The sequence below is a fragment of the Streptomyces sp. NPDC051211 genome (assembly GCF_040689505.1).
Taxonomy (GTDB): domain Bacteria; phylum Actinomycetota; class Actinomycetes; order Streptomycetales; family Streptomycetaceae; genus Streptomyces.
In genome coordinates this window covers 56525-114195 of record NZ_JBFBAV010000003.1, presented here as the reverse complement: position 1 = coordinate 114195, position 57671 = coordinate 56525, and the positions used below count along the sequence as shown (strand labels likewise).

General features: G+C 68.7%; 39 protein-coding genes and 4 pseudogenes (2 of these 43 running past the window's edge). 32 read left to right on the top strand and 11 right to left on the bottom strand.

Annotated elements, in window-relative coordinates; all coding sequences use genetic code 11:
* The 6 genes and pseudogenes from AB0447_RS05605 to AB0447_RS05580 all read left to right on the top strand — a co-directional run.
* A pseudogene (locus tag AB0447_RS05605) lies at nt 1–113 on the top strand (class II aldolase/adducin family protein); its annotated part reaches 142 nt to the left of the window's first position; the annotation flags it as partial.
* Between the two features lie 47 nt (nt 114–160).
* On the top strand, nt 161–475 hold the full coding sequence (locus AB0447_RS05600) for a hypothetical protein (protein ID WP_366475179.1): 315 nt from the start codon (nt 161–163) through the stop codon (nt 473–475).
* Nucleotides 476–595: 120 nt separating this feature from the next.
* On the top strand, nt 596–1660 hold the full coding sequence (locus AB0447_RS05595; RefSeq protein ID WP_366475178.1) for an aldose epimerase family protein: 1065 nt from the start codon (nt 596–598) through the stop codon (nt 1658–1660).
* Nucleotides 1661–2055: 395 nt separating this feature from the next.
* A complete protein-coding gene (locus AB0447_RS05590; RefSeq protein ID WP_366475177.1) occupies nt 2056–3039 on the top strand; it encodes an acetylxylan esterase in 984 nt (327 codons plus the stop codon).
* 107 nt (nt 3040–3146) lie between these two features.
* Nucleotides 3147–4547: a GH1 family beta-glucosidase gene (locus tag AB0447_RS05585; protein WP_366475176.1), complete on the top strand. Its 1401-nt coding sequence runs from the start codon at nt 3147–3149 to the stop codon at nt 4545–4547.
* Nucleotides 4544–5107 (top strand): annotated as a pseudogene (locus AB0447_RS05580) (alpha-xylosidase); the annotation flags it as partial. The gene AB0447_RS05585 and the pseudogene AB0447_RS05580, both read left to right, overlap by 4 nt.
* A 167-nt stretch (nt 5108–5274) precedes the next feature.
* Here AB0447_RS05580 and xylA read toward each other — a convergent pair.
* Nucleotides 5275–6447, bottom strand: coding sequence for a xylose isomerase (xylA, locus tag AB0447_RS05575; RefSeq protein WP_366475175.1), 1173 nt, complete (start codon nt 6445–6447; stop codon nt 5275–5277).
* Nucleotides 6448–6540: 93 nt separating this feature from the next.
* Between xylA and xylB the strand changes: the two genes are divergently transcribed.
* Together xylB and AB0447_RS05565 are read left to right on the top strand one after the other, a co-directional pair.
* Complete coding sequence (gene xylB / locus AB0447_RS05570) at nt 6541–7971, top strand: xylulokinase (protein ID WP_366475173.1); 1431 nt, start codon at nt 6541–6543, stop codon at nt 7969–7971.
* Between the two features lie 13 nt (nt 7972–7984).
* Nucleotides 7985–9196, top strand: coding sequence for an ROK family protein (locus AB0447_RS05565; RefSeq protein WP_366475172.1), 1212 nt, complete (start codon nt 7985–7987; stop codon nt 9194–9196).
* 230 nt (nt 9197–9426) lie between these two features.
* Here the strand turns inward: AB0447_RS05565 and araA are convergent, their stop codons facing one another.
* Both araA and araB read right to left on the bottom strand, forming a co-directional pair.
* Entirely contained in the window at nt 9427–10938 is a 1512-nt protein-coding gene (gene araA / locus AB0447_RS05560) for an L-arabinose isomerase (protein ID WP_366475171.1), read from the bottom strand.
* A gap of 82 nt (nt 10939–11020) precedes the next feature.
* Nucleotides 11021–12715 carry a ribulokinase gene (gene araB, locus AB0447_RS05555; RefSeq protein ID WP_366475170.1) on the bottom strand — a complete coding sequence of 565 codons (1695 nt, stop codon included), beginning with the start codon at nt 12713–12715 and terminating at the stop codon, nt 11021–11023.
* Nucleotides 12716–13263: 548 nt separating this feature from the next.
* Between araB and AB0447_RS05550 the strand changes: the two genes are divergently transcribed.
* The 5 genes from AB0447_RS05550 (at nt 13264) to AB0447_RS05530 (ending at nt 19272) form a co-directional block, all read left to right on the top strand.
* Nucleotides 13264–14265: an ABC transporter substrate-binding protein gene (locus AB0447_RS05550; RefSeq protein ID WP_366475169.1), complete on the top strand. Its 1002-nt coding sequence runs from the start codon at nt 13264–13266 to the stop codon at nt 14263–14265.
* A gap of 94 nt (nt 14266–14359) precedes the next feature.
* The gene (locus AB0447_RS05545; protein ID WP_366475168.1) at nt 14360–15919 is read left to right on the top strand and encodes a sugar ABC transporter ATP-binding protein; all 1560 of its coding nucleotides are present in this window, start codon (nt 14360–14362) and stop codon (nt 15917–15919) included.
* Entirely contained in the window at nt 15916–17016 is a 1101-nt protein-coding gene (locus tag AB0447_RS05540) for an ABC transporter permease (protein ID WP_366475167.1), read from the top strand. The genes AB0447_RS05545 and AB0447_RS05540 overlap by 4 nt, the downstream gene beginning before the upstream one ends.
* A complete protein-coding gene (yjfF, locus tag AB0447_RS05535) occupies nt 17013–18035 on the top strand; it encodes a galactofuranose ABC transporter, permease protein YjfF (RefSeq protein ID WP_366475166.1) in 1023 nt (340 codons plus the stop codon). Before AB0447_RS05540 ends, yjfF begins: the two co-directional genes overlap by 4 nt.
* A gap of 196 nt (nt 18036–18231) precedes the next feature.
* Nucleotides 18232–19272, top strand: coding sequence for an aldose epimerase family protein (locus AB0447_RS05530; protein WP_366475165.1), 1041 nt, complete (start codon nt 18232–18234; stop codon nt 19270–19272).
* Nucleotides 19273–19348: 76 nt separating this feature from the next.
* Here the strand turns inward: AB0447_RS05530 and AB0447_RS05525 are convergent, their stop codons facing one another.
* Nucleotides 19349–20407 (bottom strand): LacI family DNA-binding transcriptional regulator, encoded by a 1059-nt coding sequence (locus tag AB0447_RS05525; RefSeq protein ID WP_366475164.1) that lies wholly within the window; start codon nt 20405–20407, stop codon nt 19349–19351.
* Nucleotides 20408–20752: 345 nt separating this feature from the next.
* Between AB0447_RS05525 and araD the strand changes: the two genes are divergently transcribed.
* The 3 genes from araD (at nt 20753) to AB0447_RS05510 (ending at nt 23100) form a co-directional block, all read left to right on the top strand.
* Nucleotides 20753–21490 (top strand): L-ribulose-5-phosphate 4-epimerase AraD, encoded by a 738-nt coding sequence (gene araD, locus AB0447_RS05520; RefSeq protein WP_366475163.1) that lies wholly within the window; start codon nt 20753–20755, stop codon nt 21488–21490.
* A 242-nt stretch (nt 21491–21732) separates the two neighbouring features.
* Nucleotides 21733–22698 (top strand): glycoside hydrolase family 6 protein, encoded by a 966-nt coding sequence (locus AB0447_RS05515; protein ID WP_366475162.1) that lies wholly within the window; start codon nt 21733–21735, stop codon nt 22696–22698.
* Between the two features lie 243 nt (nt 22699–22941).
* Nucleotides 22942–23100, top strand: coding sequence for a hypothetical protein (locus tag AB0447_RS05510; RefSeq protein WP_366475161.1), 159 nt, complete (start codon nt 22942–22944; stop codon nt 23098–23100).
* A gap of 145 nt (nt 23101–23245) precedes the next feature.
* On the opposite strand, the pseudogene AB0447_RS05505 reads toward AB0447_RS05510, so the two are convergent.
* The 5 genes and pseudogenes from AB0447_RS05505 to AB0447_RS05485 form a co-directional block, all read right to left on the bottom strand.
* Nucleotides 23246–23587 (bottom strand): annotated as a pseudogene (locus AB0447_RS05505) (glycosyl hydrolase); the annotation flags it as partial.
* A gap of 166 nt (nt 23588–23753) precedes the next feature.
* On the bottom strand, nt 23754–25190 hold the full coding sequence (locus tag AB0447_RS05500) for an endo-1,4-beta-xylanase (protein ID WP_366475160.1): 1437 nt from the start codon (nt 25188–25190) through the stop codon (nt 23754–23756).
* 688 nt (nt 25191–25878) lie between these two features.
* Nucleotides 25879–27336 (bottom strand): glycoside hydrolase family 43 protein, encoded by a 1458-nt coding sequence (locus AB0447_RS05495; protein ID WP_366475159.1) that lies wholly within the window; start codon nt 27334–27336, stop codon nt 25879–25881.
* The gene (locus AB0447_RS05490) at nt 27333–29552 is read right to left on the bottom strand and encodes a glycoside hydrolase family 3 N-terminal domain-containing protein (protein ID WP_366475158.1); all 2220 of its coding nucleotides are present in this window, start codon (nt 29550–29552) and stop codon (nt 27333–27335) included. The genes AB0447_RS05495 and AB0447_RS05490 overlap by 4 nt, the downstream gene beginning before the upstream one ends.
* Nucleotides 29553–29561: 9 nt before the next feature.
* Complete coding sequence (locus tag AB0447_RS05485; protein WP_366475157.1) at nt 29562–30575, bottom strand: LacI family DNA-binding transcriptional regulator; 1014 nt, start codon at nt 30573–30575, stop codon at nt 29562–29564.
* A 232-nt stretch (nt 30576–30807) separates the two neighbouring features.
* Between AB0447_RS05485 and AB0447_RS05480 the strand changes: the two genes are divergently transcribed.
* The 14 genes from AB0447_RS05480 to panD all read left to right on the top strand — a co-directional run bounded on the left by AB0447_RS05480 (nt 30808) and on the right by panD (nt 52852).
* Complete coding sequence (locus tag AB0447_RS05480) at nt 30808–32100, top strand: extracellular solute-binding protein (protein ID WP_366475156.1); 1293 nt, start codon at nt 30808–30810, stop codon at nt 32098–32100.
* 76 nt (nt 32101–32176) lie between these two features.
* Nucleotides 32177–33082 (top strand): sugar ABC transporter permease, encoded by a 906-nt coding sequence (locus AB0447_RS05475; protein ID WP_366475334.1) that lies wholly within the window; start codon nt 32177–32179, stop codon nt 33080–33082.
* On the top strand, nt 33079–33909 hold the full coding sequence (locus tag AB0447_RS05470; RefSeq protein ID WP_366475155.1) for a carbohydrate ABC transporter permease: 831 nt from the start codon (nt 33079–33081) through the stop codon (nt 33907–33909). Before AB0447_RS05475 ends, AB0447_RS05470 begins: the two co-directional genes overlap by 4 nt.
* Nucleotides 33910–33945: 36 nt before the next feature.
* A complete protein-coding gene (locus tag AB0447_RS05465; RefSeq protein ID WP_366475154.1) occupies nt 33946–34224 on the top strand; it encodes a hypothetical protein in 279 nt (92 codons plus the stop codon).
* Between the two features lie 6 nt (nt 34225–34230).
* On the top strand, nt 34231–35319 hold the full coding sequence (locus AB0447_RS05460) for a glycoside hydrolase (protein WP_366475153.1): 1089 nt from the start codon (nt 34231–34233) through the stop codon (nt 35317–35319).
* A 35-nt stretch (nt 35320–35354) separates the two neighbouring features.
* Complete coding sequence (locus tag AB0447_RS05455) at nt 35355–36395, top strand: endo-1,4-beta-xylanase (protein WP_366475333.1); 1041 nt, start codon at nt 35355–35357, stop codon at nt 36393–36395.
* Nucleotides 36392–37438, top strand: coding sequence for a Gfo/Idh/MocA family oxidoreductase (locus tag AB0447_RS05450; RefSeq protein ID WP_366475152.1), 1047 nt, complete (start codon nt 36392–36394; stop codon nt 37436–37438). The genes AB0447_RS05455 and AB0447_RS05450 overlap by 4 nt, the downstream gene beginning before the upstream one ends.
* Nucleotides 37435–38295: a PmoA family protein gene (locus AB0447_RS05445; protein ID WP_366475151.1), complete on the top strand. Its 861-nt coding sequence runs from the start codon at nt 37435–37437 to the stop codon at nt 38293–38295. Before AB0447_RS05450 ends, AB0447_RS05445 begins: the two co-directional genes overlap by 4 nt.
* Complete coding sequence (locus tag AB0447_RS05440) at nt 38292–39035, top strand: cupin domain-containing protein (RefSeq protein WP_366475332.1); 744 nt, start codon at nt 38292–38294, stop codon at nt 39033–39035. Before AB0447_RS05445 ends, AB0447_RS05440 begins: the two co-directional genes overlap by 4 nt.
* Entirely contained in the window at nt 39035–40516 is a 1482-nt protein-coding gene (locus AB0447_RS05435) for a non-reducing end alpha-L-arabinofuranosidase family hydrolase (RefSeq protein ID WP_366475150.1), read from the top strand. The genes AB0447_RS05440 and AB0447_RS05435 overlap by 1 nt, the downstream gene beginning before the upstream one ends.
* A gap of 1424 nt (nt 40517–41940) precedes the next feature.
* Nucleotides 41941–45168, top strand: coding sequence for a DUF499 domain-containing protein (locus AB0447_RS05430; RefSeq protein ID WP_366475149.1), 3228 nt, complete (start codon nt 41941–41943; stop codon nt 45166–45168).
* 463 nt (nt 45169–45631) lie between these two features.
* Nucleotides 45632–48553, top strand: coding sequence for a DUF1156 domain-containing protein (locus AB0447_RS05425; protein WP_366475148.1), 2922 nt, complete (start codon nt 45632–45634; stop codon nt 48551–48553).
* Nucleotides 48554–48565: 12 nt separating this feature from the next.
* The gene (locus AB0447_RS05420) at nt 48566–51823 is read left to right on the top strand and encodes an SNF2-related protein (RefSeq protein WP_366475147.1); all 3258 of its coding nucleotides are present in this window, start codon (nt 48566–48568) and stop codon (nt 51821–51823) included.
* Between the two features lie 609 nt (nt 51824–52432).
* Nucleotides 52433–52852, top strand: a complete 420-nt coding sequence (gene panD, locus AB0447_RS05415) for an aspartate 1-decarboxylase (protein WP_366475146.1) — start codon at nt 52433–52435, stop codon at nt 52850–52852.
* A gap of 300 nt (nt 52853–53152) precedes the next feature.
* On the opposite strand, the gene gndA is transcribed toward panD, so the two are convergent.
* Nucleotides 53153–54595 carry an NADP-dependent phosphogluconate dehydrogenase gene (gndA, locus tag AB0447_RS05410; RefSeq protein ID WP_366475145.1) on the bottom strand — a complete coding sequence of 481 codons (1443 nt, stop codon included), beginning with the start codon at nt 54593–54595 and terminating at the stop codon, nt 53153–53155.
* A 184-nt stretch (nt 54596–54779) separates the two neighbouring features.
* Between gndA and AB0447_RS05405 the strand changes: the two genes are divergently transcribed.
* Entirely contained in the window at nt 54780–56090 is a 1311-nt protein-coding gene (locus tag AB0447_RS05405; RefSeq protein WP_366475144.1) for a transglycosylase family protein, read from the top strand.
* 24 nt (nt 56091–56114) lie between these two features.
* Here the strand turns inward: AB0447_RS05405 and AB0447_RS05400 are convergent.
* A pseudogene (locus AB0447_RS05400) lies at nt 56115–56936 on the bottom strand (DMT family transporter); the annotation flags it as partial.
* A 223-nt stretch (nt 56937–57159) separates the two neighbouring features.
* Here AB0447_RS05400 and AB0447_RS05395 point away from each other — a divergent pair.
* On the top strand, nt 57160–57671 hold the beginning of the coding sequence (locus tag AB0447_RS05395) for an SDR family NAD(P)-dependent oxidoreductase (protein WP_366475143.1). Its footprint extends 979 nt past the window's final position; the window shows 512 of its 1491 coding nt (coding positions 1–512); the start codon lies at nt 57160–57162; the stop codon falls past the right edge of the window.

The following is a 57671-nucleotide window of genomic DNA, read 5'->3' as shown; positions in this document are numbered from 1 at the left end:
GCGTCTCCCACGACGAGCTGTCGCCCCAGAACATGATGCTCTGTGACCCCGACGGGAACGTCGTCGAAGGCGACCACGTGCCCTCCTCCGACACCGCCGCACACGCCTACGTCTACCGCCACCTGCCCGAGGCCGGGGGAGTGGTGCACACCCACTTGACATGGGCGGCCGCTTCCGGCTGGTCGCCAGCGAGGTCGACGTGGTCGAAGCCCCGGCTCCGCTGCCCAACCTGCCGGTTCGCCCGCGCCGTCTGGAAGCCGCGTCCGGACCTGCGCACCTCCACCGAGGCCTGGCTGACAGCCGGAGCGCCGGCCACACCGTACTCTCCGGCGCCCTCGGTGCCGAGGAACTCGACGACCTCGCGGAGATGCTCGGCGTGGAACTCCTGGTGATCGACGCCGGCACCGCCATCCGCCGGTTCACCAAGGAGCTGCGCTGGAACCAGGCCTACCACCGACTGGCTCAGGGGACGTGACCTCGCCCGCCCCGAGCCGATGACGCCCGCCCATACGGCGGGCATCGCCCCCCTCCCCGCCTCGTCGAACGGAGTAGTCGCGTGTCGCGAGACGCACTCGTGTCCCATGGTGAACTGACGGTGACCCAGGAGACTGCCGCAGAGCTCCCGGACGGACGGCGTATCACCCGCTGGACGTTTGGCTCCCCGGAGCGCGTGACGGCGGAGGTGCTCAGTCTGGGAGCCCGCTTGCAGGCCCTGCACACGCCGGACCGGGACGGGCGGCGGGCCAACGTCGTCCTGGGCTGCGAGAGCACAGCGGATCTGTTCGGGGAGGCTGCCTCCTTCGGCGCGACGGTCGGCCGCTACGCCAATCGAATCGCCGGCGGAACGCTGCCCCTCGACGGCACGACGCACCGGCTGGCGACCCAGCAGGACGGCCACACCCTGCACGGCGGACCGGACGGCTTCGCCACCCGCCTCTGGGACGGCGTGCCGGTCCGCGTGGGCAGGCGGGCAGGCGTCCGTCTCCGCATGGACAGTCCCGACGGCGATCAGGGATTCCCGGGCGCCCTCACGGCCGAGGTCACGTACCTGCTCGGCCCCGACGGTGAACTCTCCCTCACCTACCGGGCGACCACGGATGCCCCGACAGTCGTCAACCTCACCAACCACATGTACGTCAACCTGGCCGGCGAGGGCTGTGGGACGGTGCTCGGCCACCTGCTGCGGGTCGAGGCCGCCCGTTACACCCCCGTGGACGCAGAACTGATACCGCTCGGTCCGGCCGAGTCCGTCACCGGCACACCGTTCGACCTCCGCGAGGCCCAGACGATCGGTGCCCGCATCACCGAGGAACACCCGCAGATCCGCCGGGCCGCCGATGGCTTCGACCACAACTGGGTGCTCGACGGCACCGGGCTCAGGCGGGCCGCCGTCCTGAGCCACCCTGCCAGCGGCCGGCGCGTCGAATGCCTGACGACGGAGCCGGGGCTCCAGGTCTACACCGGAAACCACTTCGACGGCTCGCTGACCGGCCGCTCCGGTCGCCCGTATTTCGCGTACGCGGGCATCGCGTTGGAGACCCAGCACTTTCCCGACTCGCCCAACCGGCCCGAGTACCCCTCCACCCTCCTGCGCCCGGGGGAGGAGTACCGCTCGACGACGGCGTACCGCTTCTCGACCGAGGAGGAAAGGCCGACGTGATGCTTCACAGCCGCCGACCGCTCCGCCGAGCACCCGGTCCTCACCGCACGGCTCACGGTGACCGGGACGGCCCCCGCGCCCCGCGTGGTCGTCGACTTCGACGACCACGCGGACACCGCCATCGTCGACGCCACCCGCACCAGCGGCGACGCAGTGACCCCGGCCGATCTGGTGTGGCCCGCGGTGCTTCTCTTCCGCGACGTCGATCTCTCCGGGGCGGTCCGGGTGGAGGCCGAGACCGCCCTCGAGAACGCGGGGTGCGGGGAGGCGCGGCGGCCCGTCCGGAGGGACGGGCCACCGCCCCTCCCCACACCAGTGCCCGGACCTGCGAGGCAAGGCTCCCTGTGGCCGCCAAGCTCCGCTGCCTCGTCACCTCTCCGACCGGAGGAAGCCCCATGCCGCTCACCGACCGCGACGCGGACGAACTCGTCCGCTACCGGCCAGAGTTGTCCGATCCGAGGGATTTCGACGTCTTCTGGCGGCGGACCCTTGCCGAAGCCCGGTCGCACGACGCGGCGATCAAGGTGGAACGGGTCACCGCCCAGCACCTGCTGAGCACCGTCGAGGTCGACGACGTGCGCTTCCCCGGCTGGAACGGCGAGCCGGTGGCCGCCTGGCTGCTGCGCCCGCGCAACGCGGCCGGACCGCTGCCGGTCGTCGTTACCTACATGGGCTACGGCGGCGGACGGGGACTGCCCACCGACCACCTGTTCTGGTCCGCCGCCGGCTACGCCCAACTCGTCGTCGACAGCCGGGGCCAGGGCCACGACACCCCGGACCGGGGCATGGGCGACGGCACGCAGTGGGTCGAGGGCTTCATGACCCGCGGCATCGACTCTCCCGACACCTACTACTACCGGCGATTGGTCACCGACTGCGTGCGAGCCGTGGACGCGGTCGCGGAGCTGCCCGGACTCGACGGCCGTCGGATCGTGGTGGCCGGAGCCAGCCAGGGCGGCGGTCTGGCGCTTGCCGTCGCCGGTCTCGCCGGGGACCGCGTGGCGGCGGCGATGCCGGACCTCCCGTTCCTGTGCCACTTCCGCCACGCTGCCGCGATCTGCGGCGACGGCCCGTACCAGGAGATCGCCAAGTACCTGCGCTGGCACAGCCGCCACCGCGTGGAACCGGCCTTCGCCACCCTCGACCACTTCGACGGCGTCCACTTCGCCCGGCGGGCCACCGTGCCGACGCTGTTCAGCGTGGGCCTGATGGACCCGGTCTGCCCGCCCTCCACGGTCTACGCCGCCTTCAATCACTACGCGGGCGAGGACCGCACCATGACCGTGTGGCCGTTCGGCGACCACGGCGGCGGCCACGGCTCCAACCCGCCCGTCCAACTGGCCTGGCTGCGCGAGCGCGACCTGGCGCCGGCGCTCTGACCGCCCCGCACCACCGGACCGGGCAGACCGCGCGAGGCCCCGCGCGCCCACGCACTGAGCCCCGCCCCCGAGACCGAGGAGCACGACAGACCCATGAGGTACTGCCCATGAGCACCCCGGCCTTCCCGGAACTGCCCACCGGGTTCTGTTTCGGTGCCGCGACCGCCGCCTACCAGATCGAGGGCGCCCACGACAAGGACGGCCGCGGCCCGTCCATCTGGGACACCTTCAGCCACACCCCCGGCCGTACGCTCGACGGTGCAACGGGCGACACCGCCTGCGACCACTACCACCGCTACCGCGAGGACGTGGCCCTGCTGCGCGGGCTCGGCGTCGACAGCTACCGCTTCTCGATCGCCTGGCCCCGCCTGCTGCCCCGGGGCACCGGGCCGGTCAACGCCAAGGGCCTGGACTTCTACGACCGCCTGATCGACGAGCTGCTGGCCGCCGGAGTCGCACCCGCCGCCACTCTCTACCACTGGGACCTGCCCCAAGCCCTGGAGGACCGCGGCGGCTGGCGCGTCAGGGAGACCGCCGAGGCGTTCGCGCAGTACGCGGCCCTCGCGGCCGAGCGCTACGGGGACCGGGTGGAGCGCTGGATCACCCTCAACGAGCCGTACTGCTCCGCCTTCGCCGGCTACGCCGAGGGGCGGCACGCACCCGGTGCCGAGGAGGGCCGCGGCGCGCTGGCGGCCGCCCACCACCTGCTGGTCGCCCACGGCCTCGCGATACGGGAGCTGCGCGCCACGGGCGCCCAGGAGGCCGGGATCACCCTCAACCTCGACCGCATCCATCTCGCCTCCGCCCTCCCCGAGGACCGGGCCGCCCTGCGCCGTGCCAAGGTCCTCCACAACGAGGTCTGGACCGAGCCGCTCCTCGCGGGCCGTTACCCCGCGCACGAGGCCGAGACCTGGGCCGGCCTCGCCGACGGCCCCTGGCGGTTGCCGGGCGACCTGGAACTGATCGGCGCCCCGCTGGACTTCCTCGGAGTCAACTTCTACCGCCCGGTGACGTTCGCCGCCGCCCCCCACGGCGAGGCCGACCCCGAAGTGCGCACCGCCGGGGACATCGGCGTCACCGAGCTGGACCGGTACCGGGCCCGGCACACCACCATGGGATGGCCCGTCGTCCCCGACGCGCTCACAGAGTTGCTCCGTGAACTCCACGCCCGCTACCCGCGGCTTCCGCCGGTCTGGATCACCGGGAACGGCTCCGCCGAGGGAGACACCGTCGGCCCCGACGGCCGGGTCCATGACACCGAGCGGATCGACTACCTCGCGGACCACCTCGCCGCCGTCGCCGACGCCATCTCCGCAGGGGTGGACGTGCGCGGCTACTACGTCTGGTCGCTGCTGGACAACTTCGAGTGGGCGCGCGGCTACGGCCAGCGTTTCGGCCTGGTCCACGTCGACTACGACGCCCTGACCCGAACGCCCAAGGACAGCTACCACTGGTACCGGGGCCTGATCACCGCGCACCGCGCGCGGACGGAGGAACCTGCACGATGAAGTTCACCGACGGCTACTGGCTGATGCCCCCGGGCGTCACCACGCGTTACGCCACCGAGGTCGCGGACGTCCGGGCCGGCGAGCACCGGATGCCCCTCTACGCGCCGGTGGAGCACGTGCGCGGCCGCGGCGACACGCTCAACAGTCTGTTGATGACCGTCGAGTGCCGGTCGCCTGCCGAGGGCGTGATCGGGGTCCGCGTCACGCACCACGCCGGTTCGGTGCGGCGGGGGCCGGAGTACGTGCTGCCCGGCGCGCAACCGGAAGTGGGAAAGGTGCACCAGGACGGCCCGGTGGTCGAGCTCAGTGCGGGTGAGCTGTCGCTGCGGGTGGACACCTCCCAGCCGTGGCGCCTGGAGTTCACCGCCGGCGGACGGATGCTGACCTCCGTGGGCGAGCGCGGCACCGGCTTCGCCACCGACGCCGCCGGCCGGCACTGCATGCTCGGGCAACTCTCCCTCGGTGTGGGTGAGTCGCTGTACGGGCTGGGGGAGCGGTTCACTCCGTTCGTCAAGAACGGGCAGATCGTGGACATCTGGCAGGCCGACGGCGGCACCAGCGTGGACTGCTTCAAGGCCGACTTCGGTGTACTGGGTCGGCGACTGCGAGTCGCACTTCAACGCCATGGCCGAGTCACTGCGCGGCGGCTTCTGGCGGCCCCCTGGCGGTTCCCTCGTGGCGGAGCCGGGCCGTGGAACGTCACGGCCCGGTTCATGGGCAGACCGGCTCAGCGGGCGCCGAGGAGGTGTTCGAGGGCGAGCTGGTCCAGCTGTTCGAAGGCCATGCCGCGGCGGGCGGCGGCATCGACGTCGAACTCGTCGAAGGCGGACCGGTCGGCCAGTAGCCCGGCCAGGCCGTCATCGGCGGTGGGGAGCGCAAGTTCGGGCAGTCGGGAGGCGGCGAGCGCGGCCTGGACCTCCGGATCGGCCCGGAAGGCGCGGGAACGCTCCGCCAGAAGCAGGTAGTTGCGCATACATGCGGCCGCCGAGGCCCAGACGCCGGCAGAGTCCTCGGTGCGCGGCGGCTTGAAGTCGAAGTGACGGGGCCCGTCGTAGCCGGCCGACTCCAGCAGGTCGACCAGCCAGAAGGCCTGGCGCAGGTCGCCCGCTCCGAAGCGCAGGTCCTGGTCGTACTTGATGCCGGACTGGCCGTTGAGGTCGATGTGGAACAGCTTGCCGTGCCACAGGGCCTGGGCGATGCCGTGCGGGAAGTTCAGCCCGGCCATCTGCTCATGGCCGACCTCCGGGTTGAGGCCGACCCGCTCGGGCCGGTCCAACTCGTTGATGAACGCCAGGGCGTGGCCGATGGTGGGCAGCAGGATGTCGCCGCGCGGCTCGTTGGGCTTGGGTTCGATCGCGAAGCGCAGGTCGTAACCCTGGTTCTCGACGTACTCGCCCAGCAGGTCGAAGGCCTCCTTCAGCCGGTCGAGGGCGGTGCGCGCGTCCTTGGCCGCGCCCGACTCGGCGCCCTCGCGGCCGCCCCAGGCGACGTAGACCGAGGCACCGAGTTCCACGGCCAGGTCGATGTTGCGGATCGTCTTGCGCAGCGCGTACCGGCGCACGTCCCGGTCGTTGGCGGTGAAAGCGCCGTCCTTGAACACCGGGTGGGTGAAGAGGTTGGTGGTGGCCATCGGCACCTTCAACCCGGCCGTGTCGAGTGCGGTGCGGAAGCGCTTGACCGCCTGCTCGCGTGCGGTGCCGCCGGCGGCGAAGGGGATCAGGTCGTCGTCGTGGAACGTGACGCCGTAGGCGCCGAGTTCGGCCAGCCGCTGCACGGTCTCGACCGGGTCGAGGGCGGCTCGGGTGGCGTCGCCGAAGGGGTCCCGGCCCTGCCAGCCGACGGTCCACAGGCCGAAGGTGAACCTGTGCGCGGGAGTGGGGACGAGCGGGTCGCTGGTCATGAGGCGCTCCGGATCAGGGCCGAGGGCTATTTGTAATAACGAAAAACAAATTAGTATGCCGAGACGCCAGAAGGAACCCCACCGGAGGAACGCATGTCTGCACAGCGTGTCGTGATCGGTGTCGACAGCTCGACCCAGTCCACCAAGGCCCTCGCCGTCGACCTGGAAACCGGCGCCGTCCTGGGCGAGGGCCGCGCCGCGCACGCCGTCAGCGCGGGCGCCGGACGCGAGAGCGACCCCGACCAGTGGTGGTGGGGGCTCGGCGAGGCCATGGCGGGCACCGGCTGGGCGGATCGTGCCGCCGCCTGCTCGATCGCCGGCCAGCAGCACGGCCTGGTCACCCTCGACACGGCGGGCCGGCCGGTGCGCCCGGCGCTGCTGTGGAACGACGTCCGCTCCGCCCCGCAGGCCGCCGAACTCGCAGCCGCGTTCGGCCCGGCAGAGCTCGCCCGCCGCACCGGCAGCGTCCCGACGGCCGCCTTCACGGCCGCCAAGTGGGCCTGGCTGCGCGCCAACGAGCGTGCCGCCGCAGACCGCGTCGCGGCCGTCCGGCTTCCCCACGACTTCCTGACGGAGCGGCTCACCGGCGAGGCGGTCACCGACCGCGGTGACGCGTCGGGAACCGGCTGGTGGGGCCCGGACGGCTACGACCAGGACGTCCTCGGCCGGATCGGCCTCGACCCCGGGCTACTGCCACAGGTCCTCCCGCCGGGCGCCCGGGCGGGCGTCGTCCGAGCAGGGATGCCACTGCGCGAGGGCGCGCTGGTGGCCACCGGGACCGGTGACAACATGGCGGCCGCCCTCGGGCTGGGCCTGACGCCCGGACGTCCGGTGCTGAGCCTCGGTACCTCCGGCACCGTCTACGCCGTCGGCCGGACCCGGCCCACCGACCCGAGCGGAACCGTCGCCGGCTTCGCCGATGCCCTCGGCGGCTGGCTGCCGCTCGCCTGCACGCTCAACTGCACCCTCGCCGTGGACCGCTTCGCCGCCCTCGTCGGCCGCGACCGCGAGGACGTCGAGGGTGGCGGCACGGTGGTGGTGCTTCCGCATCTGGACGGCGAGCGCACTCCGGACCTCCCGGGTGCTTCCGGCCTGGTCCACGGCCTGCGCCACGACACCACGCCGGGACAGCTGCTCCAGGCCGCCTACGACGGCGCCGCCCAAGCCCTGCTCGCGGCCTTGGACGACGTGTTGCGTGCCGGAGGCGAGAAACCCGCCCCCGACGAACCCCTGCTGCTGATCGGCGGCGGAGCCCGCGGCCGGGCCTGGCAGCGGACCGTCCTGCGGCTGTCCGGTCGAGCGGTTCAGGTGCCCGCGGCCCAGGAACCGGTCGCGCTCGGGGCCGCCGCCCAGGCCGCCGCACTGCTCACCAGTGAGCCTGCCGACGCCGTCGCCCGGCGCTGGCGGACCGCCGAGGGCCGGGTGCTGGAACCCGTGACCCGTGACGACGACACGCTCGAACGGATCACCAGTACGCTGCGGCGGGCGCGGGCGTTGCAGGAGGTCCCGCCGGGAGGGCGATAGGAGGGTCGGGTCAATGACGGGGATCGGCAGGGCGAGCGGGGGCGTGGACGCCGCGCCCGCCTCGCAGCAGGGGATGCGTCGGCAGAACCTCGCGGTGGTGATCGGCGCAGTCGCCGCGCACGGCCCGCTCTCCCGGGCGGACGTCGCCGGGCACACGGGCCTGACCAGGCCGGCCGTCTCCTCCATGGTCGACGAGCTCATCGGTCGCGGAGCGCTGACCGAGACGGAGACCGTGCCCAGCGGACGGGTCGGCCGCCCCGGACGGGCACTGGCCCTGAGCGATCGGGGTCCCGCGGGCCTCGGCCTGGAGATCGGCCTCACCCATCTCGCCGCGTGCGTCGTGGACCTGCGCGGTGAACCCCGGGTGTGGCGTCGGGTGGAGCGGGCCAACGCCGGCCGGCCGGCCGGGCAGGTGCTGGCGGAGGCCGCCGCGCTGGGCGCCGAAGCGGAGGCCGAGGCCGCCGCCCTCGGCCTGAGCGTCGAGGGCCGCGTCCTGGCCGTGCCGGGGGTGGTGCCGAACGCGCCGAGCGGGCTGATCGCGAACGCGCCCAACCTCGGCTGGCAGGCGGTCCGCCCCGCCGATTACTGGCCCGACCCCGGCACCGTGCCCGAGCCGGAGAACGAGGCCAACCTCGGGGCGCTGGCCGAGCAGTGGCACCAGGGGCACCCCGCCGAGACCTTCGTACACGTCTCCGCCGAGGCCGGAATCGGTGCCGCACTGGTCATCGGCGGGCAGCTGTTCCGGGGCGCCCGCGGCTTCGCAGGCGAACTCGGCCACCTGCCCGTCCACCCGGAGGGCGCCCGGTGCGCCTGCGGGGCACGCGGCTGCCTGGAGCAGTACGCGGGCGAAGCGGCCGTGCTGCGCGAGGCCGGGCTGGGACACGTCGGCGACCCGGTGGCCCTGCTGGCCGAACGGGCAGGCGCCGGGGACGCGTCGACCCTTCGCGCCCTGGACCGCGCCGGACGGGCCCTGGGCCTCGCCCTCGCCTCGGCGGTGAACCTGATCGACCCGGACGCCCTCGTTCTGGGCGGCGCCTACGCCGAACTCGCCGACTGGCTCCTGCCGTCGATACGCGCCGAACTGGCCGCCCGGGTCACTGTCCGGCCCTGGACCCCGGAGGCGGTACGACCCTCCGCCCTGGGCCGGCGCGGACCGGTGCTGGGCGCGGCATGGTCGACCGTCCGACAGATCATCGCCGATCCCACCCGCCTGCCTGCCCGCTAGGGGGTCTCCGGCGGATCACGGCCGGGCATGATCCGCCGGACACCCCTGGTGCTGTGACCGCGTGGGTTCGCCGGGTTGGTGGCCGCCGCGTTGGCCGCAGGCGAAGCCACTGGTTCGCGGCCGCTGTCGCCCGCAGCCCTTGCTCGTCCTCGAAGAGCAGGTATTCGTCGACGAGGAAGGCCACGAGACACGACATCCGCCTGAGCGGACGGGGCTGGGCTTCAACCGGTTCACAGTCCCAGTGCCAGCCGGTAGTACGCCTGGTTCCAGCGGAGATCGCGCCGGAACTGTTTCGGGGTGGTGGTCTCGTCGATGAGGACGAGTTCCAGGCGGAGCATTTCCGCCAGGTCGTCGAGGTGGTCGCAGGTGAGGGCGGTGCTGAGGACGGTGTGGTGCGGTCCTCCGGCCGTCAGCCAGGATTCGGTGGAGGTCCGCAGGTCGGGGTGGGGCCGCCAGACCGCGCGGGCAACGGGCAGGGCGGGCAGCGGGTGAGGGGGTGCCACCACGTCGATGTCGTTGGCGATCAGGCGGAAGCGGTCGCCGAGGTCGGCGAGGCCGACCACCACGGCAGGGCCGGGGGCGGCGTCGAACACCAGGCGCACCGGGTCCTCCCGCCCGCCGATGCCGAGCGGGTGGATCTCGCAGCTGGGCCTGGCCGCCGCGAGGGTGGGGCAGACTTCCAGCATGTGTGCGCCAAGGATGAGCTCGTTGCCCGGTGTCAGGTCGTAGGTGTAGTCCTCCATGAAGGAGGTGCCGCCCGGGAGGCCGGTGGCGGCTACCTTGAGGGCGCGCAGCAGGACGGCGGTCTTCCAGTCGCCCTCTCCTCCGAAGCCGTGCCCCTGGGCCATGAGCCGCTGGACCGCGAGGCCGGGCAGCTGGCGCAGTCCGCCCAGGTCCTCGAAGTTGGTGGTGAAGGCCCTGAAGCCGCCCGCTTCCAGGAAGGTGCGCAGGCCGGCTTCGATGCGGGCCGCGTAACGCAGCGAGTCGTGCCGTTCGCCTCCGGGCCGCAGTTCCGGCGCCAGGTGGTACAGGTCCTCGTACTCCTTGACGAGGGAAGTCACCTCGGTTTCGTCCGCGCTGTCGACGACCTCCACCAGGTCGTTGACGCCGTAGGTGTTGACGGAGACGCCGAAGCGCAGCTGGGCCTCGACCTTGTCGCCCTCGGTGACGGCCACGTCGCGCATGTTGTCGCCGAAGCGGGCGACCTTGAGGGTGGCCAGTTCGGATCGTGCGGCGGCTGCCCGCGCCCAGACCGCGATGCGTGCGGTCGTCACAGGGTCGGTGACGTGGCCGGCCACGGTCTTGCGGGGTACGCCGACACGGGACTGGATGTGCCCGAATTCGCGGTCTCCGTGCGCGGCTTGGTTCAGGTTCATGAAGTCCATGTCGATGGTGTCCCAGGGCAGGGCCACGTTCGACTGGGTGTGGAGATGCAGCAACGGCTTGCGCAGCGCGTCCAGTCCGGCGATCCACATCTTGGCCGGCGAGAAGGTGTGCATCCAGGCCATGAGCCCGATGCACCGGTCGTCGGCGTTCGCGTCGAGGCATACTCGGCGGATGGCGTCGGCGTCGGTGAGTACCGGCTTCCACACCACGCGCGCGGGGTTGCCGGAGGCGTCCGCCAGCGCGGTGACGATCTGCCGCGACTGTTCGGCGACCTGCTTCAGCGTCTCCTCCCCGTACAGGCCTTGGCTGCCGGTGAGAAACCAGATCTCCTGGGCGGGGGATGTTCGGCTGGGCACATGGACTCCTGAAGGTGACGTCCCGCAACGGTGGTGAGGGCGGCGGGCGCGGTGGGGAAGCGGGAACGAACGGGGGGCGGGTTCAGCCCGCGGTGTGGGCCGTGTCGCGCGTGTTCCTCAGGCGGTGCAGCAGACCGCCGGTGCCGAAATGGTCGTGCAGGAGCCGGTATTCGGCGAAGAGGGCGTCGTAGGCGTCGGCTCGGGAGGCGTCGGGCGTGTAGACGGCGGGCCGTCGGCGGCCCATGGCGGCGGTGGCGGTTCGCACGTCGGTGTGCGCGCCGGCCGCTACGGCGGCGTGGATGGCCGACCCGAGGGCGGGGCCCTGGTCGGACGCGGCGAGGGAGACGGGGCGGCGCAGCACGTCGGAGTAGATCTGCATCAGCAGTTCGTTCTTGGCCAGCCCGCCGGCGACGATGAACTCGTTCACGGGTACGCCGCCCGTCTCCAGGGCCTCCACGATGACGCGGGTGCCGAACGCGGTGGCCTCGAGCAGCGCGCGGTAGACGTCCTCGGGGCGGGTCGCGAGGGTGAGACCCACGATGACTCCGGAGAGGCGGTGGTCGACGAGGACAGAACGGTTGCCGTTCAGCCAGTCGAGGGCGACCAGTCCGTGGCCGCCGACCGGCTGTCGGGCGGCCTTCCGGGTCAGCAGGGTGTGCAGGTCCTCGCCGCGGTCGGCGGCCTCGGCGAGGTAGTCCGACGGGACGCCTTGGTCCAGCACCCAGGCGAAGACGTCGCCGACCGCGCTCTGTCCGGCCTCGTAGCCGTAGGTTCCCTCGACGATCCCACCGTTGACGACACCGCAGATGCCGGGGACATCGGCGAGGACGGGAGCGTTCACGACGTGGCAGGTGGAGGTGCCCATGATGGCGAGCAGTTGACCGTCCTCGACGGCCTGGGCCGCCGCTGCGGTGACGTGGGCGTCGACGTTGCCCGCGGCCACGGCGATGCCGGGGCGCAGCCCTGTCCAAACTGCTGCCTCGGTGCTGAGCGAGCCCACTCGTGAGCCCAGCGCAGAGAGGGGGAGTTCGAGGCGGGTGCGTGCGAAGTCGGCGAACCGGGGGTTCAGTGCGGCCAGGTACTCCTCGCTCGGGTAGGCGCCGTCCTGGTGGATGCCCTTGTACCCGGCCGTGCAGGCGTTGCGGGACTCGGTTCCGGTGAGCTGCCACACGATCCAGTCGGCAGCCTCGATCCACCGCGCGCAGGTTTCGTAGACGAGCGGATCCTCCTCCAAGACCTGGAGGGCCTTCGCGAACTGCCACTCGGAGGAGATCCGGCCGCCGTAGCGGGCGATCCACTTCTCCCTGCGGGCGTGGGCGAGTTCGTTGATGCGGTCGGCATGCGACTGGGCCGCGTGGTGCTTCCACAGCTTGGGCCACGCGTGCGGGCGTCCGGCGAGCTCCGTCTCGGCGAGGGGAGTTCCGTCGGCCAGCGTGGGCAGGACGGTGCACGCGGTGAAGTCGGTGGCGATGCCGATCACCGCGGCAGGATCGACCCCGGCCGCCGCCACGGCCTCCGGGACGGCGCTACGCAGTACGTCCCGCCAGTCCTGGGGGTGTTGCAGGGCCCAGTCCGGAGGCAGTTGCGCACCGCCGTGCGGCAGGTGCCGGTCGATGACGCCGTGCCGGTAGGCGTGGACCGCCGCGGCCAGCTCCTGACCGTCGCGAACCCGCACCACCACGGCGCGGCCCGACAGCGTGCCGAAGTCGACGCCGACCGTGTACTGCTCGGATTCCTCGGAATACGGGGTGGGCGCGAGGGGATGGGGTGACGTCAACAGAGTGCCTTTCGAAGGAGCCGTGGGGCGGCAGGCGGCCGACAGGCGGCCCGGCAGGCGGAGTTGCCGCCCGCAATCCTGGCGGTCGGCCGGGTGGTCCAAACGTAGTGTGAGCGCTAACAATGTCGATAGGCAAGAGGTCTGCGTGGGGTCGTATGTGAGCTCCATCGGTGCAGCGGCCTCCGTATACGTCTGACGGTCCGAGTGAATCGGCCGTTGAGATGGCGCGGGTTGAGGCTTCATTCGGGTGGGGGCCGAGGTCGATGGTGTCGCGAAAAGATGGAGCCCGCCTCGTTGCCGCACCCGACGCGATAACGGACAGGTAACGCGCGCAAGGGGGTTGAGAACGGGGCTTGTTAGCGCTCACAATGCGACAGCGTTCTCTTCTCAAGGGTCTCCCTCTCCTACCGACCCCGACCCGACCGCGACCCCGACGCCGACCGCGCCGGCCGTCGTGCAGCGCGGCGGCACTCCTGGGACTCCTGGTGGGCAAAGCCCGGCCCCGGCCGCACGGCGCCTCTTCCGTACACCCTGAAAGGACACTCGACATGGCTCGCAGAGCAGCTCTCGTCCTCACCGCCGCCCTCCTCGCCTCCTCGGCGTTGACCGCCTGCTCGACCGAGGGCCCCGCCTCCGGCTCCCCCTCCTCAGGGGCCAAGGGAGGCTCCGACGGCACGATCACGATGGGCTTCGCCCAGGTCGGCGCCGAGAGCGGTTGGCGCACCGCCAACACCAAGTCCATCCAGGAGGCGGCGAAGAAGGCCGGGATCACCCTCAAGTTCTCCGACGCGCAGCAGAAGCAGGAGAACCAGATCAAGGCGATCCGCACCTTCATCCAGCAGAAGGTCGACGTCATCGCCTTCTCGCCGGTCGTGGAGTCCGGTTGGGACACGGTGCTGAAGGAGGCCAAGGACGCAGGCATCCCGGTCATCCTCACCGACCGCGCCGTGGACACCAAGGACACCTCCCTCTACAAGACCTTCCTGGGCTCGGACTTCGTCAAGGAGGGCAAGTCCGCGGGCGAATGGCTGACCGGCGCGTACGCCAACGAGCAGGGCCCGGTCAACATCGTCGAGCTCCAGGGCACCACGGGCTCCGCGCCCGCCAACGACCGCAAGGCCGGCTTCGCCGACGTCATCCGTGCCGACAACAAGTTCAAGATTGTTGCCTCGCAGTCGGGCGACTTCACCCGCTCCAAGGGCAAGGAAGTCATGCAGGCGTTCCTGAAGTCCCAGGAGGACATCGACGTCCTCTACGCCCACAACGACGACATGGCCCTCGGCGCCATCCAGGCCATCGAGGAGTCCGGCAAGAAGCCCGGGACGGACATCAAGGTGATCTCGGTGGACGGAATCAAGGACGCCTTCGTCGCGATGACCGAGGGCAAGATCAACGTCGTGGTGGAGTGCAACCCGATGCTCGGTGACCAGCTGATGGATCTGGCCAAGAAGGTCGTGGCGGGGGAGAACGTCCCGACTCGTGTCGAGACCGAGGAGGGTGTCTTCCCGCAGGACAAGGCCGCGGCCGCGCTGCCGTCCCGGAACTACTGACACAGCACGCTCCGGTGCCGGAGGAGGCCCGGCCCCGGTGCCTCCTTCACCGTCCTGAACCCGCTCCACCACCCCACCCATGAGAGGAGGGCGGATGGCATTCCCGTCCACCCCGCGGCCCACGGACGCCGGCGGCCCGCAGCCGGTCCTGGAAGCCCAGGACATCCGCAAGCAGTTCCCGGGCGTGCTCGCCCTCGACGGAGTCGCCCTGCGACTCTTCCCCGGTGAGGTGCACGCCCTGATGGGCGAGAACGGCGCCGGGAAGTCCACCTTGATCAAGGTGCTCACCGGTGTCCACCCCGCCGACGGCGGCACCATCCTCGTCGACGGCCGGCCTCACACGTGCGCAGACCCCCTCCAGGCGCAGCAGGCCGGAATCAGCACCGTCTACCAGGAGGTCAACCTCTGCCCGAACATCTCGGTCGCCGAGAACATCCTCATCGGGCGCGAACCGCGCCGGTTCGGTCTCATCCACTGGTCCGCCATGCGGCAGCGGGCGGCAGAGCTGCTGACGGGACTGGACCTCGACCTGGACGTCACCAGTCTGCTCGGTTCGCACTCCCTGGCGGTGCAGCAGTTGGTCGCCATCGTCCGGGCGGTGGACGTCTCGGCGAAGGTGCTCGTGCTGGACGAACCCACCTCCAGCCTGGATCGCGAGGAGGTCGTTCAGCTCTTCACGCTGGTGCGGCACCTGCGGGATCGCGGCGTGGCCATCCTGTTCGTCACGCACTTCCTCGACCAGGTATTCGATCTCTGCGACCGCGTCACCATCCTGCGCAACGGCCGCCTGGAAGGCGAGTACCCCATCGGCGAACTCACTCCGGTGACGCTGGTACAGCGCATGATCGGCGGAGAACTGGCCACCCTCGACCAGCTGTCCGACCGTGCCCACGAACAAGCGGCCGAACGGGCGACCAGCGAGCCGTTCCTCCGGGCACGCCAACTGACCCGCACGGGCTCGATCGAGCCGTACGACCTCGACATCCATGCCAGCGAGGTCATCGGACTGGCCGGCCTCCTGGGCTCAGGCCGCACCGAGGTGGCGCGCCTCCTGTTCGGCGCGGACAGCGCGGACGCCGGAGAAGTGAGCATCGAGGGCAAGAAGGTACTCCTGCGCACCCCCCGCCACGCCATCGCCCGAGGCATCGCGTTCTGCTCCGAGAACCGCAAGTCCGAGGGACTGGTGGGCGAGCTCACGGTCCGCGAGAACATCATCCTCGCCCTGCAGGCCGCCCGCGGCTGGACCAGGCCGCTGGCCCGTTCGAAACAGGACGAACTGGCACGGCACTGGATCGAAGCCCTGGACATACGCCCCGCCGACCCCGAAGCGCAGGTACGCCACCTCAGCGGAGGCAACCAGCAGAAGGTCCTCCTCGCGCGTTGGCTGCTGACCGAACCCCGGCTCCTGATCCTCGACGAACCCACCCGGGGCATCGACATCGGGGCCAAGGCGGAGATCCAGAAACTCGTGGCCCGCCTGGCGAGCGAAGGCACCGCCGTGCTGTTCATCTCGGCGGAACTCGAAGAGGTCCTGCGCCTGAGCCACCGCATCGCCGTGCTCCGTGACCACCGCATGGTGGCAACCCTCACGAACGACGACAGCGTCACGCCCGAACGCATACTCACCACCATCGCCACCGGAGCGGACTCATGACCCCCCAGCCCGCCAAGTCCAAGGCGGCCGGCGGAATCGGGAGACGACTGGCCGGCCACCGCCTGCTGTGGCCGACGCTCGCCCTGCTCGCCCTGCTCCTCGGCAACCTCGCGTTCCACCACGACTTCTTCTCCGTCCGCGTACGCGACGGCCACCTCTACGGCAGCCTCATCGACATCCTCCAGTTCGGCGCGCCCCTCACCCTGGTGGCGCTCGGCATGACCCTCGTCATCGCCACCCGCGGCATCGACCTCTCGGTGGGTTCCACCGTCGCCATCGCCGGGGCCCTCGCCTGTGGGCACATCTCCACCGCGGCACATCCCGGCAGCGTCGCCACCATGCTCACGGCCGTCGCCCTCGCGCTCGGCGTCGCCCTCGTGCTGGGCCTCGCCAACGGCTTCCTGGTGTCCGGGCTGGGGGTCCAGCCCATCGTGGCCACCTTGATCCTCATGGTCGCGGGCCGCGGCGTCGCCCAGCTGATCACCGACGGCCAGATCATCACGGTGACCAGCGCCCCCTACAAGATGATCGGAGGCGGCTACTGGCTGACCATGCCGTTCGCCGTCCTCCTGGCAGCCGCCCTCGTCGCGCTCACCGCCTTCATCACCCGTCGCAGCGCACTGGGCATGCTGATCGAGTCCGTAGGCGGCAACCCCGCCGCCAGCCGCCTGGTCGGTATCCGCGCCGGCGGTCTGCTCGCCCTGGTCTACGTCTTCAGCGCGCTGTGCGCCGCCATCGCCGGGCTGATGATCAGTTCCAACGTCTCCAGCGCCGACGGCAACAACGCCGGCCTGTGGATCGAACTCGACGCGATCCTCGCCGTCGTCGTCGGCGGCACCGCCCTGACCGGAGGACGCTTCTCCCTCGGCGGCACCGTCCTGGGCGCCCTGATCATCCAGACGCTGTCCACCACCGTCTACACCCTCGGCGTCCCACCCGAGACCACCCTCGTCTTCAAGGCCTTCGTCGTCATCGTCGTCTGCCTCGTGCAGTCCCCGGTCTTCCGGGCCAAGGTCCTGCGCCGCCGCAGGACAACCACTTCCCGATCCCACACCACGGCGGGTGCCGCCCCGCAGCAGCAGGAGGTACGCGCATGAGTACCGGCATCGCGAGCGCCGCCGCGCAACTCACCCGCCCCTTCGCGACCGTGTCCCCGCCCACCCGCACCCGTATCCCACTGATCGTCACGGCCGTCCTGCTGGTCGTCATGTTCAGCGTCGGATCGGTGCGCTACGAGGGCTTCCTCTCCGCGCAAGTCGTGCTGAACCTGCTGATCGACAACGGATTCCTCCTGGTCGTCGCGGTCGGGGCCACCTTCGTCATCCTCACCGGCGGCATCGATCTGTCCGTCGGCTCCATGGTGGCCCTGTCGACCATGCTCACCGCCTGGCTGGTCGAGTCGCACGGCTGGCCCCTGGCCACCGTCATTCCACTGGTCCTGCTGGTCGGCGCCGCGAGCGGGGCGCTCATGGGCTGGATCATCCACACCTTCGAGATCCAGCCGTTCATCGTCACCCTGGCAGGCATGTTCCTCGCCCGCGGGCTCTGCTACACGATCAGCACCGAATCCCTCACGATCACCGACCCCACCACGGCGGGAATCGCGCAGACCCGGCTGTACGGCCCGGGGGGACTGTTCGTCTCGATCTCGGTGGTCATCGCCCTGGCCGTGCTGGTGATCGCCTTCGTCGTACTGCACCACACGCGCTTCGGCCGCAACGTGTACGCGATAGGCGGCAATGAGTCTTCCGCACGCCTGATGGGTCTTCCGGTGGGCTCCACCAAGATCGCCGTATACGCCGTCAGCGGCCTGTGCTCCGCGCTCGCCGGCCTGCTGCTGACCTTCTACATGCTCTCCGGCTACGCCCTTCACGCCATGGGCATGGAACTCGACGCGATCGCCGCCACCGTGATCGGCGGCACGCTGCTGACCGGAGGTTCCGGCTTCGTCCTGGGCACCGCCCTCGGCGTGCTCGTCCTAGGCGTGATCCAGACGGTCGTCAACTTTCAGGGCACGCTCAGCTCCTGGTGGACCCGGATCGTCATCGGCGCCCTGCTGCTCGTGTTCATCGTGCTGCAACGGCTGATGAGTGCACGCCGCCCTGGCGCCGCCTGACTCCCGGCCCCTCTGCCCATCAGCCCGTGCCACCGCGTTCGCGTGCCGCGATCACAGCTTGCTTCCCGGCACGCCCTCCGATGGACCGACTTGACTTCCAGGGAACACCGCCATGGAACACGCATACGAATCTGCCGACCAGGCCGCTGAGCCCAGGCAGATTGCCGCTTGTCCGCGGACGGGCCGTCCCCTGCGCATGGCCAATGAAGGAACGGGGGAGAGGTGGCGGTTCGGCTTCCCCGGCCGGGCCCGCGCGGAGGTCCACACGCGCGGCGCCCGCCTCCATTCCCTGATCCTGCCGGACCGCTGGGGCCACGCTGCCGATGTGGTGCTCGCCGCCCGCGACCCCGCCGCCTTCGAGGGCTCAGCACGCTACTTCGGTGCGACGGTGGGCCGTTACGCCAACCGCATTGCGCGTGGCCGTCTCGTCCTTGACGGCGTCACCCACCGGCTCGCCACCCAGGAGAACGGGCACACGCTGCACGGCGGTCCCGACGGGTTCGACCAGCGCGTGTGGCGGTGCGAACCCTTCCACTCCGCGCACCGCACCGGTGTCCGCCTGCTTCTGCACAGCCCCCACGGCGACCAGGGATTCCCCGGTGCCCTGAACGTCCGCGTCACCTACACGCTGGACCGGGACGACAACCTGACCCTGTCGTACCAGGCGGTCGCGGACGCGCCGACGATCGTCAACCTCACCAACCATGCCTACTGGAACCTCGAAGGAGAGGGGCGTGGCAACGTCCTGTCCCACCACCTCCAGGTAGAGGCCCCCCTCTACACCCCCGTCGACGCCGAGCTGATCCCCGACGGCCCTCACCGCTCGGTCAGCGGCACGCCGTTCGACCTCCGCCGGCCCCGGCGGCTCTCCGACGTCCTGACTTATACGGATGCACAACTGGCTTTCGCCGGCGGCGGCTTCGACCACAACTGGGTCCTCGACGGCACCCGGCGAGCCAGCCCTCGGAAGGCCGCCGTGTTGTACGCCCCCGCATCCGGCCGCCGCATGGACGTGCTCACCACGGAACCGGGCGTCCAGATCTACACCGCCCAAGGCCTGACCGGTGACATCACGGGCAAGGGAGGCAGGCCGTACCGTGCCTACGCGGGGGTCGCGCTGGAAACCCAGCACTTCCCCGACTCCCCGAACCGCCCCGAGTACCCGACGGTCCTCCTGCGCCCGGGTGAGCTGTACCGGTCCACCACGATCCACAGTTTCACCACGGCCACTGCCTGAGAGGGGCGGCGCCGGTCCGTATCCGCGGTCGGTACGGTCGTCATCTGCTCAATCCAGAGTCCCTGGGCAGTGGGGGTCATTCCCCGGGGGGAGAGCTCCTGCGGGCCGTACTGGCGCGCACGATGAGCTCGGGCGCCACCACCAGGTGTGTCGACTCGTCGGTCCGGCCTTCGATGTGGTCCAGGAGCAGCCCGATGCTGTAGCGGCCGATCGAGGCGAAGTCCTGACGGATCGTCGTCAGCGGGGGTGGGAAGAACGCAGCCTCCGGGATGTCGTCGAAGCCGGCGACCGCCACGTCCTCCGGCGTGCGCAGGCCCGCTTCCCGCAAGGCCCGTAGCACACCGAGGGCCATCTGGTCGTTGGCGACGAACACCGCGGTGAGGCCCGCTTCCCCCCCTCGTGACGCCCGGACCCGACCCGCGAGCTGTTGGCCGGCCTGGTATCCCGACAGCGGACTCCAGTCGCCGCGCAGCAGGGGCGGCACCTCGGCGCCGGCCTCTCGTAGCGCGTCCTCCCACCCCTGCGTGCGGGCCTCGCTCTCGAGCCAGTCGGGAGGGCCTGCGACATGCCACACGGTGGCGTGGCCCGACGCGAGAAGATGTTCCGTGATCATGCGAGCGCCGAGGTTCTGGTCCAGCGACACTCCTGGCAGGTCCAGGGTGTGGCCGCCTTCCACGGTGACCACCGGGCACGGTGCTTCCAATGCCGCCAGGGCCCTCACCGCGTCTCGTTGGGGAGTGACGGCGACGATCCCCTCCACGCCCCACCCGGCGAGGTGCTGCATGGCTTCGGCGAGGGCTGTCTGCGTGGCGGTCCGAAGCGTGACGGCGGACGTCAGATAGCCGCGGTCCCGAGCCGCCTCTTGAACTCCCGCCACGGTGCTGGCGGGCCCGTGCAGAGTGGTGTTCACCGCGATGACGCCCAGCGTGTGGGTCCGGCGAGTGGCCAGAGCCCGGGCTGCCGAGTTGCGGCGGTACCCGAGCTGCTCGATGACCCGTGTCACCGCGGCCCGGGTCTTGGCGCTGACGTTCGGGTGGTCGCTGAGCACCCGTGAAACGGTCTGATGGGACACGCCGGCGACGCGCGCGACGTCCGTCATCGTGGGCGCTCGCGAGACGTCTGGGAGCTGGGTCAACTCTCTTCCTTTCCTCATCGAGCGGCCTTCCCTCAAGGTACTGAACCAGCCGCGGCCCGCACACATCTCGGACCGATCGGGAGATTGTCGACGGGGTATCGATGTTGGCGTTCACATTATGCAGCGATGGCCACATGTTGTGGGCAGGAATCTTCTCGTGACCTCTTGAGGTTTCTCCTTGTTAGCGCTCACAATTCGATCGGGGTAGCTGGGATAGCTCGGGTCGCGCAGCCGCGATGTCTGGAGGCCCCCGATCAGTCCAGAGCACTCATGCGCGACTGCGGGGCCTGCCGGACGCCGGTCCCAAGAAGCCGCCGCGCATGTCGGAGAGACGGTGAGAGCGTAGTGAGCGAGACCATCCTCAAGGACCTCCGTCGCGAGGTCCTCGCGGCCAACCTGCGCATCCCGGAGGCCGGTCTGGCCACCCTCACCTGGGGAAACGTCAGCGGAGTGGACCGAGACGCCGGCGTATTCGTCATCAAGCCGTCCGGGGTCTCCTACGCCGACCTCACCGAGGACGACTTGGTGGTGGTGGCACTGGAGGACGGGCGGGTCGTCGACGGGCACCTCAGGCCGTCCACCGACACCGAAACCCATCGGTGCCTCTACCGGGCCTTCCCCTCCATCGGCGGCGTCACCCACACACACTCGACGCACGCCGTCGCCTTCGCCCAGGCGCGCCGCCCGATCCCCGTGCTCGGCACGACACACGCCGACACCTTCAACGGGCCGGTCCCCGTGACGGCGGACCTCACCGCCGAGCAGTGCGCGCAGGATTACGAGTACAACACCGGACAGGTGATCATTGCCCGGCTCGACGGCGACCCCCGTCGGGCCGAAGAGGTCCCCGGAGCGCTCGTCTCACGACACGGTCCCTTCACCTGGGGCGCCACCGCGAAGGCAGCGCTGGAGAACGCCATCGTCTGCGAGGCCGTGGCGGAGATGGCGCTGCACACGCTGGCGCTGGGGTCCCGCCTCGGGGACGCCTCCGAACCACCGACGCATCTGCTGGAGCGGCACTTCACCCGTAAGCACGGACCGGACGCCTATTACGGCAACATCCCTCACGCCCCGGGCATCTGAGGCCGCGCACCGCCTCGGCGGCGCATGATCCGGCCGGACCGTCCGACTGTCGCGGCTCGGAAGACAGCGGGACCTCCCGCGCGTCGGTTCCACCCTGTGGACGCCAATCGCGTCCAGGACTTGCTCCGCCGACGGCCGCAGGCCCCACCTCGCGGCCGGCACGTCGGCACGCCTCTGCGCGCACGCCCACATCCCGGCGCGAGCCACGCGCCGCTCCCCCACCCGCAGGAAGAGGTACTCCCATGCGTCATATCACCGGTGCGTTAACGGCAGCGCTCATCGCGCTGCCGCTGGTGCTTGCCACCGCACCGTCCGCCCAGGCGGCCACCCCCATCCAGCTGACCAGCGGCTTCTACGTCGATCCCAACTCCAGCGCCAAGGCCTGGGTGGCCGACAACCCCGGCGACGGACGAGCCGCCGCACTCAACTCCGCCATCGCCAACACCCCCATGGCTCGCTGGTTCGGCTCCTGGAGCGGTGACATCGGCTACGTCGCCGGCTCCTACGCGGGCGCGGCGGACTACCGGGACAAGCTGCCGGTCATGGTGGCCTACAACCTCAACGGCCGCGACGCGTGCGGCGGCCACTCCGGGGGCGGGGCCGGGTCCGCGGCCGAGTACGCGAGCTGGATCGGCGCCTTCGCCGGCGCGATCGGCAGCCGCCCGGCCGTGGTCATCCTCGAACCGGACTCCCTGGGCGACTACAACTGCATGTCCCAGGCCCAGATCGACGAGCGCCAGGGCGCGTTGTCCAACGCCCTCACCCAGTTCCGCAACCAGTCGCCGAACACCTGGGCCTACCTGGACGCGGGCAACCCCGGCTGGATCGACGCCGCGACCATGGCCCGGCGCCTGCACAACGCCGGCCTCGCAAAGGCACACGGCTTCTCTCTCAACATCTCCAACTACTTCACCACCGCCCAGAACACCGCCTACGCCAATGCCCTCAACAGCGAGCTCAACGCCCGCTACGGCTACACCAAGCCGTTCGTCGTGGACACCAGCCGCAACGGCAACGGCGCCAACGGTCAGTGGTGCAACCCCGCCGGGCGGCGGATCGGCACTTCGACGCAGATCGGGGGCGGCGCCGAGATGCTCTTGTGGATCAAGGCCCCGGGCGAATCCGACGGCAACTGCGGTGTCGGCACCGGCTCCACGGCCGGACAGTTCCTACCGGAGGTCGCCTACAAGATGATCTACGGCTACTGACCCGTTCCGGCGCCGCAGACCGGGGCCCTGGCGCCGGGCCGACCCCACGCGGTCCGCCGCCAGGGCCCGCGATAGGCCGTCACCGACCTCCTCCACCGGGACTTTGAGGGCGCCAAGTCCATGGCAAAACTGGCTAGTTGGCCGGAGGCGGCTTGATTCACCGACGGCACCCCGGAGCAGGTCGAGTCCGGCGTACGCGACCTGGTACGCCGCGCCGAGCGAACCCGGACGGTTCCCGTCCTGGTGGCCTACAACATCCCGCTGCGCGACTGCTCGCACTACTGCGGCCCCGACAGCGACCCCACCGGCGCGATCACCACCGGACGCATCGCCGACCTCAAGCACGCGATCGACGCTGGAGCGGCAGCCGAACAGCGTCGTCTATCTGGACGCCGGCAATAGCCACTGACGCAGCGTCGGCGACATCGCGCAACGCCTTGGGCGGTTTCCTGAAGGAGCTCCTCCGTCCTTCAACTGAGATGGACGACGATGGAGTGGAGCCAGGATCATCCTGGCTCCACTCCATGGTGCGGGCGTGTCGCTGGAACTATGCGAAGAACCTCCAGATCTCTCCCTTGGTCCAGGTGGCGACGCCGCTCTCGTTGGGGGAGCCGTCGACCGGACCGGGTATGTGGCCTCCGTCGAACGCGGCCCATTGGACCGGGTACCCGGCACGGCAGCCCGAGTAGGTGGTCGTGATGTGCGTCCGGCTGCCCGGCGCGGGCTCGCGCGGGCTCTGGGGAGTGCAGCCGTTGTTGCTGACGAATCTGTCGCGCAGGGACCGTCCTTGCGCGATGTCGAGGACGGAGTCGCTGATGCCGTGGATTCCGAAGTAGGCGATGGGCTGGGTGCCGCCGCTGCACCCGCTGATCTGGCCGCCGGAGATGACCACCGTCGCCGCCTCGGCGGGCGCCGGATTCAGCGCGACGAGCATGCCGATCGCGAGGGTCGCCGCCACCACGGCGGCTAACCGGGACTACCAGCGATGTCTTTGTGGAGGGGCGGGGGAAGCCGCACCGTAGGCCTTCATCGACTCTCCCCTTCGCTGCGGCAGGTCAGGTGCGGGTCCAGCGTTGGTTGCTGCCGTTCGAGCAGGAGTAGAGCTGGATCAGAGTGCCGTTGGCGGTGCCGTAGGCGGTGGCGTCAAGGCAGAGGCCGGACTGGACGCCGACGATGGATCCGTCGGAGTTGAGGCGCCATTTCTGATTGTCGCCACCCCAGCAGCTGTAGATCTGGACCTTGGCGCCGTTGCCGGTGCCGGCGGCGTCCAGGCACTTGTTGCCGTAGACCCTGAGCTCGCCTCCGGCGGTGTAGGTCCACTGCTGGTTGGTGCGGTTGTTGCAGTCCCACAGGTTGAGCTGGGTGCCGTCAGTGGTGCTGGCGCCGGGCACGTCCAGGCAGCGGCCTGAACCGACGCCCTTGATCTGTCCAGAACCGGGGGTCGGAGTGGGTGTAGGGGAGGCGGCGTTGAGTGCGTTGAGGACGGAGGTGTAGGCGGGCTTTTTGCTGCCGTTGCCGTCGAACAGCAGCGGCGAGTGCTCCGGTCGCCAGGAGTCGGTGTCGCGCACACCCCAGACGGTGATGCCGAGGCAGCGCGGGACGGCCAGGCAGTCGTTGGTCACGTTGGCGTAGGTCGTGCCCGAGGCGCCCTGGATGTCGAGTTCGGTGATGGCCACATCGACGCCGAGGGCGGCGAAGCTCTGCAGGGTGGTGCGGAAGTTGCTGTTGTAGGGGCTGTCGCTGTTGAAGTGCGACTGGAAGCCCACGCAGTCGATCGGCACGCCGCGTTGCTTGAAGTCTCGGACCATGGCGTACACGGCCTGGGTTTTGGCCCAGGTCCAGTTCTCGACGTTGTAGTCGTTGTAGCAGAGCTTGGCGGCCGGATCGGCGGCGCGGGCGGTGCGGAAGGCGACCTCGATCCAGTCGTTGCCGGTGCGCTGCAGGTTGGAGTCGCGCCGGGCTCCCGAGCTGCCGTCGGCGAAGGCCTCGTTCACGACGTCCCACTGGACGACCTTGCCCTTGTAATGGGCCATCACGCCGTTGATGTGGTTGGTCATCGCCTGGCGCAGCGTGCTGCCGCTGAGGCTCTGCATCCAGCCGGGCTGCTGGGAGTGCCAGGCCAGGGTGTGGCCGCGCACCTGCTTGCCGTTCTGCACCGCCCAGTTGTAGACGCGGTCACCGGCGGTGAAGTTGAACTGGCCCCGCTGGGGTTCGGTGGCGTCGATCTTCATCTCGTTCTCGGCCGTCACCGAGTTGAACTCGCGGCCTGCGATCGTGGTGTACGCCGAGTCGTTGAGCCTGCCCGAGGCGATGGCGGTGCCGAAGTAGCGGCCGCTCTGCGCCGCCGCGCCGCCGAGTGTGCTCTCGGCGGCGTGTGAGGTCAGCGGCGCGACCAGCGCGGCGGCCGAACCGAGGACGCCGACGACCAGCGCCATACACAGACCGCCGATCTTCCGGCGGACGGTGGGTGGGGGAATGGCATTTGAGCCCATGATTGAGCCTCCAGGAGAGAAATCACGGAAGGACTAAAGCGCGGCAGAATAAATCCGCGTGAGCGACGCCCGCGTCCATTGACAAAGGACGCTCACCACCAGGGCGTAATGACCCAAGGCCGGCACCCGGCACCCGGGCAGACGGGCGACACCGCCTGGGGACTCAGTGTGGAAACCCCACCGAAACATGTCAAGAGTTTCGAAAGGGTTTCGAGAATCCTTCCCTCTAGGTATCCCAGTAGCGGCTTTTTGATTGCACAAAGGAAATCGAAAGAATTTCGATAGGGATTGCCCGAGCTGGGCTGCCAGTTCGCATCTCCGGGACGCCGATATTCGTCGCCCCGGAGCGGCCACTCCGTTGAAGCGGTGGGAGCGTGACTTCACGTGCAATCCGTACGCGGCCCGCGCAGATGGACGGTCCTCGGGACCGCCGTCGGCGTAGCGGCACTCGTCCTCGTCGCCGAGGCCTCCGGGGCCGCAGACCGACGCGGTGGTCGCGTCCGGGATGAAGGACGCGGGATGCGAATACATCAACATCGACGATGGAGCCTGTCACCCCTTGATTCGCCCTGAACCGCCAGGTCAAGGGCGAGGTCCTCGGCGGGGCAACAGGTGCGGCCTCGACCGGAATACAACTCCTCTGCGATGAGACGGAGGGCGCGGGCTCGGGCCCGGGCTCGGGCTCGGGCTAGTGTCCGGGCGGTTCTTGCCGGCTTGGGTACGTGATGTCGAACCACGTGAAGTGGGCTTGGGTGGTGGAGGAGTGGCCGTTGGAGGTGGCGTAGAGGCCGAGCTGGATGCTGGTGAACAGCGGGGTGAGGAAGGTGGCTTCGACGGTGGTCAGGTCCTGCCAGGCGCCGTCGGGTGCCGCGTGGGCGAAGGTGTGGCTGAAGCCGCGGATGCGGACCCCCAGGCGAATGGGGCCTGGGGGGACGGGAATGCCGGCCAGGACCTCGGGGCCGTGGAGGAGGCTGAGTCCTTCGGTGGTGCGGAGGAAGAGGAGGTGGGCGTCGTCGTCGAGGACTACGGCGAGGCCTGCCTGTTCGTCCGGGGTGGCGGGGGTGAAGTGCAGTTCGGTGGAGACGTCGCAGTCGGGGTGCAGTTGCGGGCGGGCCAGGAGGGACGGGGCGGTGCGCTCGCCCAGGCGTTCCGGGCGGAGGCTGAGGTGAAGACCGGCGCCCGTGATCCAGAACTTCGCGCGTGGGGTGCGGAGGGCGCTCCAGTCGGGGGAGAGGGCGGTGAACTCGTCGTGGAGGGGGCGGCGGAGGTCGGTGTGGGTGACGGGGGAGAAGACCGGCCAGCCGTCGTCCCAGGTGATCCGGGTGAGGAAGGTCTCGCGGCCGAGAGCGGAGCCCGGGCGGACGCCCAGGAGGACGGCTCGCCAGTCGCCGTACGGGGTTTGGACGAGGTCGGCGTGGCCGGTGCAGATGACCGGGCCTTTGGACGGCGGTAGCACCGGGTTCTCGGGGCCCTTGTAGGGGCCGGTCACGTGGTCGGCGCGGGCGGCGACCACGCTGTGGTCCACATCGGTGCCGCCCTCGGCGGTGAGCAGGAGATAGGTTCCGTCGATCTTGTAGAGGTGCGGAGCCTCTGACCATCGGGCGCCCGGTTGGCTGCCCGACCACAGGACGTGCTCGGGTCCCGTCAGCCGCTGTTCTCGGGGAAGGTATTCGCGCATCCAGATCTCGGTGCGGCCCGCGGCTTCGTCCACGACTCGTGCGGCGGTGAACCAGGCCCGGCCGTCGTCGTCGAAGAACAGGGACGGGTCGAAGCCCTCGCCGTCCAGCCAGTGCGGCTCCGACCACGGCCCCGCCGGGTCGGTCGCCGTGACGACGAAGTGGCCGGGGCCGTCCATCAGCGTGCAGACGAGATGGAAGACCCCGTCATGGTGCCGGATCGTCGGTGCGAACAGGCCGCGTGAGGGCTCGCATCCGTCGAGGTCGAGCTGAGACGGCCGGTCGAGCGCGGAGCCGAGGCGCCGCCAGTTCACGAGGTCGAGGCTGTGGAACACGGGAAGGCCTGGGAACCATTCGAAGCTGGACGTCACCAGGTAGTAGTCCGCTCCCACTCGGCAGACGGACGGGTCGGGCCGGAACCCGGGCAGCACGGGATCACCGAAGACGGGATCATCGAACGACGTGGTCATGGAACCGGGACAATCTCGACCGGCACGGACAGCACCCGGTCGGCCGCCGGGTGGCGTACGGGGCCCTCCAAAGTGAAGGAGCCCCGGAGCGGAAGATCGCCGCTGGACCGTCCGACGGCCACGCCGATCTCCCCGGGCTCCACTCTTCTGCGCAGGTCGAGCCCGGTGAAAGAGGTCCGGTCGGCATGGACGGAGAAGGTGATCCGGGCGGCCGCGCCCGGCTGCAGCTCGACCCTGGCGAATCCGGCGAGCCACCGCTGCGGCCGGACGACGGACGCCACGGGGTCCGAGAGGTACAGCTGGACCACCTCGGTCCCGGCAACCTCGCCGACGTTGCGTGCGGTGACCGAAACGGCGACGGCCCCGTCCGTCGCGGTGACGGGATCCACCGAGAGCTCCGAGCAGGTGAAGCTGGTCCAGCTCAGCCCGTGTCCGAAGGGGAACAGCGGGGTCGGGTCCACCGAGCTCCAGTCGGTGTGCCCGCCGAGCCTGGCGTGCAGGTAGGTGCCGGGCTGGCCGCCGACCCGGCGGGGGATGGAGACGGGCAGCCGCCCGGACGGTTCCGCGGCCCCGCTGATGATCCGGGCAAGCGCCGTCCCGCCCTCCTCGCCGGGGAAGAAGACCTGCACCACGGCCGATGCGCGCTCGGCCAGTGTGCCGAGCGCGTAAGGCCGTCCGGAGACGAGGACCAGGACGGTCGGCACCCCGGAGTCCAGAACGGCGGAGGCGAGTGCGGCCTGGTCGCCGGGCAGGTCGAGGGTGTCGGCGTCGCAGCCCTCTCCGGAGGTGCCCCGGCCGAACATGCCCGCCCGGTCCCCGAGCACCAGCACGTTCACGTCCGGATCGTCCACGGTGACCGTGAACCCGGCAGCGGTGAGCGCCTCGCCGAGCGTCGGGATCTCCAGCCCGAGGTCGCCGGCCAGCGCGACGTGGTTGGGGAAGGAATAGCAGCCGAGGAAGGACCGAGGGTCGTCGGCGTACGGCCCGCTGATCGCGACCCGGCACGGTTGCAGCGGCAGGGTGCCGTCGTTGGCGAGCAGCACGGTGGACCGTTCGGCCAGGAGCCTGGCCAGTGCCCGGTTTTCCGGCGGGTCGAGGTCGACCGGCTCGGGCTTGACGGGTTCCCAGTCGGGGTCGAGCAGGCCGAGCTCGGCCTTCTGCACCAGGACCCGTTCCGCGGCCCGGTCGATGAGCTCCTCGGGTACGCTTCCCGACCGCACGAGTTCGGTCAGCGGCTCGCCGTAGCAGCGGGCCGTGGGCAGCTCGACGTCGATTCCGGCGGTCAGTGCCAGCGCGCCGGCCGCGCCGCGCGATCCGGTGACGCCGTGCCGGGTCTCCAGGAAAGAGACGGCGTAGTAGTCGGCGACGACCACGCCGCTGAAACCGAGCTCACCCCTGAGCAGCTCGGTCAGCAGCCGTTCGTCGGCGGCGACCGGGACGCCGTCCACGTCGGTGTAACTGTTCATCACCGACCGGGCGCCTCCCTCGCGCAGTGCCCGTACGAAAGGCTCGACCAGCACGTCGGCGAACTCGCGCGGCCCCGAGGCGACGGGGGCCATGTTCCGGCCGCCGCGCGAGGCCGAGTACCCGGCGAAGTGCTTGAGCGTCGCCACGATCCCGGCGCCTTCCAAGCCCTGCACATAGGCGGTGCCGATCGCTCCGACGAGATAGGGATCCTCGCCGATGCACTCCTCGGTCCTGCCCCACCGGTAGTCGCGGACCACGTCGAGTACCGGAGCCAGCCCTTGGTGGACGCCGACCCGCCGCATCCCCGCGCCGATGGCGGCGGCCATCTGGCGCACGAGCCCGGGGTCGAAGGATGCGCCCCAGGCCGGCGGCGCGGGGAAGACCGTCGCCCCCAACGTCATGAACCCGGTCAGGCACTCCTCGTGAGCGACCGCCGGTATCCCGAACCGGCCGGATCCGCTCACCTGCTGCTGGAGCGAGGCGAGCCGCGCCATGCCGGCTTCTGCGGTGATCGGCGCGGTGCCGTACACCCGGGTGAGCTGGCCGAGCCCGTGGGCGACGATGTCGTCGAGGCCGGGCGCGGACTCGCCGGAATCGTCCTCCATCGGCGCGACCGGTGTTCCCGGATCCGAAGGCAGCGCCCAGAAGCCGGTAAGCTGACCCGCCTTCTCTTCCAGCGTCATCCGTTTCAACAGATCGGCAACTCGCACGGATACGGGCAGCAGGGGGTCACGCCAGGGCTCGGTCAAGGAGTTCTCCTAGAGACGGGGCAGGGCGGTGGAGAGCCGGACCTTGAGCTCGGTGGAGAGCTCCATCCGGGGGCTGACCAGGGGCTGGCCGTCCAGGAGCTGGAAAAGGGTGCGGGCGGCGAGCCGACCCATCTCCTCCAGCGGCTGGCGCACCGTCGTCAGCGGCGGTGACAGCCATTCGCACATCGGCAGGTCGTCGAAGCCGACCACGCTGAGGTCCTGCGGGATGCTCAGCCCGCGCTGCCGGGCGGCTTCATAGACGCCCATCGCCTGCTGGTCGCTCCCGGCGAAGACGGCGGTCGGCGGCTCGGGGAGGGCGAGCAGTTCCTGGGCGCGCTGGAACCCGCCCTCGTGCTGGAAGTCGCCGAACCGGATCAGGTCGCGGTCGACCTCGATCCCGGCCCGCTCCAGCGCGGCCCGGTACCCGTCGATGCGGGCCTGGCTGCAGAGCATCTCCTTGCGCCCGCCGATCGCGGCGATCCGGCGGTGCCCCAGCTCCAGCAGGTGCTCGGTTGCGGCGAGGCCGCCCGCCCAGTTGGTCGCGCCGATGCTCGGCACACCGTTGCCCGGCAGGTCGATCGGGTCGATGACGACCAGCGCCACCCCGGCCTGTTCGACCTGGGCGCGCTGGGCCTGGGTGACCGAGGCGGTGACGAGGATGACGCCGTCGCTGTGGTGCAGGACCGGCAGTGCGGCCCAGCTCGACGGCGTGGCCTCGCCCGGCGGGACGAGCGACACGACGGTGCCGACGCTCCGCTGGGCGCACTCGGCCTCGACGCCGCGCAGTATCTCCACCGCCCACGCGCTGTCCAGACCGCCGATGATCAAGTCGACCAGGCCCGACCTGCGGGCCCTGCCCTGCCGGCCGGGGTGCAGGTAGTTGTGGGATCGCAGCAGGCCCTCGATCCGTTCGCGCGTCGAGGGTGCGACGTCGGAGCGGCCGTTGATCACCTTGGACACGGTGGCCTGGGAGACCCCTGCCTCCGCGGCGATGACGGCCAGGGTCGGACGCTGCTCGCTCAACTTCTCTCCTCTGCGCGGACGCCTTGGGATGGCGACAGGTATCGCAAACTTTCGAAGAGTTTCCGGTCTGCCCAACCTGGTTGTCAAGCTCCAAGAGAGCTGCTGCTAAAGGAAATTCGGTAAGAAGGCTTGACCGGTGGGCCCCGCGTTTCTAGTTTGTGGCAGCACCGGATCCGAGAAGGTTACGAAATATTTTCGAGGTCGAACCGGCATCCCCCACCCCGGAGGTCCCATGGCCAGCACACCCCCGAGCCGACGAAGCTTCCTGGCGCTCTCGGGCCTGACCGCTCTGTCCGTCTCGCTGACCGCGGCCTGCGGCGGCGGGGACTCCGGCTCGGGCCCGGCGGCCGACGGCAAGGTGACCTTCGCGTGGTGGAACATCGCCACGACAGAACCGGGCAGGTCCCTCTTCCCGCAGATCTCCTCGGCGTTCATGGCCGCTCACCCGAACATCACGATCAAGACGACCTCGTTGGAGAACGAGGCGTTCAAGTCCAAGCTGACCGCCACCACCTCGTCGGGCAAGCTCCCCGACGTCTTCCAGACCTGGGGCGGCGGCGTGCTGCAGCAGCAGGTCGACGCGGGGCTGGTGGAGGACCTCACCGACGCGTTCGGCTGGTCGTCCGACCTCACCCCCGTCTCGCTGCAGGCCTATCAGTTCGAGGGCCGGACCTACGGGGTGCCCTACGACGTCGGCATGGTCGGCTTCTGGTACAACAAGAGGCTCTTCGCCAAGGCCGGGATCACCGCTCCGCCGGCCACCTGGGCCGAGCTCCTCGAAGACGTCAAGAAGCTCAAGGCGGCGGGCGTCACTCCGATCGCCCTCGCGGGCAAGGAGAAATGGCCGGGCCACTACTACTGGGCCTACCTCGTGATGCGCGTCGCAGGCCTCCCCGCGCTGCAGCAGGCCGCGACCACCAAGGACTTCACCGCCGCCGGCTTCGTCCAGGCGGGAACCCATCTCAAGGAGCTGGTCGACCTCCAGCCGTTCCAGACGGGCTTCCTCGGCGCTGGGTACGCCACCCCCGGCGGCCAGGCCGCGACCATGGGCAACGGCAAGGCCGCCATGGAGCTGATGGGGCAGTGGGGACCTTCGGTGCAGAAGGACGCGGGCGCCGATCTCGGAGCGGACCTGGGCTTCTTCCCCTTCCCGACGGTCGACGGCGGCGTCGGCCAGGTCACCGAGGTGTTCGGCGGTGGCGGCGGTTTCGCGCTGCGCAAGGGCGCGCCGAAGGAGGCGCTGGACTTCCTGAAGTTCTTCGTTCTGGAGAACGAGTCCAAGCTGCTGGCCTCCAACGGCTACCTGCCGGTGGTCAAAGGCGCGGAGAGCCAGCTCACCGACCCCAACAGGAAGGTGGTGGCCGACAGCCTGGTCAAGGCGACGGGCTTCCAGCTCTTCCTCGACCAGGCCTACCCGCCGGCGGTCGGCCAGGAGGTCAACGACAGCGTCGCCGACCTCATCGCGGGCAAGAAGACGCCCGAGCAGGTCACCAAGTCGATCACCGAGGCTGCGAAGGGTGCCTAGCTCCGTGTCCACCCTGACCAAGGAGCGGACGCAGGACGCCCTGCCGGTGCGCCCGCCCGCCCCGGCGCGGTCGCTCCTGCGCGGGTTGGGAAGCTGGGCGTCGGTCGCCTGGTTCCTCGTCCCGGCCCTGGTCCTCTTCCTCGTCTTCGTCCTCGCCCCGATCGCCGTCGCCGTCTACACCGGCTTCTTCAAGTGGGGCGGGACCGGCCCCATGGACGACTTCGTCGGCTTCGAGAACTACGCCAAGCTGTTCGACGATCAGATCTTCCTCGGCGATCTGGGGCGCGGGCTGTACCTGGTCGCCCTGTCGATCACGGTGCAGCTGCCGTTCGCGCTGTTCACCGCGGTCCTGCTCAACCAGAGGCTGCGCGGCCGGACCGTCTACCGGATGCTGTTCTTCGCGCCGTACATCCTGTCCGAGGTGGTCACGGCGGTCCTCTTCACAATGATCTTCCTTCCCGGTGCCGGCATGGCCGACCATATCGCCGGCGCGCTCGGCCTGGAGGGGCTGCAGGGCAAGTGGCTCGCCGATCCCTCGACGGTCATGCCGACCCTGTTCGTGGTCATGACCTGGAAGTACTTCGGCTTCCACATGATGCTCTTCCTCGCCGGGCTGCAGAGCATCCCGGGCGAGATCCTCGAGGCCGCCTCCATCGACGGCGCCGGCGTCTGGCAGCGCTTCCGGCACGTGACGCTGCCGCTGCTCGGCCCGACGATCCGGATCAGCGCCTTCCTTTCGATCATCGGGGCCATCCAGCTCTTCGACCTCGTCTGGGTCATGACCGCGGGCGGGCCCAACCACTCCTCCGAGACGATGGCGATCTCGATGTTCCAGTTCGGGTTCAAGCGCTACCAGGTCGGCTATGCCAGTGCGATCAGCGTGGTGTTGTTCATGATCAGCCTGGTCTTCTCCCTCTTCTACCAGCGTTACGTGCTCCGCCGTGACCTGAGCGGGGCCGTCACCTCGGGAGGTGGCCGATGAACGCCCGCAGGACGGCACGCGGCCTGTCGCTGCACGCCGTGGTCTGGCTGATCGGCGCGTTCGTCGTCGTGCCGCTGATCTACGCGGTGATCTCCGGGTTCAAGAGCACCGGCGAGCTGACGACCAACCCGTTCGGGCTGCCCGAGCACTGGAAGACCGGCAACTACACCGGCATTCTCGGCGACGGAATGTTCTGGCGGCAGATCGCCAACAGCGCGGGCATCGCGATCGGTACGACATGCTGCACGGTGGCGGCCTCCGCAATGGCGGCGTTCGTGCTGGCCCGCTACGCCTTCCGGGGCAGGGAGCTGTTCTACACGCTGTTCACGATCGGGCTGATGTTCCCGTTCGCGGTGGCCGTCCTGCCGTTGTTCCTGCTGCTGCGCAACTTCGACCTGCTCGACAACCCGCTCGGAGTGATCCTCCCGCAGGCGGCCTTCGGGCTCCCCATGACGATCATCATTCTGCGCGGCTTCTTCCGGACCATCCCGGCGGAGGTCGAAGAGGCGGCCATCGTGGACGGCTGCGGCAAGTTCCGCTTCTTCTGGAAGATCCTGCTGCCGATGGCGCGTCCGGCGCTCGGCACGGTCTCGGTGCTGGCGATCGTCGCGAGCTGGAACAACTTCTTCCTGCCGCTGCTGGTGTTCAACGACCCGAGATGGCAGACGATCCCGGTCGGCGTCCAGCAGTTCCAGGGCCAGTACTCGACCGACTACGCGCTCGTCCTCGCCTACATCGTCCTCGCCATGGTCCCCGCCCTCGCCTTCTACGCCGTCGCCGAGCGGCAGTTGATCGGCGGCCTCACCGCGGGCGCCACCAAGGGCTGACCCGTCCCGCGCGACCTCCACCCCCGAGGAGACGTTGTGAAACGCCTGACCGCATTGACGGCAATATTGTTAGCGCTAACAACGCAGGCCGTGGCCGCCCCCGCGCGCCCCGGCATCGACTTCCGCGCCGAGCTCCAGCCCATAGACGGATTCGGTTTCTCGATGGCCTTCCAGCGGGCCGACCTGCTGCACGGCGCACGCGGACTCAGCCCGGCCAAGCAGCGCCAAGTGCTCGACCTGCTGCTCAGTGAGGACAAGGGCGCGGGCCTTTCGATCCTGCGCCTGGGCATCGGGTCGTCGACCGACAGGGTCTAGGACCACATGCCGACGATCCTGCCGGCCGATCCCGGCGGACCGGACGCGACGCCGAAGTACGTCTGGGACGGCTGGGACGGCGGCCAGGTCTGGCTCGCCAAGGAGGCCAAGGCCTACGGCGTCAAACGGTTCTTCGCCGACGCCTGGAGCGCCCCGGCCTTCATGAAGACCAACGGAAGCGAGAACGACGGCGGCGAGCTCCGGCCCGAATGGCGTCAGGCCTACGCGAACTATCTCGTCCAGTACGCGAAGTTCTACCAGCGGGAAGGCATCAGGATCACCGACCTCGGATTCACCAACGAACCCGACTGGACGGCGACCTACGCCTCGATGCGGTTCACCCCACAGCAGGCCGTCGACTTCCTCAAGGTGCTCGGGCCGACCGTTCGCGCGTCCGGATTGAAGACCGGGGTGGTCTGCTGCGACGCCGCGGGCTGGGACCGGCAGGTCGCCTACACCGAGGCCATCGAGTCGGACCCCGCGGCCGGCAAGGCCGTGCAGACCATCACCGGCCACCGCTACAGCGGTCCGACCACGGTCCCCCAGCCGACCGACAAGCGCGTGTGGATGTCGGAATGGTCACCGGACGGCACCACCTGGAACGAGAACTGGGACGACGGCAGCGGCTACGACGGTCTCACCGTCGCGGCCGACATCCAGAACACCCTGACCGTCGGCAACGCCAATGCCTACGTCTACTGGACCGGCGCGTCCCTCGGCTCGACCCGAGGGCTCATCCAGCTCGCCAACCCCGGTGACGATTACCGGGTGTCCAAGCGGTACTGGGCGCTGGCCGCCTTCAGCCGGTTCATCCGCCCCGGCGCCGTCCGCGTGCCGGTCACGAACGCCGACCCGGCACTGCAGCTCACGGCCTTCCGCAACACCGACGGCAGCCGCGTGATCGAAATCCTCAACACCGCGACCACCGAAAGCTCCGCCGAATTCTCCCTTCGCGGCGGGCATGACCGGCACCCCGACGGCTACGTCACCGACGAGACCCGCTCGATCACCCCGGCCGACATCGTCTCCACGCATGGCGCGACCCTCACGGCCACCCTCGCCCCGCGCGCGCTGACCACGATCGTCCTCGACTGAACCGCCCATCACCCGAGGAGTAGCCCGCCATGTCCATGCCCATGTCCCGGATTCTCGCCGCCCTGTCCGCCGCCATCTGCCTCTCGGCCGGTCTCGCCGCCGCGCCCGCAGCCGCCGAGCCCGGTCCCAGGACCCTCGGGGAACTGGCCGAGAAGCACCACAAGTACTTCGGCTCGGCCACCGACAACCCCGAGTTCGCGGATGCCGCCTATCTGAAGGTCCTCGGCAGCGAATTCGGGCAGACCACCCCCGGCAACGCCATGAAGTGGTACGCCACCGAGCCCGAGCGCGGCGTCTTCGACTTCACCGCCGCCGACGAGGTCGTCGCGTTCGCCGAGGCCCACCACCAGAAGGTCCGCGGCCACACCCTCATCTGGCACAACCAGCTCCCCGCCTGGCTCACCGAGGGCACCTGGACCGCCGACGAGCTGCGCGCCATCCTCAAGAACCACATACAGACGGTGGTCCGGCACTTCAAGGGCCAGGTGATCCACTGGGACGTCGTCAACGAGGCCTTCAACGAAGACGGCACCTACCGCGAGACGCTCTTCTACAAGACGCTCGGCCCCGGCTACATCGCCGACGCCCTGCGCTGGGCCCACGAGGCCGACCGGCACGCCAAGCTGTACCTCAACGACTACAACGTCGACGGGATCGGCCCCAAGAGCGACGCCTACCACACCCTGATCAAGCAGTTGAAGGCCGACGACGTCCCGGTGGAGGGCTTCGGCATTCAGGGCCATCTGGCGCTCCAGTACGGCTTCCCCGCCGACGTCCAGCAGAACATGCAGCGCTTCGCCGACCTCGGGGTCGAGGTCGCAGTCACCGAGCTCGACATCCGGATGACCCTCCCCGCGACCCCGGAGCAGCTCGCCACCCAGGCCACCTGGTACGCCGACTACGTCAAGGCCTGCCTGGCGGTCAGGAAATGCGTCGGCATCACCATCTGGGACTACACGGACAAGTACTCGTGGATCCCCTCCGTCTTCCCCGGCGAGGGCGCAGCGCTGCCCTACGACGAGAACCTGCTGCCCAAGCCCGCCTATCACTCGATCAAGGAGGTGCTGGGCGGATGATAAGAACGGCGATCGTCGGAACGGGCGGGATCGCGGGCATCTGCCACGTTCCCGCCCTCCGGGCGCAGGCGCACCGGGCCGTGATCGTGGCAGCCGTCGACGTGGACGCCGCGCGCGCCGAGGCGTTCGCGGCCGCACACGGCATTCCCGCGGTCTACACCGACCTGCACACGATGCTCGAGGAGCAGAGGCCGGACCTCGTGCACCTGTGCACGCCTCCGTTCCTGCACGCCGACCAGGCCGTGGCCTGCCTGGAGTCGGAGGCGTGGGTGTGGTGTGAGAAGCCGGTGGCGCTGTCGCTGGCCGAGCTCGACCGGATCCGTACCGCCGAGGGGCCCGCCGTTGCGGGCGCGGTGTTCCAGCACCGGTACGGCTCGGGGGCCCGGTACCTGCGCGACCGGATCGCGGCCGGGACGCTGGGCCGTCCGCTGGTCGCGCAGTGCGTCACGGCGTGGTACCGCGACGACGCCTACTACGAGGTGCCCTGGCGCGGCACATGGGAGAGCGAGGGCGGTGGCCCGACGCTGGGCCACGGCATCCACCAGATGGACCTGATGCTCGCAGTACTCGGCGAATGGGCCGAGGTACGCGCGATGGCCGGCCGCCTCGAGCGCGATGTCCAGACCGAGGACGTGTCCGCGGCCCTGGTCCGGTTCGACAACGGAGCCATAGCGACGGTCGTCAACAGTGTCCTGTCCCCACGCGAGGAGAGCTACCTGCGGTTCGATCTCACCGACGCCACGGTCGAGCTGCGGCATCTGTACGGCTACTCCAACGCGGACTGGACGTTCACCACCGGGTCGTCCGGCGTGAAGTGGGAGCCGCCGGACGACCTGCCCAGCTCGCACACCGCCCAGCTCGCGGCCTTCCTGGACGGCTACGAGGCGGGGATCCGGCCCGGCCTCGGCAGGCCCACCATGGAACTGGTCACCGCCCTGTACAAGGCCGCGATCACCGGCCTGCCGGTCCGGCGCGGAGAGATCGACGCAGCCGACCCGTTCTACGGCTCACTCAACGGAGGGCGCCCGGAGGTATTCCGATGACGTTCGAACTCCTCGAGAACGAGGACGCGCTGACCGTCCGGGCTCGCGACGTCGACCTCTTCCGGTACGTGCACCGGCCGGTCATGGCCCCCTTCGAGGCACCGAAGCCCTACCTGCATCCGGTGCGCACGCTCGCCGGCGACGTGGTCACCGGGTACCGGCCGCACGACCACCGCTGGCACAAGGGCATCCAGATCACGGCGTCGTGGGTGTCGGGGCAGAACTTCTGGGGCGGCGGCACCTACCTGCGCGGCCAGGGCTACGTGGACCTGCCGAACCTCGGCACGATGCGCAGCCTCACCGTGTCCGCCGCGACGGGCCACGGCCGCGCCGTGATCACCGAGGACCTGGCCTGGCACACGATGGCGGGGGAGCACTGGATCGACGAGCGCCGCACGCTGACCGCACGCGACGTCGAGGCCGACTCCTGGACCCTGGACGTCACCACCGCACTGACCAACGTCCTCGACACCGAGCTGATGTTCGGCAGCCCCGGCACACAGGGCAGAAAGCTCGCCGGATACTCGGGTCTGTTCTGGCGCGGCCCGCGCGACTTCACCGGCGGCGGCGTGATCGGCCCCGCGATGGGCGAGCAGGGCGACTGGCTGGCCTTCATCGGCACGCACGACGAGGTCGACCGCTCCTCCACACTCCTGTTCCTGGATGATCCCGACGCCCCTTGCCACTGGTTCGTCCGCAGTGAGCCCATCCCCGCCGTCAACCCCTCTCTGGCATTCGACAAGGAGCTGCCCCTGGCCCCGGGAGACACCCTGTCGCGCCGCTACCGAATCGTCGTGGCCGACGGCGCATGGACCCCCAGGCGACTGTCCCGCCATATCGCGGAACACCCGTGGTGACCCCGCTCCCCGGCGGCGTGGGGATCTCCGGGCTGACCGTGTACGACTGGGAGGCCGCCGACGGGCTGTGCGGCGGCACACCCCACATGCACCTCGTCTGCTCCGAAGCCTACGTCGTCACCGGCGGCGCGGGCAGCGTCCAGACGCTCACCACCTCCGGCTTCGCCGACACCCCACTGCACCCCGGCGACGTCGTCTGGTTCACCCCCGGCACGATCCACCGCCTCGTCAACGACGGCGGGTTGCGCCTCGTGGTGCTCATGCAGAACAGCGGACTCCCGGAGGCAGGCGACGCCGTCTTCACCTTCCCTGCCCCTGTGCTGGCCGATACCGACGCCTACCAGGCGGCGGCCGCCCTGACCGGCGACCAGGCCGCGGCAGCGCGCCGCCGCCGCGACCTGGCACTCGAGGGTTTCCTGGCTTTGCGCAAAGGCGGGCTAGAGGAGTTCCACACCGCAGCCCACCGCCTGAAGAGTGAGCTCCTGGACGCTTGGTGGATCCGCTGGCGTGACGGCCCCCTGGCCGCAGCCGTCACGACCGGCCGTCAGCTGGAACGGCTGAAGGCCGGCGACCTCTCTCACCTCGGCCACGGCGAAGTGCTCCGGCTGGAGCGCCCGGAGCACCAACTCTTCGGCATGTGCGGACGCCTTCACACCTATCCCGTCCCCGACCCCCCAACGCGACCGCCCTGCGGTTCGTCGGGGTCACCTCACCCCCACCCCCCAAAGGAGCTCTTCTGATGTGGCTTCGCCAACCATCCCCGGTCCACCTGAGACGACGCCTGCTCGCCGTCCTCGCGCCCATGCTGCTCCTGGCCGCTTTCCTTAGTGTCCAGCCCGCCGGCGCGGCGCCGATCATCGACACCAACGCCTCGTACGTGCTGGTCAACCGCACCAGCGGCAAGGCCCTGGACGTTTACAACCTGGCGACCAACGACGGCGCCCGCATCACCCAGTGGACCAGGAACGATCAGAACCAGCAGCAGTGGCAGTTCGTCGACTCCGGCGGCGGTTACTACCGCATCAAGTCCCGCCACTCCGGCAAGGTGCTGGACGTCTCCAACCGGTCCACCGCCAACGGCGGCTCGATCGTCCAGTGGGCCGACTTGAACGGCACCAACCAGCAGTGGCGTCTGGCCGACAGCTCGGACGGCTACGTGAGGTTCATCGCGCGCCACAGCAACAAGGCCCTCGAAGTACAAGGCGGCTCCACCGCCGACAACGCGAACATCGTCCAGTACGACGACTGGGGCGGCAACAACCAGCAGTGGCAGCTTGTCAAGGTCGGCGGCGGCAACCCCGGCCCGTGCGGTCTTCCGTCGACATACCGCTGGACCTCGACGGGCGCGCTGGCGCAGCCCAAGGCTGGGTGGGCCTCGCTCAAGGACTTCACCGTCGCCCCCTACAACGGCAAGCAGCTCGTCTATGCGACGACGCATGGCGCGGGACCGGGAACGGGCTGGGGTTCGATGAACTTCGGCCTGTTCACCAACTGGCCGGAGATGGCCTCGGCCAGCCAGAACACGATGTCGAACTCCGTTGTCGCGCCCACGCTCTTCTACTTCGCGCCGAAGAACATCTGGGTACTCGCCTACCAGTGGGGAGGTGGGAGCGCCTTCTCCTACCGGACGTCGAGCGACCCCGCCAACCCCAACGGCTGGTCGTCACAGCAGGTGCTCTTCTCCGGAAGCATCACCGGCTCCGGAACAGGACCCATCGACCAGACGCTCATCGGTGACGGCACGAACATGTACCTGTTCTTCGCCGGTGACAACGGCAAGATCTACCGGGCCAGCATGCCGATCGGGAACTTCCCGGGCAGTTTCGGCTCGGCGTACACAACGGTCATGAGCGATACGACGAACAACCTGTTCGAAGCCCCGCAGGTCTATAAGCTCCAGGGCCAGGACCGCTACCTCATGATCGTCGAGGCTATCGGTTCGCAGGGCCGCTACTTCCGCTCGTTCACGGCCACCAGTCTGGACGGCTCATGGACACCCCAGGCCGCGACCGAGAGCAACCCCTTCGCCGGCAAGGCCAACAGCGGCGCCACCTGGACCAACGACATCAGCCATGGCGAACTGATCCGCACCAGCGCCGATCAGACCTTTACCGTCGATCCCTGCAACCTTCAGTTCCTCTACCAGGGACGCGACCCCAACTCCGGCGGCGATTACGGCCAATGGCCCTACCGGCCAGGTCTGCTGACACTGCAGCGCTAACGACGTGACACGGGTCCGGCTCAGGAGTGGAGCCGGCGTGGCGGGCTCGGCGGAAGACCGAGCCCGCCCGGGTCACGCGAAGACGCCAGCGCTCACACGGCGACAGAGCGCGGGGCGCCCTGCCTCCCTCACACGCGTGATGTGTCGTCAGGTAGGTCAGCATCTGGTCAGCATCGTTCCCCGAACATTCCGAAGTGGCTGCCCGATTCGACGCCTGTTCGGCGGCGCCACAAAAGCCTGGCTCGCACGAAGGTGCAGGCAAGGAGCCTTCTCGCCAGCAGGAATCGATGTTCCTTTTGATCTTCGATCCGACGCGTGTCAGTGTAAAGTGAGACCGCCCCTGACCTGCAGAAAGCCGGCAGGGAGCTGTCTTCTGGGAGTTCAAAATGCTGCGCACCATGTTCAAGTCCCACATGGTGCATCCCGACGTTTTCGCAGGTCAGCGTGGCGCTCTCGGGGTTCAGGTCAGCAACTAGTCAGCATCGGTCCCGATCATGTCCCGCCGAACTCGGAGATGGCGGTTAGGGGAAGCCGGCGGCCGCCCCCCACAGGAGACTTGGATCTTGAGTTGCCGCTTACAACAGGTTCTTGGTCGCCCGGTGGTACACGCGCGGCAGGCGCACTCAGCCGGGCTTGGGCTTGAGGTCTGCGGCTTGGTCCGGCGGTGGAGCCGGATCTTGGCATGGAAGGGTCAAGGTATGTGTAGGCCGGACCGGGCGTGGGTGTCGTCTTCACTTACTGGGGGTGAGGGTGAGACGTGCAGCACCACCGTGTGTGCCCGGCCACGTGATCTGCCGGAGCCCTCTGCGGCGAGTCTGTCTCTAGTGACCTGAGTCGGAAGTACGTCGGAAGTATGCGGCGACCTTGTCGAGGATGTTGTCGGCTGTCTTCGTCCAGACCAGCGGACTGGGGTGTTCGGTCCAGCCAGTGAGCCAGGCCCGGGTGTCGCACTCGAGAGCGTGAGCAGAGCGGTGGACGCCGCCCTTGAGCTCTTCTGGGTGCGCTCGGCGAACTACCGTTCCACGAGGATGCGCTGGTCGGTGTGAAGCGTAGGTGGAAGCGGAGGTGTGCCAGAGGCGATCGCTTCATGTTGCTTGTCTTGTGAGTCGCGTAGTTGACCAGGGTTAGGTGCACATCGAGATCCCAGGACTTCGCAGGTCGTAGGCTTCAACCCGGCCCATCAAGGTCACTCGCTGGTTCAACTCGCCTGCGCCGTAGTACGGCTTGGTTCGGCGGTGGTGGCGGCGCCAAGCAGCACGATCTCTAGGTGCTGCGGTGCGATTGTGATCAAGAAACAGATCTAGCTGACTTCCTTCACTGCCCTGCCAGCTGATCTACTAAGATCCTCCAACAGCTCGTCAGGTAAGCGGCGGGTGGCGGGCGTTGCGCGAACTGCGTGGGACGTATGGGGATAGGTTCGGGGGGTGGGCGTGGCACGCCTTGAGGCGCTACGTGAGGTGTGTGTTCCGCGAGACGACGTCCTGGCTGGTCGTCTGGCCGACAACCACTTCGCTGCACAGCTCGACAAGATCGTGCGAGATCCGGAACACTATGCCGTTTATGGCAACGCCGAGTCGTTCTTCGAGCTGACCTATCCGACCACTGGTCTGAAGTCGATGCTGGCCAGGACTTTCGGGCGTCTCACCCGAGCGTCTGGCGACGTGGGTGAGAACGGCGTCTTGCGGTCCGAGACCTCCTTCGGTGGCGGCAAGACGCACTCGCTCATCGCCGTGTACCACGTGGCCAAGGGCGCCCGTCCCTCCAACCTTGACGAGTTCGTCGACCCTGCAGTACTGCCTGATGGGCCCGTTCAGATCGCCGCTGTTGTGGGTGATGTCCTCGACCCGGTGAATGGTCTGGAGACCGGAGGCCAACGCTCGTTCACTTTGTGGGGAGAGGTCGCAGCGCAGCTCGGTGACGACGCATGGCGGGTCCTCAAGGACTCCGATGCCGCCCGCACGGCGCCGGGCACGGAAACGCTGCGGAAGGTGATCGATGGCCGTCCGACCATCGTCATCATCGATGAGATCGCCCATCACCTTCGCCAACTCACTGCGTCAGGAGACGACGCGGTTCGCCGGTCGGCCGGCCAGGTGCCGGTTTTTCTCAAGAACCTCTTCGAGATCGCTGCGGCGGACTCGAACCTCGTGGTGATCGTCACCCTTGCCTCCACCGCCGACGCGTACGGTCAGGAGACCAACGAGCTTGCCCAGCTGCTCGATGAGACGACTGGCCTGGCAGCGCAAAACCTCAAGGAAGCCCACTCGAACCTTGCCCGGGTAGGGAAGGTCGTCAAGCCGGCCACCGACACTGAAATTGCCGAGATCCTTAAGCGGCGTCTGTTCGACTCTGTCGACCAAGAGGCAGCGCAGGCTGCGGGCCAGGCATATCAGGAGCTGTACGAGCACCTCGGCCGTCATCTAGCACTGACCGGCGGCGCAGAACATCCTGCGAAGTACGGTAAGCAGGTGGAACGTTGCTATCCGTTCCACCCCGAGCTGATCCGCGTCCTTGACCAACGGCTCGGTGACATCCCAAACTTCCAGCGCGCTCGCGGCGCCCTGAAATTGCTGGCTGAAGTCGTAGCCGGAATCTACGAAGCGGACAGCGACACAGAGATCGTCAACGTTGCCGAAATCGACTTCGGCCGCACTGAGGTTCTCAACCGTCTCACCGTCGCCATCGACCGGGGGGCCTTCGAAGGAGTAGCCAAGGCAGACCTGGCTGGCGCTGCCTCCCACGCAGCGAGGGTTGACGCGGCACGATTCGCGGGGCGCACGCCCTACGCCACCCGTGCTTGCCGGACCGTCTTCATGCACTCGCTGGAGCTCAAGGCCGGGGTGGGCGCCGCCCGTTCGGAATATTTGCTCGGAACGCTGCGCCCGGGTGAGGAGCCCGAGCTCCTGGACGAGGCGCTCAGCGAAGCCGAGCAGGTCTGCTGGCACCTCACTTACGACGGAACCCGATGGCGCTTCCTGACCGAGCCCAATGTCAACAAGATCGTCGAGGATGAGAAGCAGAACGTCCCCAACACGACGATAAGAGTTGAAGTCGAAGACCTGATCCGTCGCACCTTCACCGCGGAAGGCAACGCGGAGGTGGTGCTCTTTCCGGAGAGCGCTGGCTCGATTCCTGATGAGCCCAAGCTGCACCTCGCTGTGCTCCATCACGATCACGTGTCTCTCCGTGCAGGAGAGACTGATCAGCCTCCCGCGGCTATCGCCGACATGCGCGACCACGCAGGCGCAGTTGGCACACTGCGGGTCCACCGCAATGGCGTTGTCTTCGTGGCGGCCGACGCCGAGCAGATAGAGGTCCTCCGCAGCCGCGTGGCGACGTCGATCGCGGTGGAGCGTATCCACAGCGATACGGCCCGCATGGCTACTTACTCCGACCAAGTCAGGGACCGCATAGTCAAGCTGCGTGACCGGAGCGGCCTGGAAGCCAGGGTCGCGGTCACCCGTTGCTACAAGCACGTCTATTTCCCCGTCAAAGACCAGAACAGCGCTCACCTGCGCCACCGGGAAATGCCTCTGGACCAGCAGGGGAACGCAAGGTCAGCGGTGCGCCTTGTCCTGCAACTTCTCCACGATGAGGCCAAGACCCGCAGGGACGCCATCCCGTACGCGTGGCTCAAGGCACGGGCGTGGGACCGACCGGAGCGGACGACCACGAAGGCCGTAGCGGACTGGTTCTGGCGCGACCACAACGCGCCGATAGTCCTGGACAAGACTCTCATCCCTGATGCCATAAAGGCGGGGATCCGCAACGACGGGTGGGTCTACTACGACACTCGTGCGGAACGAGCGTGGACGTCCGATGGCGTTACACCCAATGTCGAGCTTTCCGCCGCGTGCGAGCTGCTGACCCGTGCCGAGGCGACGCTGCTGGGGCTGCTGGCCCGACAGCCGAATCAGTCCGATGTCTCGGCCCTGTGCACCCGCGCCATCACCGGCCCGCAGCTTCGGGCCGCACTGGAACAGAGGTGTGGCGGCGAGCCGACGAAATCAGCTGTGGCCGAGCTGCTTGCCGACGCGGTCCGCAACGAGCGGCTGTCGGTCGTGGACCAGGAGCCGGCGGCGGGGCTGAAGGCGCTGGGCGTAAAGGAGATCAGGGAACGCAGCCTGGACACCTTTACTGTTCTGCCCCGGACCGAGGCGGAGCGGATAGGGATCGAGTTCGGAGTCGTGCGCAAGCGGGCCAAGCTCGAGCGCGATTCGGGGCCGCCCGGTGTGGTTCTCCAACGGATGCTCGACAGGCTCGCCGACGCCGGGACGGGCCTGCGTTCCCTCTCAGTGACGGTCACCGCCGACGAGGCGCGCAAGCTTCAAGATGTCGACTTGATCATCTTGGGGCTGGGCCAGCTCCCGCGACACGACATCAGCGTCTACGGACAGTTCGACGCTGAGTTCCCTGGTGTGACGGGCGGGCTCAACGTCGAAGTGACCGGCGGGAAAAGGGAATTCCAGTCCCTTTCGTCCAAACTCGTCGGGCTGCTCAAGTACGCGTCAGAGGTATCCGGTCAACTGCGGTGGGACGTGTCTTTCAGCGAACCGGTGAACCCCGATGACTCGGCTCTCCAGCAGGTTGTCACCGTAATCCGAAACCTCGGCCCCGCCGAACTCACGGTGGAAGGAAAGCTCGCACAGTGAGCACCGTTGTACGTCTCGCCCATACCGCAGCCTCTCCGGGAGTGCGCGCCTTTCGGCTCACCGTCCTGCCCCCGGAAGGGTCCTACACCGACGGGTTTGCGGTGACGCTGGAGGAGACGTACGGGCGGCTTGCCTCCACTGTGGCGCAAGCAGATGCCGGCCAGGTGCAACGAGCGCTCGAGGCCGTGGTCTCTGCTGTCCGTGACTCCGGCCATCGTCCGAGCGTCCTGGCCCCGCACCGCCGGAAACCGATCCGACTCGAGGAGGAAGCAGGAGTCCGCCTTGCCTTGACTCTGCTGGCCATAGCTCCTCTTTCCCGAGCGGATCGGGTGCATGCAGTGACAAGCGGAATCGCAGGTATGTCTGTCGAGGAGACGTATTACTGGTACGCCCTCGCAACCGGCACCTCAGCCCAACGCGCCCGCCGGGCGCTGCGCGTCTACCTCTCAGGGGCCTGAACCTCATGACCACCGACCTCATCTCGCCGAAGCGCTTGCTCATCGAAGAGTGGCTTCCGGTGCGTGAACTGGGAATCGAGTCCCGGCGGGAGCGAGCCGCGGCCTCCGCGCTGCCTCCGCTCTCGTTCCTCCACGTCTGGTGGGCAAGGCGCCCCTTGGTTGCGTCGGCCGGCGTTGTTCTCGCAGGGCTCCTCCCGGCATGGTCGCCTCAGCTTGCCGAAGAATTTCCGGATGCACCGCAGCTCGTCAGCGTCGAGGCTTACCAAAAATGGCTGCTGCACCTCTGTGGGATTTGGGGTGACCCAATTACGGCACGCGCTGCGCTGGACCGGGCCAAGGCCGAAGGTGTCAAACTGGACGGCAACGGATACGGTTACAAGCAGGCCTTCCGTAACCACCCAGATCACGCTGCCATCGACTTGCTTCACCGAGTATTGAAGCGAACCTGGGGCGAAATCCCTTCGCTCGTTGACCCAACTGCTGGTGGGGGGTCTATCCCGTTCGTATCAGCTCGGCTTGGGCTGCCGACCTACGCCAACGATCTGAATGGTGTGGCCGCATCCGTCCTTCGGGCCGGTGTGAAAATCGCAGCAGATCACGGGCCGAAACTCCTCCCACACCTCGAGAAGTGGGGCGAGATCCTCGTTACTCGGGTCCGCGATCGGCTAAAGCCATTCTTTCCGCTGCAGAAAAATGAGAAGGTCGTTGCCTTCATTTGGGCTCATGCCGTAGAGTGCCCGCGCACTGGGCGAACTGTACCTCTCGTCACCGACTGGTGGCTGCGGAAAGAAAAAGATAAGGAGGTGGCGGTACGTCTCGTCACCAAAGCAGATGGTGTCGAGCTTCGTGAACCGCGATTTGAACTGGTGCGTGGCCCGTCGGTCGACTTCGACCCAGCCAACGGCATCATGTCTCGTGGATCCGCAGTGAGCCCGTATGACGACCTCGTCATTAGTGGCGATTACATCAAGGCTGAAGCTCAAGCTGGGCGCATGCGCCAAGTGCTGTATGCAGTTGCTATCCGCCGCCCCGACGGAAAGCGGGACTTCCGCGCCCCGACTGACGCGGATCTGGCGGCGCTCTCCGCATCCGAGAAGGAGTTGGACAAGCTTCGCCCGGAGTGGGAAGCACAGGGCGTGCTGCCCACAGAAAAAATTGATGCGATCAGCAATTACGAGCGCGGCCATCGGCTCTACGGCATCGATTCCTGGGCTGACATGTTTTCAACACGGCAGCTACTTACTCACGCAACGTTTGCTGAGGAATTCGGAAAGCTAGTCTCCGAAGTGCTTAGTGAGCTGGACAGGGAAACCGCGGTCGCCGTCCTGTCTCAACTGGCTATCATGCAGAGCACGGCGTTGAATTACAACGCGCGCTCGTCCTCCTGGAATGTGAACCGCCAGACACTGCGCAGTGTTTTCGACAAGCACAACTTCGCTTTCAAGTGGATGTTTGCCGAGTTTGAGGGTGCCGAGGCGCTCTATCCATGGTGCCTATATCAGCTGACAGACGCCTATGGGAAGTTGGCTCAACTCTTCTGGAATACTGGGCATCGGGTTGGACTTGAGGCGCCGCTACAGCGCAGCGTCACGGTAACCCAGGGGAATGGCGCGGACCTGAAACACTTGAGTGACGGATCTATTGCGCATGTGTGCATGGATCCGCCCTACTACGACAACGTCATGTATGCAGAGTTGGCGGACTTCTTCTATGTCTGGGAGAAGCGAACCCTCGGGCGAATCTTGCCCGAATTTTTCGCCGAGGAGTTGAGCGACAAGGAAAACGAGGCAGTTGCCAACCCGGCTAGATTCGTCGATTTTGGTCGAAGGAAGAAGCACCTGGCTGATGTCGACTACCAGGCGAAGATGACAGCCATCTTTGCTGAATGCCATCGAGTTCTGCGTGATGACGGCGTATTGACCGTCATGTTCACCCACAAGCGGGCCGAAGCTTGGGACACGCTGGGTATGGCGTTGCTGGAAGCCGGATTCACGATCGAGACATCTTGGCCGGTTAATACGGAGTTTGAACATTCCCTGCATCAGGCAAACTTGAATTCTGCCGCTTCTACGATCATGTTGGTCTGCCGCAAGCACAAGGCCAATGACACAATGGAACAAGTCTTCTTCGAGGACATCGAGTCCGAAGTGCGACAAGCGGCTCGAGAGGCCCTGGTCCGATTCGAACGTTCCGGTCTGTCCGGCGTGGATCTCATGCTCTCTACCTACGGGCCTGCGATGTCCGTGATTTCTGGGCACTGGCCTGTCCACTCCTCGCAGGCCAGTGAGGATGGTTCGGTCCGCCTCCTCCGCCCGGAGGAGGCGCTCAGTACGGCACGCAACGAGGTCTCCCGGCTCCAGCTCAACCGGATCGTGGGCCATACCGCCCAGTTCGAGCCCTACACGGACTTCACGCTCCTCGCCTGGCATACGTTCCGCGCTGCCGAGTTCGGCTTCGACGATGCGCGGCGGCTTGCGCTCAGCACTGGCGGCCTCGATGTGGACCAACTTGTCCGCGCCAAGATCGTCGAGAAGAAGGCTGGCACGGTCCAACTGCGCGAGCCGAAGGAACGCACAGCTCGGGGCAGCTCCGCTGACAAGTTCGGTGTGGACCCAACCGCCGAGCAGTTCGACCACCCGATTGATGCGGTGCACACCGTGTGTTACATCGCCGACATGGATGGTCTAACCGCTGCGAAGGCGTTCTTGGATCGCACGGGCTTGACGAAGGACCGCGGGTTCCGTGATTGCTTCCAGGGACTCGTCAACGCAGTCCCTCGGGTGCGAGCGAAGGGAGACTGGGTCGTTCCTCTGGCCGGCACGCTGGACCGTCTTGCCACGGCGTATCTGCCCGACGTAGTGCTGCCCGAGCTGCCAGCAGAGCGACGCGCCTTTGTGCAGGGTGATCTCTATTCCGAGGCCGGGTAAGGGGTGCAGACAGTGCCGGGGCAGACGATCGCCGAGGCTATGGGTGTCTCCTTTCTCGATCTGGAGATTCGCCCCCTGTACAGCGGGGCGGATGATCCACTGCACGAGTTCTACGTCCCGTTGTTGTCTCGTGCCGTCTCGTACGACCGGCTTGTCGGCTACTACTCCAGCCGTGAACTGGCCCTTGCGGCCCGCGGGGTTGCTCCGTTCGTTGCGCGTCACGGGCGAATGCGTCTCATCGTCGGCGCACAGCTCACGGCAGGCGACATCCATGCCCTGACCCGCGGGCAGCCTCTCGAGGACGCGCTCGTTTCCAGGTTGCTCGCCGACCCGCTCGGTGAAGGTGTCAGCATCGTCGAGCGGGAATACCTGCGGCTGCTGGCCTGGCTCGTCAAGCAGGGCCAGCTTGAGATCAAGGTGGGCGTGCCACTGGACGACCAAGGCCGTCCGCTGCCGGCGACCTCAACCCGCCGCTACTTTCACTCCAAGTACGGCGTGCTCACCGATGCGATGGGCGAGCGCGTGGCCTTCCTCGGGTCGAACAACGAGACGGCCGCCGGCTGGCAGGAGAATCACGAGACGTTCACGGCCTACCGCTCCTGGAGCCCGTATGTGTGGGCCGAGTATGGAAAGCCCATCGTGGAGCGGTTCGCCGACCACTGGCTTGATCGGCCCGACGCGGGCTGGACCGTCCTGTCCCTGCCACAAGCTGTACGGGACGAACTGATCAAGCTGGTACCGGGAGGGTGGCAACCCCGCTCCGAGGACCCGGGGCAACGCGATGACGGTGGTCAAGTTACCCTGCCACACCCGCGCGCTGCGGCTGATCCCCCGCAGCCTCCGGAACCGGACCTGGCTGCGGCGCGAGCGGAACTGGCGTCCCTCGCTGCCGCGCCCACCGTTGACGGTGGAACCGGGGTCGGCCTCGTCACTGCTGGCGTTGAACCGTTGCCACACCAGCTGCGCATTGCCCACCGGGCGATCACCAGCTACCCACGGGGCTACCTGCTGGCGGACGAGGTGGGGCTCGGCAAGACCATCGAAGCTGGCCTCATCCTCCGCGAGCTGCTGCTGTCCCAGAAGGCACGGACCGCGCTCATCCTTGTCCCTGCCTCCGTTCTGCGCCAGTGGCAGGAAGAGCTGCACGAAAAGCTCGCTCTCGACATTCCCCGCTACGACCAAGGCCGATTCTGGGACCGGCACGGTGAACCGATCCCATACGAGCCGGGAACGAATCCCTGGGCGGCCTTCCCCGTCGTCCTCGCCTCCAGCCACCTTGCCCGGCGAAGGGACCGGCGCCGCGAACTGTTCGAAGCCGGCCCGTGGGACATCGTCTTCGTCGACGAGGCCCACCACGCGCGCCGCCGCGGTTCAAGGCCCGACGCATCCCCCAACGCGCTCCTCTCCCTGTTGCAGGAGATGAAGGAACGACGGCTGTGGCAAACGCTCTACCTTGCCTCAGCCACTCCCATGCAGATGTCCCCGCACGAGGCGTGGGACCTCATCGCCCTCTTCGGCCTGCCCGGAGCGTGGGGGTACAGCGCGGCGGAGTTCCAGCGCTACTACGCCAACTTGCAGAACGAGGCAGACAAGCGCGACTGGATCTTCCTTCACAAGCTGCTCGCGGATTACTTCGTCAAGGGCGACCCCGCAACACGCCGGGATGCCCGCCTCGAACAGCGCATCAAGGATCAACTTGGCTTCGCCAAGGCCGGCGCCGTCACCAAGATGCACACCCGTCCGCTCACCCAGAACACGGTTCGCCACTGGTCTGATGGGCAGACAACTGCCGCCGGAGAGTGGCTCAGCACCCACACCCCGATGCGGGACAGAGTGTTCCGTACGACCAGGCAAACGCTGCACCGCTACCAGGAACTCGGCATCCTCAGTGCCGATGTCGTCATCCCTCGCCGGGACGTCAACGACAGGTTCATTCCCATGACCACTGCGGAAGAGGGGCTTTACCAGCGGATCGACGACTACATCCGTCGCCATTACAACGCCTACCAGGTCGATCAGAGCAATCAAGCGCTCGGCTTCATCATGACGGTCTACCGGCGCCGCCTCACCAGCTCCTTCCACGCGATCCGCGCATCCCTCCAGCGGCGCCTCGACGCCCTCAGCCGGGGCGCGATGCTCCAAGCGCTCCTCGACGACGACGACCGCCTCACCACCGAAGACGACACTCTCTTCGAGGTCGCCAACCTGGACGTACGCGGAGAGCTTCTGGGTGCTGAACTGGCAGAACTCCGCAGCTTCATCGAGGACCTCGACCACAGGCGTGGCGACGACTCCAAGCTGAAGCAGCTCATCAAGGATCTGGACGAGACCTGGAGCACCTACGACTCCGTCGTGATCTTCACCCAGTACACCGACACGATGGATTTTCTGCGTGACCACCTTGCCGCCGTCTATGGGCGGATTGCCACCTATTCGGGGCGAGGCGGAGAAGTGTACGACCCGGCGAGTGAAACCTGGCGGACGATCTCGAAGGCCGAGCTCAAGACCCGCTTCCGCGAGAAAGAGGTCCGTGTGCTCATCGGCACGGACTCCATGAGTGAAGGTCTCAACCTCCAGACCTGTGGCCGACTGATCAACTACGACGTTCCGTGGAATCTCATGCGTGTCGAGCAACGGATCGGCCGCGTGGACCGTATCAACGCCTCATATCCGGTCGTGAGCATCAGTAACTACTTCTACGCCGACACCGTCGAGCAACGAGTCTACGAAGGCATCAAGGGAGACTTCGGCGATTTTGTGCACATCGTCGGCGATGCTCAACCCGTCCTCGCTGCCACAGAGGAAGCCATCCGCAGTGCGGCAATGAGCGAACCCGGCCATCAGCAGGATGAGATCACCCGCCAGGTCAATGCACTCCACGACCAAGTCGCGCTTGCGACCTCCTCGCCCGTTCGCCTCTCGGACCTGGAAGACCTCGATCCGGAGGAACCACCAGAGGTGGAACCGGCGACCAGCCTGGAGGAAATGCGCGAGATACTGACTCGCAATCCGCTTACCGGCCCGCGACTGACTCCCGTTGAAGAACAGCGCGGGGTCTATGCACTGTCTTTGGACAGTGCTTGCTCCGTCATCACTTTCCCCATAGCTGAGGAAGAGGTGCCGCTTCTCGGTCCGGAGCTGCGCTACGTTAGTTTCGACCGTGCCGTAGTGGAGAAGGCAGACACTGAAATCGAGCTACTCACATATGGAGCGCCAGCCCTTCAGGCGCTGCTTCTCTCGGCGGCAAACGAGTCCAAAGCGGTTGGTTGATGCCGGTGCCGTCGGTGGGGTCAGCGCAGAGAGCCCGTCGGCGGACATGTGCCCGATCGAGCAGCATGCAAAGCGGTCTGCCTGCGGCCAGCCGCGCTGGTGAGGCGGTTGATGGCGTCCGGTGCCGTGTCGATGTCTCCCAACAGCTCCTGCAGTGCCCGCTTCATGTCCACCTCGGATGGGACTTCGACTGACAGTGGCTACGACGTGGTGGTGCCCGGTAGGACTTCAGGGCCAGGATAGACGCGGCGCCGGCCCCGCGGGACCGACCTGACTGTTGCCATGCGGGTACCTCGTTGATGAGAGCGTCGCGACGGTCAGGCAGTGTCGTAGCGGGTGATGGTGCTGATGCCCGTGAAGCGTCCGGGCAGTAAAGCCTCACCGCGCACAAATGCACCCACGTGGAGCGTCTGGTCGCCGGGGTACCGGAGGGGCCGTGAAGTCGCGCCTCCTCACCCTGACCATGCGTCAGCAAAGTCAGCAACTGGTCAGCGTGAGTTCTGCAACACCTGGGGACAGCTGACCGAATATGCGAATCGTTGTATGCTCCGAAGGCCGCCCTTGACCTGCGCTGAGCAGGCAGGGAGCAGACATTTCGGGAGTTTGTTCATGTTTCGGACAATGTTCAAGTCCAAGATCCACCGGGCCACCGTCACCCAGGCCGACCTGCACTACGTCGGCTCCGTGACCATCGATGCCGATCTCATGGAGGCGGCGGACCTGCTGCCCGGGGAGCTGGTGCACATCGTCGACATCGACAACGGCGCCCGGCTCGAGACGTACGTCATCGAGGGCGAGCGCGGCTCCGGCGTCATCGGGATCAACGGGGCCGCCGCCCACCTGGTGCACCCCGGGGACCTCGTCATCCTCATCAGTTACGCGCAGGTCGAGGACGCCGAGGCGCGCACCCTGAAGCCGCGGGTGGTGCACGTCGACGGCCGGAACCGGATCGTCGAGCTGGGCGCGGACCCGTCCGCCCCGGTGCCTGGCACGGACCAGCTCCGCAGCCCGCAGGCAGTGGCGCTCTGAACGCTCCCCTGGGTGAGGCCGGCGCGCATACCGGCTGAAGGCGGGGGAAGGTGGGGTGTATGCCCCGAAAGAACATCGAGCAGTCCGGACACCTCCATCGGCCGCATCGGCTGGAAGAGACCGAGCCGCCGCCCGACCCCGCGCCGCCGCCCTTCCCGGACCCCGAGCCGGTGCCCCGGCCGGTGCCGCCGGTGCCCGGCCCCTTCCCCGAGCCGGACCCCATTCCTGCGCCGCCGGGGCCCGCGCCGGTTCCCCAGCCCGGGCCCCTGGGCTGAGCGGCCGGCCCCCGGCGGGCGGGCGTCAGTCCGTACGGACCTCCGAGCGGTCGCCGCTCCACAGCGTGTGGAACGCGCCCTCGCGGTCCGTGCGCCGGTAGGTGTGCGCGCCGAAGAAGTCGCGCTGGCCCTGGGTCAGCGCGGCCGGCAGCCGCTCCGCGCGCAGCGCGTCGTAGTACGCCAGCGAGGCCGCGAAGGCCGGCACCGGGATGCCCTGCCCGACCGCGGCGGCCACGACCGCCCGCCAGTCGTCCTGGGCCGCGCCGATCTCCCGGGCGAAGCCGACGTCGGACAGCAGGCCCGGCAGGTCGGGCCGGGCGTCGTAGGCTGCCCGGATACGGTCCAGGAAGGCCGCCCGGATGATGCAGCCCCCGCGCCACAGCGAGGCCACCGCGCCCAGGTCCACGCCCCACCCGTACTCCTCGCTGCCCGCCCGGATCTGGTGGAAGCCCTGCGTGTACGAAACGATCTTCGAGGCGTAGAGGGCCTGTTCCACCTGGGCGGCGAAGGCCTCCGCCGCCTCCCCGGACAGCGCGGAGGCTGAGGGTCCGGCCAGCCCGGCCGCGGCAGCCCGCAGCGCCGCGTGGCCCGACACCGCCCGCGCGAACACCGCCTCCGCGATCCCCGACACCGGCACGCCCAGGTCCAGCGCGATCTGCACCGTCCAGCGGCCGGTGCCCTTCTGCTCGGCCGCGTCCGCGACGACGTCCACGTACGGCCGGCCGGTCGCGGCATCCGTGTGCGCCAGCACCTCGGCGGTGATCTCGATCAGATACGAGTCCAGCCGGCCCCGGTTCCACTCCCGGAAGGTCTCCGCGATCCGCGCGGGCGAGTAGCCGGCCACCTCGCGCAGCAGGTGGTACGCCTCCGCGATCAGCTGCATGTCGGCGTACTCGATGCCGTTGTGCACCATCTTCACGAAGTGCCCGGCGCCGTCCGGCCCCACGTGCGAGGTGCAGGGCGTGCCGTCGGCGGCCTTGGCCGCGATCTTCTCCAGCAGCGGGCCCAGCGCCGCGTACGACTCGGCCGAGCCGCCCGGCATGATGCTCGGGCCGAGCAGCGCGCCCTCCTCGCCGCCCGAGATGCCCACGCCGACGAAGTGGATGCCCTGCTCGCGCAGCTCCCGCTCGCGCCGCCGGGTGTCCTCGAAGTGCGCGTTGCCGCCGTCGATGATCACGTCGCCGGGCTCCAGCAGCGGTGCGAACTCCCGGATCACGGCGTCCGTCGGCTCACCTGCCTTCACCATGATCACGAGCCGGCGCGGCCGCTCCAGTGCGGCCACGAACTCCGCCGCGCTCTCGGCGGGCACGAAGGACCCCTCGTGCCCGAATTCCTCCACCAGCGCCTTGGTCTTCGCGGCGGTCCGGTTGTGCACGGCGACCGTGAAGCCGTTGCGGGCGAAGTTCCTGGCCAGGTTGCTGCCCATCACCGCGAGCCCGGTGACGCCGATCTGGGCCGTGCTGCTCATGCGTGCGCTCCTGCGTGCCTCGATGTGCGGGTCGTGCCGACGCTACCGCGACACCGCCGCGAGCCGGTCCATTCCCGGCCGACGGAATGTCAACTTCCCCTTGGGTGCGCCCCGTTGCGACTCTTGTCAGGCCTGTGCCCTGACGTTAAGTTGTGCGGTTCCTGATGTCTTCAAGGGGGCTCCCATGGGTGTACGGGGCCGGCACCGCCGGTACCAGCCGAGCAGCATCAACCGGGCCTCGCTGGCTGTCACCGCGGGTGGTGCCGGAATAGCGCTGCCCCTCATAGGAGCCGGAACGGGCCACGCGGCGGCCGTCGACACCTGGAACAAGGTCGCGGCCTGCGAATCCACCGGCAACTGGCACATCAACACCGGCAACGGCTACTACGGCGGGCTCCAGTTCAGCCAGAGCACCTGGCGCGCCTTCGGCGGCACCGGATACGCCGCGCGCGCCGACCTCGCCACCAAGGACCAGCAGATCGCGATCGCCGAGAAGGTCCTCAAGGGCCAGGGCCCGCAGGCCTGGCCGGTCTGCTCGAAGAAGGCGGGCCTCACCCGTGCCGGGCAGGCGCCGCAGATCCAGCCGCAGACCCAGCCGCGAACCCAGCAGGCCCGGAGCATCCCGCAGCAGGCCCCCCAGTCGACGGTCCGGCAGAACACGCAGCCGAACCTCAAGCCCGAATCCAAGCCGCCTGCCGCCGCACCGCGCCCGACCGGGACCTCCGTCCTCCCCAACCCGTACGTGGTAGCGCCCGGCGACTCGCTCTCCGCGATCGCCCACGAGCAGCACCTCGAGGGCGGCTGGCAGGCCCTGTACGAGACCAACCGCACGACCGTCGGCGCCAATCCGGACCTGATCTTCCCGGGCCAGCGCCTCACCCTGCGGGTCACCGCGGCCCCGGGCGCCCCGGCCAAGCCCGGGCAGCCGCCCGCCGCCAAACCGGCCCCGCAGCCACCGAAGGCCAAACCCGCTCCGCAGCCGCCGAAGGCCAAGCCCGCCCCGCGGCCCGCCCCCGTGCAGCCGAAGCCCGGCGACACCGCCAAACCGGTGCCGGTGAAGGAGAAGCCGGCGCCCGCCCGGCCGGCCATCGGCGGCTACAGCGCGCCCGTGGACGCCGGCATCGGCACCGCCTACCGGGTCTCCGGCTCCTCCTGGTCCAGCGGATACCACACCGGAGTCGACTTCCCGGTGCCCACCGGCACCTCAGTCAAGGCCGTCGGCCCCGGCGTGGTCGTGTCGGCGGGCTGGTCCGGTTCCTACGGCTACCAGGTCGTGATCCGGCACACGGACGGGAAGTTTTCCCAGTACGCGCACCTTTCGGCGCTCTCCGTCAAGGCCGGCCAGCAGGTCGGCGGCGGCCAGCGGATCGCCCGCTCCGGCTCGACCGGCAACAGCACGGGTCCGCACCTGCACTTCGAGATGCGGACGGGCCCCGGCTACGGCTCGGACATCGACCCGCTTGCGTACCTCCGCGGCCACGGAGTCCGCATCTGACACCCGCGCGTGCGGCGGCACGGCCGTGAGCAGGATCAGGCCGGCCGCCGCGAGCGCACCGCTCACCAGCGCACCCGTCGTGCCCAGCACCCCGTACCGGAAGCCCTCGTCGAACAGCGAGATGCCCACCGCGGCAGCAACCACCGGATTCACCACCGTCAGCGTCGCCAGCGGGGCGGCCAGCCCGGCGCCCCGGTAGGCCGCCTGCGACAGCAGCAGCCCGGCCGTCGCCAGCACCGCGATCGACACGAGCTCCGGCCACTGCGCGAGCCCCGCGCCCCAGGCCGAACCTCCGGTGACCGACTCGGCCACCGACTTCGTGAACACCGAAGCCATTCCGAACGCCGCACCCGCCGCGACCGCCAGCAGCACGCTCCGCAGCACCGGCCGCCGCGCCTGCCGCGCCGCCACGAACAATGCCGCCACTCCGGCGGTCGTGAACGCCAGCAGCAGCGCCTGCTCCCCGCCGGACAGCGTCTGCGTACGCCCGTCCCCGCCGGTCAGCGCCAGCAGCCCGGCCAGGCCCACGGTGGCGATCAGCGCACCCCGCCAGGCGGCCGCACCGGCCCGGCGCCTGACGAACACCGCCGCCATCGGCAGCGCGAACACGATGGTGAGCGCCCCGAGCGGCTGGACCAGGCTCAACGGCCCGTAGGCCAGCGCAACCACGTGCAGCAGCCCGCCGACAGCGTTGAGCGCGACCGCCACCCACCAGCCGGCCTGCCGGAGCGGCGCGTACGTACGGTTCGGATGGGCGACGGCGACCTGCTCCTGCACGATCGCACCGGCCGCGTAGGCGAGCGCAGACACCAGGCAGAGCAGCACCGACAGCGCGAGGGCACTCATGTGTTCCAGAATGCGGGGTGCTGATCGAGTATTCCTCAACCTCTGGTAGAAGATCGCTCATACTCCGGTCGTAGTAGGGGAGTAGAAACAACTACGCACCGTCGTGGCGCGACAGCGGAAAGTCGCGGCCGGGGACCGGGTTTGGACCGGGACCGGCCGGATCCGTACAGTTCCCCTTTTGAGGACTCCGCAGGACACGAGTGATCGAGGAACGGCAGCGGCCATGACGGCGACCGAGGCGACCGAGACCGAAGACAACCAGGCGTACGGGCCGGGCATCGACCCCGAGCGGCTGGCTGTCTGCCTCAGCGTGCTCGACGAGCTCGACAAGCTCGACGTCGACCACCCCGACGCGATCACCGTCCGCCGGGCCACCGCCGGCATCTACCGGACGGTCAAGCAGCGCCGCCGCCAGGACCGCCGGGCCGCCAAGACCGCCAACGACAGGGCCGTCACCGAGGCGACCGCCACCGGCTCCGCCGAGCGCATCGACGACGAGACCGAAGGCATCCTGCCCTCCTCGCGCACCGAGACCGGCCGGATCGCCGGGATACTCCAGCGCCCGCGCTCCTGCTACGTCTGCAAGACGCGGTACGTCGAGGTCGACTACTTCTACCACCAGCTCTGCCAGAAGTGCGCCGCCGAGAACCGCGCCAAGCGCGAGGCCCGCGCCGACCTCACCGGCAAGCGCGCGCTGCTCACCGGCGGCCGGGCCAAGATCGGCATGTACATCGC

Excerpts from the sequence above, each read along its gene's own strand:
- AB0447_RS05600 (WP_366475179.1), top strand. The coding sequence starts at position 161 with ATGGGCGGCCGCTTCCGGCTGGTCGCCAGCGAGGTCGACGTGGTCGAA.
- AB0447_RS05590 (WP_366475177.1), top strand. The coding sequence starts at position 2,056 with ATGCCGCTCACCGACCGCGACGCGGACGAACTCGTCCGCTACCGGCCA.
- AB0447_RS05585 (WP_366475176.1), top strand. The coding sequence starts at position 3,147 with ATGAGCACCCCGGCCTTCCCGGAACTGCCCACCGGGTTCTGTTTCGGT.
- xylA (WP_366475175.1), bottom strand. The coding sequence starts at position 6,447 with ATGACCAGCGACCCGCTCGTCCCCACTCCCGCGCACAGGTTCACCTTC.
- xylB (WP_366475173.1), top strand. The coding sequence starts at position 6,541 with ATGTCTGCACAGCGTGTCGTGATCGGTGTCGACAGCTCGACCCAGTCC.
- AB0447_RS05565 (WP_366475172.1), top strand. The coding sequence starts at position 7,985 with ATGACGGGGATCGGCAGGGCGAGCGGGGGCGTGGACGCCGCGCCCGCC.
- AB0447_RS05550 (WP_366475169.1), top strand. The coding sequence starts at position 13,264 with ATGGCTCGCAGAGCAGCTCTCGTCCTCACCGCCGCCCTCCTCGCCTCC.
- AB0447_RS05545 (WP_366475168.1), top strand. The coding sequence starts at position 14,360 with ATGGCATTCCCGTCCACCCCGCGGCCCACGGACGCCGGCGGCCCGCAG.
- AB0447_RS05540 (WP_366475167.1), top strand. The coding sequence starts at position 15,916 with ATGACCCCCCAGCCCGCCAAGTCCAAGGCGGCCGGCGGAATCGGGAGA.
- yjfF (WP_366475166.1), top strand. The coding sequence starts at position 17,013 with ATGAGTACCGGCATCGCGAGCGCCGCCGCGCAACTCACCCGCCCCTTC.
- AB0447_RS05530 (WP_366475165.1), top strand. The coding sequence starts at position 18,232 with ATGGCCAATGAAGGAACGGGGGAGAGGTGGCGGTTCGGCTTCCCCGGC.
- AB0447_RS05515 (WP_366475162.1), top strand. The coding sequence starts at position 21,733 with ATGCGTCATATCACCGGTGCGTTAACGGCAGCGCTCATCGCGCTGCCG.
- AB0447_RS05500 (WP_366475160.1), bottom strand. The coding sequence starts at position 25,190 with ATGGGCTCAAATGCCATTCCCCCACCCACCGTCCGCCGGAAGATCGGC.
- AB0447_RS05495 (WP_366475159.1), bottom strand. The coding sequence starts at position 27,336 with ATGACCACGTCGTTCGATGATCCCGTCTTCGGTGATCCCGTGCTGCCC.
- AB0447_RS05480 (WP_366475156.1), top strand. The coding sequence starts at position 30,808 with ATGGCCAGCACACCCCCGAGCCGACGAAGCTTCCTGGCGCTCTCGGGC.
- AB0447_RS05470 (WP_366475155.1), top strand. The coding sequence starts at position 33,079 with ATGAACGCCCGCAGGACGGCACGCGGCCTGTCGCTGCACGCCGTGGTC.
- AB0447_RS05460 (WP_366475153.1), top strand. The coding sequence starts at position 34,231 with ATGCCGACGATCCTGCCGGCCGATCCCGGCGGACCGGACGCGACGCCG.
- AB0447_RS05455 (WP_366475333.1), top strand. The coding sequence starts at position 35,355 with ATGCCCATGTCCCGGATTCTCGCCGCCCTGTCCGCCGCCATCTGCCTC.
- AB0447_RS05450 (WP_366475152.1), top strand. The coding sequence starts at position 36,392 with ATGATAAGAACGGCGATCGTCGGAACGGGCGGGATCGCGGGCATCTGC.
- AB0447_RS05445 (WP_366475151.1), top strand. The coding sequence starts at position 37,435 with ATGACGTTCGAACTCCTCGAGAACGAGGACGCGCTGACCGTCCGGGCT.
- AB0447_RS05435 (WP_366475150.1), top strand. The coding sequence starts at position 39,035 with ATGTGGCTTCGCCAACCATCCCCGGTCCACCTGAGACGACGCCTGCTC.
- AB0447_RS05425 (WP_366475148.1), top strand. The coding sequence starts at position 45,632 with ATGACCACCGACCTCATCTCGCCGAAGCGCTTGCTCATCGAAGAGTGG.
- panD (WP_366475146.1), top strand. The coding sequence starts at position 52,433 with ATGTTTCGGACAATGTTCAAGTCCAAGATCCACCGGGCCACCGTCACC.
- gndA (WP_366475145.1), bottom strand. The coding sequence starts at position 54,595 with ATGAGCAGCACGGCCCAGATCGGCGTCACCGGGCTCGCGGTGATGGGC.
- AB0447_RS05405 (WP_366475144.1), top strand. The coding sequence starts at position 54,780 with ATGGGTGTACGGGGCCGGCACCGCCGGTACCAGCCGAGCAGCATCAAC.